The following is a 57,671-nucleotide window of genomic DNA, read 5'->3' on the forward strand; positions in this document are numbered from 1 at the left end:
AGAAACGGGGGTCACGTCACCAGCCAAGCTCTTCACGCTCAATCTGCCGCCACGAGTCTGAGTCTAAGTGTGTCTGAATGACACGTGCGGCATGCTCTTTAGAATCACCGGCAACATGGAAGGTGGCGGTGATGTCTCCGTGTCCAGCTAAAAAAATGAATATGCTAGTCATATTTCTCCCTCAGTCTTGCGACGACTACACGCCCTTTCCCTGCCCTCACGCCGACCATCACGTCGTCGGTGTTTGCAAAACGCGGCGCGACCTCATCCGCCCGGTGTGAATATTCATCATCGTCCGACAGGACTGATCCATAGCCGAGCACCCCTCGGCGTTGGGTACACTCAGTTCCACTAAGAAAGCCTGATCGGCAACGATACGGTAGAAAAGCAGGCGAACCGCATCAGGCGCCGCCAACCCAAGTGCGTCGAGTACCGCCATCGCCTGCGCGTTCAAGTGGCCATTAATCCTGGCGTGAATCGATGGCGTTTCCGTCATGACTTCCGCTACATCTCAGATGCGATACATACGTTCCTAAAGTATAGTGTAAAGCAAGACGCGCGGTGCTGAGCCACGATCTATCCTACCTCCTTCCGGCGTGGCTTTTTGTGCTGCCCTCCATTTTTTGGGTTGGCGTTATATTTATGCCGAAGACCAGTAGCTTCTTCGACTGTCTTGTATCGGTGCGGCCCCGCACTGGGGTGGCTGAATCATCGGGCGGACAATAGGATAGGTCCGCCCGATGATTTATTGTGGTCGAGACGTCTCACGCCGCCGCCCGCACCACCTCCGTCGGTATAGCGTCGGCGTAGCTGCCGCCGGCGGGGATGAAGAGGGAGCCGGGCAATTCGATGCCGCGCATCTGATCCGCGGCTTCCCGCCAGCGCCGGTGCGCGCGGTCGATGCCGCGCTTGATGCGGCAGCGGGACGGCAGCGGCGACGCGGTCAGGATGGAGCGTGGCCCGACCGACCAGCGATGCGTGTCGCTGAGCAGTTCGATGATCCCGTCGTCGCTGGCGAGGTAGGGCTGCACATCGGCGTGCCAGTCGACAAGGATGTTGCCGCGGGTGGCGAGCGAGATGCCGACCGGCCCGTCGGCGATAGGCAGGTCGAATGCGACGAGGACGAGGTCTCGGTTCGTCTGTTCGACGATGGCGGCGATCTCCAGCGCCTCGGCGAAGTTCTTGCGTCCGCCCGAGGCATAGGCGATCGGATTGCCGATGGGCGCATATTGCGGATAGCCCATGGCGAGACGCAGGCCGGCGGTCCAGGCCTGCATCGTGTCCATCGATTCGATGACGCTCATATCGTTGTTCCTTCTTTCTTTTCCGCCCCTTCGCAGAGGCCATCATCACGGCTCAGTTGCAGGCCGCGGCTCCCAGGGTTTCCAGTTTGCGGGCTTCCGCCGCGAAGGACGCGGCGAGCAGGTCGTCGGCGTATCGCTGCCAGTCGGCGGCGTAGGGTCGGTGGGCGCAGTGCTCGGCCACGAAGGAGGTCAGACGCCGCGTCGCCTCCAGGACGGAGGCGGTGCCGCCGCTCAGATGGCGCCAGCGCATCAGCAGTGCCGCGGTGGTCCACACATCGCCCTCGCAGACTGAGCGGACCGCCGACCATTTGCCCTGTTGCATCATCTGCGAGACAAGGTCCGGCCGGCAGGTCAGCTTGGCCGGGACGCCCAGCCGGGCGGCGACCTCGGCGAGGTGCACGGGGGATGCGCCGCCACACATCTCGCCGCAGAGGTCGAGATGGCCGGACGCACCGCGCTGCCACGGTGACAGCAGCCCGATGAGGCTGGGCGGCAACCGCAACCCCGCGTCGATCGCCCCGATCAGGATCTGCGGCAGGTCGGAGTGGAATCCTCCCCACGTCACGATCTGGACGCAGCCGAGCCGCTCCATGTCGGCGAAAAACGCTTTCAGGACAGCGGCTTCGTCCTGTTCCGGCAGGCCGCGCGTCTCCAGCCTGACCGGGCGCAGGCCGTCTTCCGCCTCGGTCATCACCAGCCACGACAGGGTGGTGATCCGATGGCACGGCCAGCGCGGCGTCACGCGTGGGTCGGTACGCAGTTCGCGGGGCGACAGATGCGCGGCATCGGCGGGCAGGAAACGCTCGCTCGCCTGATAGCGGGCGTGCGCTTCGTGGTCATAGGCGAGTTCGGCATCGAGGACGACGACGAAACGCGGCGTGTTGCTCTTCCAGAGCGCGGTCAGGTCGTGGTGCATGGTGGCTCTCCGGCGGGCGCTCGCGCGGCCGCATGTCGGTTGGGGGAAGGTCAGCGGGTGGCGGGCTGATCCGCGCGCCAGCGGTCGAGGGCGCGGAGCGCGGCTTGCGCGGGGTGATCGGCGTCGTCGAAATCGCCGAATAGTCTTGCCCAGCACTGCCATCCGGCGATGGCCTCGCCGATCAACTCGACCGCGGTGGTCGCCGGGTCCGGCAGCAGCGCGGTCGGCGTGGCCGATTTGCATTCGTCGACGGGAGTGCCGGGGCGGCAGATGCACGGCATCAGATGCGCGCGTGCCTGATGCATATGCCACGTGTTCCCGCGCGGCATGTCGCGCCATCGCCCGGCCGTGTCGCCAGCGGTGGCGATGATGCGCGGATGGCGCGCCAGATCGGCGAGCGTCAGGAGTCGGTGGGGGACGCGGCCCCAATTGTCCCAGCTTATTGCAGCGCCGGTCGCGGGGATGCGCTGCTCCAGCCAGTCGAGCAGATCGACGACCGTGTCGCCTTCGCCCAGGCAGCGAGCGTCGGTGGAGAAGCGGAAGCCACTGCCGTCCGGCGTGACGGTAAGGACGCCGATGCCGCAGAGGATGCGGGCGTCCGGTCGGTGGCGGGCGGCGGGACAGGCGCCGATGGTGCGGACGGCGAGCGCGATCGACGCGGGCGCGAAGTCGCGCGCCTCGATCGACAGGTCGATGAGAGACATGGACAATTCCTTGAGCATTGGCCGCATGGCGGCAGTGTGGGATCAGTCGGCGGCGGACAGCAGGTCAGCGACATGCGCCTGCGCGGCGGGGTGATCGGTCTCGCCGAGCCAGGCGGCGAGATGGTTGCTGAGGACGGCGGCGATGCTGCGGCCGACCGGGTTCAGCGCGGCGAGGCGCCGTATGACGAGGCGGAAGACCGCGATCGCATCGACTTGCACGTCCCGCGCGATCGCACTGACGTCGGACCGCAGCCAGGCCGCGAAGCGGTGTCCCGGATCGACGGGCGCGCAGAGGATGCCTATGTTCGCGCACGCCTGCGCGAAGGTCAGCGGTTCGCCGTCACGGCTGGCGGTCAGGTTGAGGGCATATAGCTGACCGCATCCCGCGATCGCCCGGATGCAGGGTGACCATTCCGCACCGGGCAGCTGGTCCAGAAGCGCAGCGTCGTCGTCGAGGCGATATCCGGCGATCGTCGCTCCTTCACGGGTGAGTGGTCCTTCAAGCCATGACAGCAACCCATCGGCGGGAGCGGACGGCTGAAGGACGCAGCTGTCGAGCGTGAAGAAAACTCGCGGCCCGCGCAGTTCAGCGGTCAGGGTGGCGGCACCGATAGGGATTAGGCGGTCGACGCCGACGTGATGGCCGACGTCGAGCCGCGCGACGCTCAGCGCGGAGATGACAGGTGTGGGAGGCATGAACAGCGTGCTCCAGGCACGCGCCCTCGGCCCAGGCCGCGCGAAGCTGCTGGGGGTGAGGACGCGCGGATGGTGGAAATGACCGGCAGGACCGGTCGACGACGAAAATTCCGACCGAGGGCCGAGCCGGCGGATGCCGACTCTGTTTTTCCCTTCTTTCAGAACCTTCGCATGTCCCGTCCGTTAGGATCAGCGCCACCGGCGCCCTTTTCCATGCCAGCGGCATGGCTGTGTCCTTCGGACTGTCGCAATCTGTTAAGGATTGGGTTATAGCCTGAGGTGGCCTGTGGGAGTCTGTCCTGTGGGCCGGGGCGTGGAAACCCCGTTACTAGAGCCGGCCGAAAGGCCAAGGTTTACAGGACCTAGTTCTGTGACCGGGTGGCGGACGCGTATGTCCAGAGCCGCCCGGCTTAAAGGCGTTCGCGCCTGTCTAGTAACAGGTTTCCAACATTCCGGTCTCCAGAAGGCCGGCACCCCGGGTTCAACGGGGTGCCGCCGGCTGGCCGGCGTGCATCCCTTGTCGGGGGATGACGATGGTTGGAATACGGGGGATCAGAGCGGCGTCGGCAAGCATGTTGGCGTTGACGATCGCCGCCTGCGGCGGCGGCGGCGGGATCAGCAGTGCGGGCAGCATGGCGACACCACCGCCGACCAGTGGCGCGACACCGACGCCCAGCCCGTCACCGACGCCGTCGCCAAGTCCGACACCATCGCCAACGCCAACGCCAACGCCGACGCCGACGCCGAGCCCAACGCCCACGCCGTCACCTACACCCACGCCGACACCGTCGCCAACGCCCAGCCCGACGCCCACACCAACACCAACACCAACACCAACACCAACCCCGACGCCACCGGTCTATTCGGCCCCGGTGCCGCCGCCTGCGGGCTATGTCATCACGCCATCGGACCGCCAGCCGATCCGCTCGGTCAACGACACGCCCGAGTTCCGCCGCAACTACGGCGCCAACGAGTTCATGAATGCGCTCTACGCGCTCGACAGCGGACACATGGGTCAGGGCGTCACCGTCGCCGTGGTTGACGACGGCGTCATGAACGTGAACGGCGAGCTCGACGGCCGCATCGACCAAACGCTGTCCAGGGACTTCGGCTATGTCGTCGCTGCCGACGGCACCCGCACGAAACGCAGCGAATTGGGCAGCGGCGCATCCGACCACGGCACGGCGGTCGCCAACATCATTGCCGCCAGGGCCAATGGTGCCGGCACCATCGGCTATGCCCCATCGGCGATGATCGTCGCGCTGCGGGTCGCCGACTGGGACGAGAAGACGCAAGGCGAGATCCTGTCGCACACCGACGAGGCGATCCGCTATGCGGCGGACAAGGGCATCAAGATCGTCAGTTCGTCGCTGGTCGGTGGCAGCGCGGGCTGGACCTCGGCGACCGTGCGGCTGGCGGCGACCGGCGGCCTGCTCGTCAACTCGACCGGCAATTTCGGTGGGGCCGATCCGTATAACGCGCAGTGGATCACCGCCGACAATCGCAAGGCGGTGCTGTTCGTCGGCGCGCTCAGCCCGGCGTTGAACAAGTACGAGATCGAGGCCTATTCGAACAAGGCCGGCACGATGAAGGGCCGCACCGTCGTCGCGGTCGGCTCCAATGTCACGACGCTGGTCGATGGCACGGTCGGTGTCTTCTCCGGCACCAGTTCGGCGGCACCGGTGGTGGCGGCGCTCGCCGCCGACATCCTGTCGAAGTGGCCGCAGCTGTCCGGCCAGCAAGCCGGTGACGTGATCCTCCAGACTGCCAAGGACATCGGTGCGCCGGGGCCGGACGAGGTGTTCGGCATGGGGCTGGTCGACTTTAAGGCGGCGCTGGCGCCGGTCGACCCGAAATTGTCGAACGGCAGCACGCAGACCAGCATCGCCACGTCAGTGATGGTGGTGCCGGAAGCGGTCGGCACCGCTGCGATCCAAACCTCCCTGTCGCACGTGACGGTGCTCGACGCCTTTGGCCGCGACTTCACCGGTTCGATCGCGGCGCTCGTCGTCCAGCCGCAGGTGATGGCCGACCGCCGGATCGAGCGGCGGGTCCAGCAGATGGGGCGGCAGGCCAGCCTCTCGCTCGGCGGCTTCAGCGGCACCATGGGCTATACCAGCACCCGCTTCGGCCCCGGGCAGGATCAGGTCCGGTCTGCAGCGACGGCGGGGACGTTCGCCTATACCGACGGGACGACCGGGGTGCATGCGGCGTGGAATGCCGGCGACATGCTCCAGGCCGATGTGATGGGCCTCGCGCCCTTCGCCGATGGCGTGCTCGCCTATGCGCCCCAGGCCGGGACCAGCCTCGGCGTCGACCGGGCGGTCGGTGGCGGGTGGCTCGGGCTGACCATGGCGGCGGGGCGCACCACCGGCAGCGCCGCGCAGGCGATGACGCTGGGCTGGAGTCGCGGCGACCTTGATCTGCGCGCCTCGTTCATCGACGAGGACGGCACGCTGATGGGGATGCCGACCGGCAGCGGCGCACTGCGGCTCGGGCGCGGTGCCCGCACGGTGATGGTCGAGGTGCACCACCGTGTCGGCGTAACCGATGGCTGGTCGCTGGAAGGCTATGGCTCGCTGGGCGTCACCCGGCTGAAGATCGACGCCGCCTCGCTCGTCACCGGCGCCACCCCGATCCTCGGCAGTCGGATCGGCGTGCAGGCGACGGGCTCCGTGCCGGGCGGCCTGCTGACGCTGGGGATCGCGCAGCCGCTCGCCATCGAGGCGGGCGCGGCGGAGCTGACGCTCGGGACGGGCTACGACCTTGCCAGCCGCTCGGTCCTCTACGGCGTCACCCGCGCCAGCCTCGCCGGGCAACGCCGCGTCCAACTGACCGCCGGCTACGTCACCCGCACCGCCATGCCGCTGCGCCTCGGCGTCATGCACGACGTCACCGATGGCTCCGTCGCCGCCCTCGTCGGCTGGCACACCGGCTTCTGATCGACCGATATCACAAGGAGAGACACTCATGCGTTTGACCATCGCGCTCGTCATCGGGCTGGCCGCCGTGCCTGCCGCTGCCCAGCGGGCGCCTTTAACCAAACTGCTCGATAAGGTGCCCAGTCTGCTCGGCAGCGGGCCTAAGCAGCCATCGATCACCATGCCCGCAACGCCGGTGATCGTCGGGCTGACCACGGCTGCGGACCACACTTTAGCGACTGACGCCGCGACCTATGACCTTGGCGGCTTCCGCCTCGGCATGAGCGAGGCGGAAGCCGAGGCGGTCGCCAAGGGGCGTGGGCTGACCACCAAGGCCGTCACGCGCTATGTCGATTTCGAGACGCAGGTGCGCAGCGCGATCAACATGCGCGGCGGTGCCGCCGGTGTGCCGACCAAACGCGGCGTGCTCGGTGAGGCCACGCTCGTCGATGATGCCGGTGGTCGTTACATGTTGAAAACGTTGGTGTGGCCGGACGGGGCGCATCTGTCATCGATCGTGTACCTCGCGCCGCAGGGTACGGCGGCAGCGGACTGGCGCCGGATGCTGGTCGAGAAGTGGGGTAAGCCTCGCGAGGAGCAGACGGGTGACACGTTCACGGCACGCTGGGGCGGCGTCGGGAGTGGCTTCCACGCCAGCGCGAGCCTCGGCCCACGTGGCGGGACCGTCGAGATCGCGCAGCCGGACGGAACGCGCCAGCAGCCGGGCAAGCTGGTCGAACAGGCCGCTGACGGCTTCATCGCCGCTCGTGCCAGGAAGCCGACGCTGTGATGGGCGCGATCGCGAAGGGAACACGCACGATGCACATCCGTCCGCTTGTCGCAGCCGCCGCACTTCTGGCGCTGACCGCCTGCGGCCAGGGTCCGGGTGATGCCGTTCGTGCCGCGACGGAGGCGGCCGGTCGCGGTCAGGCCGCCGAAGCACTCGAGCGCATCGACCCGGAGATCAAGGCCACCGCCGGGATTTTCATCACACCCATGCTCCAGGACAAGGCCAGGAAGGCCAAGGCGAAGGGCGGGGTGACGTCGGTCACGGTCGAGAAGATCGACCAGACCGACGCCGATCACGCGGTGGTGACCACCGTTACCCGCTTCGGCGATGGATCGACACAGACCGACACCGACAAGGTCCGCCGCGTCGATGGCAAGTGGTACATCACCATGTGATTATGGCTGACCACGGTTCGATCGACTGCCCATAGCCGGTGGATGAACGGAGCGTTTCGCCCTTCATCCACCGCAGCGGACATTCCTTGTCACATCGCAAGGTTCTTCGCCGTGGGTTGGTCGCGTTAGTCAGGGCTGCCGGACGAACAGGCGGTCGAATGCCTGCTTGCAGCCCTGGATACCTTCTTCGGTCAGCGCGACCGACTTCGCCTTGTTGGCCGGATCGGCGATCAGCCCCTGCTCGTGAAGTCGGTCCAGCGCCGACCAGTCATATGTCTTCCATGCGCGCCATGCCGGATCCCCAGCGCCGTCGCGGTGAAGGGTGAGGTACAGCAGCGCCAGCACGGCTTCGTCGATGCGATCGGTATCCACAGGCGGTATCGACATGGTCTATCCCCTCGCGATTGCCCCGATCATCTGCGCCGGTGATATCGGGCCGGTCAATCCGTCTGCCATGGGCAGAGGCGTGGCTGGCGTGACACGGTCATGGACGAGCCCCCCTCACCGGATATGCGGGGATGGACCCGATCGACCGGCGGCGCGCTGCACATATCGCCGGTTCTCGGCCGCCTGCGCCGTCGCCTCCGCCAATATCGCCGGCGCCAGCCGGGCCAGTTCGGCCGCCGCCACCTTGTCGGCCAGAGCCACCGCCGCGCGCCGGTTGCGCTCGCCGACCGTGATGGCGCTGCCGGGGTGCAGATTGGCGTCATGCGCCTCCCGCCAACTGACGATGAGCGGGTGGGATGCGACGGGCGGCACGACCGAGGCGCTCTCGGCCCTGTCCGCCGCTGCGGGACGCTCGGTCTTCGGCGCCATCGACGCGGCGGGCGTTGGTGATGGTGCGGGCGACGTCATAGGCTCGATTGGCGGACGTGGAGGTTCGGTCGCGGGCGGCTGGGCGACCGGTGCCGTCCGCTTTTCCTGCGACTGGCGGATGCCCTCCAGCCGGCGCTGCGCGTCTTTCGACTGTAATGCCTCGGGGGTGACACCGAGCCAAGCCGCATCGGTATCGCGAAGGACGATGCTGTCGTCCTGCCGGTGAACCGGGATATTCGCGCGAGCGATCTCGTCGATTGCGCGGTGAACCTGCGGCCGCGCCTGCCGCGTCGCCGCCTGCTGCTCCAGACCCTTGTCCCGGGCGTTGCGCAGCCGGCCCTGCACGTCGGGATCGGCGATGTAATGGTGCAGCCCATCCTGAAGATCGCGCCCGTCATGCGCGAGCGTCCATTTGCCGCCGGGGTCTGCGGGGATGGTAAGGATTCCGGGCTCCGCCTTTACGGCCTCGACGAGCCTGGCGACCAACCGGTTCTGCTGATCGCGGATCCGGTCGAGCTCCTTCATCTGCGCCGCTGATGCCAAGTCGAGCATTCGGCGGTCCAGATCGTTGATCTTGAACGGTTCGGTCCGACCATCGCGCCGCGTGATACGGCGACGGAGGCGCCGAATTCGTACCAGCCAGTCGTCGACCTCGGCGCTGGCCAGGGCCTTCGCTGCAACCGGCATCTTGGCCGACGGCGCAGGTGCGGAATCCGGCTCAGCCGTCCCGGTCGTCGGCGGCGCGGAATCTTCCACCGTCTGGTGCTGGCCGGTTTCCTTTTTCGGGGCTGCAGGGATCGCCGGGTGTTCGATCGCGGCGTTCTCGCGCCGCCGGATCGCTGTCTCATGCAGCATCTGGAATGTCATTTCGATCCTTTCGCGACCGATCTGGGCATGGTCCGCCAACGACTTGGCGAATGCGACGTCGGGCGCGAAGGCCTTTTCGAGGTCATCGAGATAGGCGTGCGCGTCCCGCTCGCGTTGTATGAGCGCCTCGTACCGGGGGTGCCCCTCGGGATCCTTGCCCTTCGCCCGCAACTTGTCGGCCAGATCGTCGGCATAGCCGCGCATCTTCTCGGCGGTTTGTTCGGCGTTGCTGCGGGCCATCGGATGCTGGATCGTGAGGATCACATCGGAGGTGCGCGCTTCCGCGCGCCGCTGTGCCAGATCGCGCGCAAGATCCGCGACGAAGGTGCTTCGCGCCGGCCCTTCGACGCTTGTCCGACGCAGTTCGGCGACTCGTTCTTCGTCGGCCTTCTCGACCTCGTCGTGTCGCTTGAGCAACGCGGCCATCCGCGCCCACCAGCCCTTGTGGGCGTTTTTGACATCCATTTCGGGCCCGGCGCCACATGCCGCAATGAACGCGAGCCGGCGAGCGAGGTGCTCCTGCGGCTCGGCCTCGATCCCCATGTCCGCATAGGAGCGCGGATCGTAGCGCCGCGGCGATCCGATCGCTTCCAGCTCCGCGTTCACCGCGGCGGCGAAGTGCGTCCGCATGTACATCGGCCAGTCCTTGTGACGGACTTCGGCGCATTTTTTCTGGCGATGCGGATAGCTCCGCCGGCGATTGCGCGATGCGGTTCGCTTCTCCTCCACGATGGCGAAATCCCATTCGCCGTCGATCCGCTCGCACGGACGGTCGTAATAGAGCAGATGGAAATGCCAGTTGCGCTCATTGTTCGCGGCGGTCGGCGCGTGGAGTGCGATGTAATAGCGCAGGCCCCGACGAGCCAATTCGCTCCCCATCGCCTTCAAGACCCTGCCGCATCCGTCGAGATCGAGATCCGCCGGCAACTCGCCGGTGATCCGGCGCTGGACGATGCCGCCGCGGCCCTCGCGGAGGTGGACCAGTCTATCGGGATCATGCTCTTTCAACCAGCGGGCGCAATCGGCGATGTCGGCGTTCACTTGGAAGGGGTGCGTCCGGCTCTTCGAGCCGCCGTCCATTCGCCCCGCCTTCTCGACCCGATGCGCCTCTGGATCGGCCATGATCCGCTCGAGGGCGGTCTTGAGCGCTGGCGGGATGTCGGGAGTTTCCATCATGACGTGGAGCATTTGCGGATCGAACCGCTCGGCCAGGCAGATGCCGTCCGGATGGCCGCTGTCCTCATGCGCGAGCACGGTGGCGAAAAAAGCGGCGGGATCGCCCGGGATGTTGGTCTCGATCATCGCCGCGCCATCAGCGTTGCGTGCGAGAGCTTCATCGCGTGTCACATAGCCGACATGCGCGACGGCGTCATGGATCTCGACCGGGACGGCGAGCGCGACCGCGTCTTGGCGTGTTACATAACCGACATGGCCGACGGGATCGGCAGCCTCACCGTCATTGGTGCGGCATGCCCCATCCACCCCCTTGGTGACCTTCGTCAGCTTGAAGTGGAACGCTTGTCGCCCGTCCGGGGTGCACGGTCTGCCGACCGGCGGGCGGGGCCTATGAAAGCGTGCCGGCGGCAGACCGCGCGACTGACGGGCCGACCGCTCAGCCGCGACCTGACGCTTCGGCTCGTCGATCGTCCGGCGTCGCTGCAGGCCCATGACGTCGGTCTCGCGCCCGGTGATATCGTCATTGGACATGCGCGAGCGGTATCGCGCGATGGCGGCACGTGCGCGGGCAGCTTCGTGCGAGTTCATCTCGGCCGGAGGTTCGAAGTCGAAGGCGAGCTGCGATGTCATGGTCTGTAGTGTCCACCGGATACAATCAACGCACAATAGAAATTGTGCATGACATCTGTCTCCACGGTTTATAGGATGAACCGGGAAGATTTACGGCTTATTGCCGCCACCGTCGATGCCGACGGTGATTATCGCGAAGCGACCGCTCGCCAGAGCTTCCCCTTTATCGGATGCGCCGCATACCCGATAAAGGACTTGCGCAACTTGAATCGTTCGGGTCTGTCTTCCCGAATAATGGGGTTGGAATTCGGCTCAATCCGAGTTTCTGGGGAAACGCGGATGACGCTTTGGCAAGGATCGTAGAGGAATCCTTGCCGAACGACATCTGGTGAGGCCGCCACGCGCCAATGGCAGGTTTCGGGACACTCGTTGGTACGAATGGCAAGGTTCGGTTTACGATCCTTGCCTACAGTCGCGGCGCAGGCCGCCATGGCGATGCCGACGATGCGGGGACCCGAATGCCGGATGACGACGCGCCCCTTTGGCGATTTGCGCCCGACACGCTGCTGAAGGCGCTGGTCCTCGCATGCGAGGAGCACGGCGATCGGCTGGAGGCCAAGATCGACGCGCTGATCCAGCGGGGCGATCGTAAATCCGTGCGCCAGCCTTGGGGATCGAGCACAACCGCCAAGGCGCTCAAGGACCCGACGCCGATGATCTATCAGTTGCGGGGCGAACTGGAGGCCGAACTGCCCGCGACGCTGGGCAAGCTGCTGCGTCTGGCGCAGCTGGAGCAGCAGCGGCAGTATATCGAGCGGCCGGAGAAGGGCAGTTCACCGGCGGCGGAGCTTGCGACCGACCTGCCGGCGAGGATCAAGGCGGCGCTCGCCCGCGAGCGCAAGGCGGACATACCGGCGGCCGCGCTTTTCCATGCTGCATTCACGCAAGCGCGTGACGCGGGGTTGGTCGAGCATGACGATGCACCTGCACCGCCGATGGCTGACGAGGCCGGCGGAGCGCCTGGCGCGCTGACGACGGGGTTCGTTCTGCCGCCGGCCGATTTCGAAAGGTCCGGTCGGCCAATCCCGCGCCCGTATTGGGATGCGGTCCGGGTCTACCCCTTCCACTGCCCGCTCGATCTGCCCGTCGGCGGCGGGACGGAATTCGAGTGGGAGGACCATCCCATGCCGCGATATGCGAACTACGATGAGATGGTCGCGCAGAACGCGAAATTCGCCTTCTGGGCGAACGAGGCGCGGCAGCGGTTCACCAACCTCTCGATGCATGTCCGGATGATGCGGGACACGCCGCGCGATGCCGACGAGGAGACGTGGCAATGGGCCGACCGCGCCTATGCACGGATCGTTGCCCAGACCGGCGCGGACATGCCGGACCACAACCTGTCGCGGCTGATCGACCGGGATTACGACATCCTTCAGGACGACGAACGCTGCCGCATCTGGTGGCACTGGGCGGAGCCGCATTGGGCGATCACGGGCTACCTGTCTCAATGCCACGACTACCACCTGGCGGACGATCCGTTCGACGACGACCTCATCAACGGCTGGCTGTTCCTGCTGGTCGGCCGGCACGTCACAGACGAATGGCTGCAGCCCGCATGGCTGCGGGCGCGCCTGTTCGACTGGCGCGCACTCCCGTTGTTCGCCGCGCCCGTGCCAGCGGTTCGGTACCTCGTGCCCCGCGCGACTCTGATCGACCCCATCACGGAACCAGCCAGTTAGGGTAATGCGACGCATTCGCAATTTCTAATTGCCGATCCGTAAGTACCTCTTTATTGCGACTGATAGTCGATAGCTAATAAGGGGTGGTCATGCTTCGGGCACTTGCGGCGCTGGCAGCGCTTGGAGATCCGGCGAATGGGGGTGAAGAGCCGAGCGAGCAGCGCGATATCGTCGTGACCGCGACACGGGCGCCGATTGAGGCGCAGGACGCGCCGGTCACCGTCTCGGTCAAGGACGCGGACGAGATCGCCGACGAACTGGCCACCGACATCAAGGACCTGGTCCGCTTCGAGCCCGGCATCAGCGTGCGGCGCGCACCGACCCGGTTCGGCGCGGCGATGGGGTCGACCGGGCGCGCGGGCAATGAAGGATTTGTCGTGCGCGGCATCGGCGGGAACCGCGTGCTGATCCAGGTTGACGGGGTGCGCGTGCCCTATGGCTTCAGCTTCGGCGCGCAGGATGTCGGGCGCGGCGATTATGTCGATCTCGGCCTCATCAAGTCGGTCGAGTTCCTGCGCGGACCCGCTTCAGCGCTGTACGGCAGCGACGGGCTGGCGGGCGCGGTCAGCTTCATGACCAGCGATCCCGCCGACATTCTGGGGGCCGAGTCCTTCGGCGGATCGCTGCGGACGCAGTATAATTCGGCGGATGACGAGTTCACCCAGTCCGGCGTCGTCGCGGGACGAACGGGCGCGGTGTCGGCGATGCTGGCCTATACCCGCCGCGACTTTTCCGAGCTGAAGAACAAGGGCGATGCCGAGGGCACCGGCGTCACCCGCACCGCGCCCAATCCGCAGGACGGACAGGCCAACGCGTTAATGGGCAAGCTGGTCTGGGACGTCGCGCCCGGCCAGCGCCTGCGCGCCACCGGCGAATATCTCGACAACCGGCTGGCAACCGACGTGCTGACCGGCATCAACGCCAGCGTGGCGGGATTGCAGGCGCGCGATACCGGCAAGCGCTGGCGCGGCGCGCTCGACTGGACCTATGACGGCATTGGTCTCGTCCAGTTCGCGCGGGCGGCGGTCTATGTTCAGGACGCCGAGAACCGCCAGTTCAGCGCCGAGGATCGCCGCACGTTGGCCGACCGCACCCGGCTCAACACGCTGGAGAACCGGGTCTATGGCGGCTCGGGCGAGGTGCGGCTGGGCTTTACGACCGGCGGCATCACCCATCGCCTCGTGACCGGCGCCGATATCAGCGTGCTACGCCAGCGGGGGGTACGCGACGGGACGGTCCCCCCGGCGGGAGAAACCTTTCCGACACGCGCCTTTCCGAGCACCGACTTCACGCTGGCGGGCGCGTTCGTCGGCGACGAGATCGGCATCGGCCCGCTGACCCTGCACCCGGCATTGCGCTATGACTGGTATCGCCTGTCGCCGGACAAGGATCCGCTGTTGCCGCAATTCACCGGCGCGGGCCAATCCGCCGACCGGGTCAGTCCGCGCATCGGCGCGGTGCTCGCGCTCGCCCCGACCGTGCGGCTGTTCGCCAGCTATGCCCGCGGTTTCCGCGCGCCGGAGCCGGGGCAGATCAACCAGTTCTTCTCCAACCTCGCCTTCGGCTATACCTCGGCCCCCAACCCGAACCTGCGGCCCGAAACCAGCGAGGCGATCGAGGCGGGCCTGCGCCTGAACAGCGAAGCGGTCGACCTGTCGGCCAGTGTCTTCCGCGCCGATTATCGCGACTTCATCAGCCAGGAGGTGGTGAGCGGCGCCTTCACCCCGACCAATCCGGCTGTGTACCAGTTCATCAATCTGGACCGCGCCAAGGTGAAGGGTGCCGAGGCGCGCCTGGATGCGCGCGCGGGCAACGGCCTGACCGGACAACTCGCCATTTCCTATGCCGAGGGCGACCAGATCGCGCCCGACGGCACGGCCACGCCGCTGTCGACGGTCGATCCGTTAAAGCTGGTGATGGGCGTGGGCTGGCGCGAGCCGGGCGCCGGCCGCTTCGGTGGGCAGCTCATCATGACGCATAGCGCGCGCAAGGCGGCCCAGGACACGACCGGCCTGTGCTCCAGCACCTGCTTCCGGCCCGACGCCTTCACCATCCTCGACGCCACCGTCTTCGCCCGGCTGACCGATGCGCTCACATTGCGCGCAGGCGTCTTCAACCTGACTAACGCCACCTACGCATGGTGGTCCGACGTGCGCGGCCTGTCGGTGCCGCGCCCCCTGCCGACCGGCGCGGCCGATGTGCCCTCGGTCGCCTTCACCCAGCCGGGCCGCAACGCCAGCGCCTCGCTCACCTTCCGCTTCTGACAGGACAGATATCATGAAAAACCATTCGCTGCTGCTCGTCGCGGCGCTCGCGCTGCTGCCGGTCCCCGCGCTGGCCGATGGTCCGGTCAAGCAGACCGCCGCCGAGGCGCTGGCGGCCAAAGCCGCCGACCGCGCCGAGATCCTTGCGATGGCCGGCAACTATAAGGTGCGCTTCGACATGCAGGAGACGACGCCCTGGGTGGCAGGCTATACCCCGCTGGAGCGCAAGATCTCCGGCGGAAATGAGGTGGTGCGCGTGATCGAGGACTCGCCCGATCACATCGCGCTCCAGCACCTGCTCGTCGTTGAGCATGACGGTAAGACGCACGTCATCAAGCATTGGCGTCAGGACTGGGATTATCAGCCCGCCCGCGTACTGGTCTATGCAGGCCAGGGGAAATGGGTGTGGGAGACGGTGCCGGAGCGGATGCGCGCCGGGCGCTGGTCGCAGACCGTCTATCAGGTCGACGACAGCCCGCGTTATGCGGGTTGGGGCCAGTTCGAGACGCAGGCGGGCGTCCGCCGCTGGCGGTCGAATTGGACGTGGCGCCCGCTGGCGCGCCGCGATGCGGTGCGCCATCCGGTCTACGACCGCTATTATTCGATCAACCGCCACCAGCCGACGCCGACCGGCTGGATCCATTGGCAGGACAATACCAAGATGGCGTTGAGGGACGGCAAGCCCGTGCCCATCGTCCAGGAGTCGGTACTCAACACCTATGAGCGGTTCGACGGCTATGACGTGAAGGCTGCCGAGGACTATTGGACCAAGACCAAGGATTATTGGGCTGCCGTGCGGGCCGCCTGGACCCGCATCGCCGACACCAAGGGCGGTATCGCGATCCCGGAGGAAGCGGAAACCGGCACCGTAATCAGCGCCCGCCTGCTGGCGATCGCCGACGATATTCAGGCGGGCAAGATCACCACCGCTGCCGGATCGGCAGAGGCGCAAGCCCTGATCGATGGGCGTACTGCCCCGATCGGGTGACGGGCACGCCTGATCGCCCGCTGTAACCCGCGGTCGCTCTGATGCGGCGTGGCATCGCGATCGTGCGGATCGTGATGCCACGCCGTCATGGGAAGCGGCGCCGACGCGTCTACCGTTATGCCTTCTTGCGCGACGCACATCCCACCGACGACCCGGTCCGCGAACGCTCTTCCAGCGGCAGCAGGGCGAGCGGCGCGCGTGCGAGGTGCGCCGTCACGTTCGGCGTCGCTTCGCACATCAGCGCGAGCCGCTTTTCGAGGATCGCCGCACCGCCTTTGGCGAACCACGCCTTGCTGTAGTTGCGCGGCCCCGTGCCCTTGCGCGCATGGCCCATGATGTCGTCGACGTGGATTTGCTTGGCGCGCGAATCCTCCAGCACGCTGCCCCCGGAGGTGCGCATCGAGTGGAGATCGGCGCGCTTGCCCGACGCGGTGCGGAGGAGCGGCGTGATCCTGTCGACATGGTCGAGCACATAGCGGCCGGTCGTCGCGTAGAACCGGACGCCGCCGCGCTTGGCCAGATCCCCGCGATAGAGTTCGGGAAACAGCATCTTATGCCCTTCGGCCTCGATCGCCGCCACATAGTCCTCGAAGCCGAGGCGAAGGATTTCCGGGTGCAGCGGGATGGCGCGATAGCGCGAGGGGCGCTTGAGCCCTGCCGCCGTGACGCCGTCCTTGCTCTTCGTCATGTTTGCCTTGACGAGAAGGAAGGGAGTGCTGACGTCGAATACGATTTCCTCGCATTCCAGACCGCACGCCTCCTCGCGGCTCATGAAGGTATAGGCCAGCAGCAGCGGGACCCAGTAAGCGGCATCCTGCCAGACATTCCCCTGCGGATCGGCTTTCAGCCGCCGCTTGCATCCGCCGCCGCCGGTGTAGATCGGGCTGGAGAAGGCACAGACCAGTTGCTCCTCGGTCCACGGCATCCGATCGGTTTCGCCCGGATTTGCCTTGATCGACGCGGTGAAGTCGTTGAAGTCGACGATCAGGTCCTTGCCGAATCTCGGTCGCCACACGGTCTTGGCCAATTCGCGCGAGAAGCGCGCCATGATCGTCAGATCGCGATTGATCGTGCGGTCGCTGCGCGGAATCTTGGCCGGCATCGCCTTGATTTCAGCGAGAACCTCTTCAAGCGGACGGGACATGGCGCCCTCGGTTGCCGTTCCCCAGCGGAAATCGACCGGCAGGTTTCGCAAAGTCTCGGCGAAAAGCTGGGCGTCGGCCGGACCGTAATCGCAGAGGCGTTTGTCGCCGCTGATCCAGGCGAAGCCGCGGATGACGCGGCGACGCTGCTCCATGTCGGCGTTCCAGTCGCCCGATCCGCGGATCGACGCGATGGTCGGCTCGATGATCTCGCTGAAACGCCGGGTATCCGGCATGAGGAACAGCGAGCCGGTGGGAGCGGGCGGATCGCCGCTATAGGTCGCCGCGCCATCGGTATCAGCCGCGCCGCCAGCCGATCCCCGGCGGATCGCCGCGACGACATCGTCGTCGAGTAACGCCGCGAAGGGATCGCCCTGCCGGACGACGAGCGGATGGCTCGCGAAGGTCGCGCGCGCCTGCGCCTCCGCCCGGGCGAGGAGAAGCTGGACCCGCGCATCGCCGATCGTCCGGTCGGTCACCGGTGCCGACAGCTGGTGCAGCACATGCTCGGCGTCCCGCCGCGCGCTTCGGTGCGGCGCGAGCGACTTGAGCATGAGCACGACGGCGGCGCGGTCCTGCGCGGAGAAGCCGTCGGTCAGCTCGTCGATCAGGTCGGATGGCACGCTGTCGGCATCGGCCGGCAGGCGCGCCGCGATCCGATAGGTCGCCTCCAGGACGCGGAGCGGACGCCGGTCGAGTTCCTCCGTCATGCCGCCGTCGAGACGGGAGGCCATCGCCAGCCCCAGCTCCTCGTCCAGACCCGCCCGGAACACGCTTTCCAACTCGCCCGCTTTCAGAAAGCCGCGACCGGCACGTTCGAACATCTGCATCGTCAATACCTCCCATTTCGCCGAGAGCCGGGTGACGAGACGACGTGCCTCGGCCGGATCTGCGGTGGCCAAAGGGACCGTTATAGGACGGTTGACGATTTTCCGCAGGTACAGCCTGCGGCGATAGTGATAGCGTGCGCCGCGCCGCCACAGATAGGAAATCGAGGCCACATCCACGTCTCGCCCGGACGCCGGCGCGGACCTCTCATGCGGGCGGACGATACCATCATGTGCACAGCTTGGTGCACAATCCGGTGTCCCGCGAGGCGCGGCCGGACGCCGGAATGGCGGATTTATGTGGGTTCAGCGCGAATGTGGAGCGGGTGAAGGGAATCGAACCCTCGTCGTAAGCTTGGGAAGCTTCTGCTCTACCATTGAGCTACACCCGCGTGGCGTCCCCGTTGCCATGGCGACGGGGACGCGTCAACGCGATTCGCGTCAGTCCTGGTCGCTGTTGCCGAGCCCGTGGCCCGTCGTCAGCTTCGCGCCGGTATCCGCCCCGCTGCCCGCGCCATTCTCCCACCAATAGGGCAGCCGCCGGCGGGTGCCGGTCGCGACCTCGTTCAGCGTCGCGGCGTCGTACAGCCGCCCGCCCAGCATCACCTGTGCGATCTTGTCGGTGTTGCGGATGTCGGCGGTCGGATCGGCGTTCAGCACCACCAGATCGGCGAGCTTGCCCGGCTCCAGCGAGCCGACGTCCTTCTGATAGCCCAGCGATGTCGCCGCCGCGATCGTGCCCGCGCGCAGCGCCTCGATCGGAGTCATGCCGCCGCGCACGAAGCTCCAGAGCTCCCAATGCGCGCCCAGTCCCGGTTGCTGGCCGTGCGCGCCGATCGCGACCGGCACGCCGCGCTCGGCGAGCTTCTTCGCCTCGCGCGCGGTCGCGCCGTCGACATAATCCTCCTCGGGCGCGATCACGCGGCGGGCGTTCTGCGCCGCGAGCAGGGCCGGCGGCGCGTGGCGCGACAGCAGCGGGTGCCGCCACACATCCGTGTGTGCGCGCCAGTACGGGTCGCCCGCCGGGCCGCCATAAGCGACGACCAGAGTGGGCGTATAGCCGACCGTGGTCTGCGCCCACAGGCTCAGCACGTCGTTGTAGAAATGTTCGAGCGGGACATTGTGCTCGACTGTCGAATTGCCGTCCTGCACCAATGACATGTCGAGCGTGTAGAGCGAGCCGCCCTCCGGCACGACCTCCATCCCCTCGGCCTGCGCGGCGGCGACGACCATCTGGCGCTGTTCGCGGCGCGGCTGGTTGTAGTTCTTGACGCTGCGCGCGCCCTGCGCCTTCAGGCGGCGGACGATCGACAGCGCATCGTCATAGCTGTCGATCTGCGCGTACACGTCGGGGCTTTTCGCGCCATAGATGACCTCGCCGGTCGAGAAGGTGCGCGGGGCGAGCACCATGCCCGCCTGCTGCATTTCGGCGGCGGGGAAGATCTCGGCCGATCGCGACGACGGATCGTGGATCGTGGTGGTGCCGAGCGCGAGATTGGCCATTGCGGACCAATTCTGCTGCGGGACCAGCTCGTCCTCGCCCTGCGGCCCGTGCGCGTGGGCGTCGACGAAGCCGGGGACGATCGTCTTGCCGGTCGCGTCGACCGTCACCGCGCCCGCCGGGATTGGCACCGAGGCACGCGGGCCGACCGCGACGATCCGGTCGCCACGGATCAGCACCGTCGCGTCGTCGATGATGCCGCCGTCCTTACCTGCCATCGTGACGACGCGCGCGCCGGTCAGCGCGACGGTCTTGGTCGGCTTGGTAGCGGACACTTCCATCGACAGCGACACGCCGGTCGCGGGTGTCGCGAACGTGGCGGCATCCTCCCCGCCGGGCGCGCTGCGGAACAGCGCGGCGGTGTCGGCGGAATAGAGCACCGGCCCCGCGCTCCAGTGGATGAGCTTGCCGTCGTCGGACCAGTTGATGAAGTCCGCCCCGTCGCGGCTGACGCGCGTGACCGGCAGCGCGCCCGACTTGGCGTCGACCTCGACCGCCTGCTTGCCCGGCAGGATCGGCATCACGAACGCCTCGTAATTCTGCCGGAACGCGACGTAATCGCCGGCGGGCGAAATCTGGAAGTCGTTGACCAGTTCCCCTGCGGCATGGACGCGGCGGTCGCCGCCGGTCAGGTCGGTGCTGACCAACTGGCGCTTGTTGCCCTCGTTGGCGATCATGAACACGCGGTCGTTGGCGGCGGCGAATTGCGGGGTGGCGGCGTCCTTCGCCACGCGCACCGGGGCGCCGCCCGAGGCCGCGACGCGGTACACGCCGGTCCCGGCATTGCCGCGCGGCGCGGTCAGTCCACCGCCTTCGCCCTGCTCGAACACGATCGTCTTGCCATCGGGCGAGAAGCGCGCGCGGGCATAATGGCCGGCGACCGTCGTCACCGTCCTCGGCGCGCCGCCCGTCGCGGCGACGGTGCGGATCTGCCCCAGCCCCGCGTCGGTCCAGCCGGTGAAGACGATCGTCTTGCCGTCGCGCGACCAGTTCGGCCACAGTTCCAGCTCGTCGGACCCGCGCGTCAGCCGCTTCGGCGCGCCGCCCGCCAGCGGCCTGACCCACAATTTGCCGAGCGTCTCGAACACCACCTGACGTCCGTCCGGAGAGACGGTCGCCCAGCGCGTCGCCTTGGTCATGAAGCGGTCGGGCGCGACCTCGATCTGCGGGTGGATCGCCTCGGCGATGACGCGCGTGTCGTCGATGCGGAACGGGATCACCGTCGCCGCGCCGCCGTCGACCGCAACGCGGCGTAGCTTGCCGCCCGACCAGAAGACGATCGCCTTGTCATCGGGCGTCCAGCTCATGTTCGGATAGACGCCGGTGACCGCCCAGGTTTCCTGCACGTCGCGGTCGAGCGGGCCATAGACGATCCGCTCCGCACCGGTCGCGAAGTCCTTCACCCACAATTTGCTGATATTGTTGTCGCGGCGGACGAAGGCGATGCGCTTGCCGTCGCGCGACGGAGTCGGGCGCACCGACCCGCCGACGCCGCTGACCGCGGTCGTCACCTCGCCGGTGTCGACGTCATAACGCTCGATATCGAACAAATCGGTGCGGGAGTTCTGGGCGTATTCGAAGATCGGCCCCGACGAGACGTTGCGGGTGTAATAGATGCCCTTGCCGTCCGGGGCGTAGATCGGTTCGCCCAGTTCCTTTTGCAGGACCTCGCTGGCGCGCTTGACCAGCTGCACCCCGCCGCCGCCCGAGACGTGATAGAGCCACACCTCGCCGGTCCCGAGCGAGCGGCCGGTCGTGAAATGCTTCTTGGCGACGATGAAGCGCCCGTCCGGGCTCCACGTCGGCTGGTTGAGCAGGCGGAAGTCCTCCTTCGTCACCTGACGCTTGTCGCTGCCGTCGACGTTCATCACCCAGATATTGTCGCCGCCGCCCCGATCGGAGGTGAAGGCGATCCGCCGACCGTCGGGGGAGAAGCGCGGCTGATGCTCGAACGCCAGCCCTTCGGCGATACGCGTCGGTGTCCCGCCCGCGATCGGCATCGTATAGATGTCGCCGAGCAGATCGAACGCGATCGTCCGCCCGTCCGGCGAGACATCGACGTTCATCCAGCTTCCCTCGTCGGTCGCGATCCGCACCTGCTTCGTGCGCAGGCCGCGCGGCGCGTTGACGTCCCATTTGGCCGGCTTCGCGACCTTCGCGCCCGCATCGCCATCGGCCGGGCGGGGCGGGGGGAGCGTGCCGACCGGCGTCGGCGAGGCGTCGGTCGCCTTGTCCTCGGGCACCTGGGTCTGCTCGACCGGCTTGTCGGCGGGCGGCGTCACCTGCGCGGCGAGCGGCGCGGCGGCCAGGCAGAATGCGATCGCGGTCAGCGGACGATGAGACACGTGGCAATGATCCCCTTTTTTCCATCTGCTTCGTACCTGATCCGCAGGGCACGTCACGCCTAAATCGGTCTGCCGGCCAACGAATGCCGCAAAGTCACCGGCGCTGTAAAATGGATCAAAGAGCAAGTGGTGGAACCCGCGCTAGAGGTTCGGCGATTATCAGGGAAATCCATGTGGTTGATCGACTTCCGCTTCATCGTTTCGCCGAGTTCCTGCCGCTTGGCGACGCCGATATGCGCGCGATCCGGGCGTTGGGCGAGCCGCCGGTCGATTATCCCCGCCACGGCGTGCTGCGCCGCGAGGGGGAGGCGCCCCGGCATATCTACCTGCTGCTGAGCGGATGGGTCGGCGCCTCGGTGCTGCTGCCGGGGGGCGAGCGGCAGATCGTCAAGATCCATCTGCCCGGCGACCTGCTGGGCACGTCCAGCATGTGTCTGGCGCGGGCGGCCGACACGCTGAACGCGCTGACCCCCGTGTCGGTCAGCCGCATTCCGCTGGGCGCGTTCGGCGCGCTGTTCGCGTCCTCGCCACGCTTCGCCGCCAGCATGTTCCTGAGCGTCCAGCGTGAGCGGGTGGCATTGATGGACCGGCTGGCGGCGGTCGGGCGGACCTCGGCGATCGCCCGCGTGGCGGCGTTGCTGCTCGATCTCGACGAGCGGTTGCGCGCGGCCGGTCTGGCGGGTGACGACGGGTTCGAGATGCCGGTGACGCAGGAACAGATCGGCGACCATCTGGGCTTGACCGCCGTGCACGTGAACCGCGTGTTCCGCCAGCTTGTCGACGGCGCGCTGATCGCGCGCAACCGGCAGCGGATCGAACTGCTCGACCTCGCGCGGCTCAGGAGTGTGTCGGCGCGGCAGGTTCGCGCCACGACGCAGGATCCGGGCTGGCTGCTCGGAAACGGCGCGGCGTAGTTAACCGCTTCTTCGTCCTCTGCGCGTATCGGGCGCATCATCCATTGGATGGCGAACGGGGCGAGCGTGTCGATTTTCTACGATGCCAGCGGGCGACGAGCCCGGCGGGTGCGCTGGGCGCTGGCAGTGGCGATCACGATCCCGCTGCTGCTGGCGACGATGCTGGCGATGGCGGTGCTGCGCCCGATGGCGGGCAGCGGGCCGCGCTTCGGGGTGGACGGCGCGGCGCCGCGCGGGTTGCCCGTGGGAGACGCGCCGCGCGTCGAACATGGCGGCTGGTTGCCCGCGCGCGGCGACGGCCGGCTGACCGGCGGCACCATGGGCTTCTACATGCCGTGGGACGAGGCGTCGCGCGGCTCGCTGGCCGCGCATGTCGCGGACCTGGCGTGGCTGGTGCCCGGCGTCGCGACCGTCACCGGCGCCGACCACCGCCTCGTCGTCGAGCCAGATGCATATCTGCACCAGGTGCTGGCCCGTGCTGCGCGCCGTCCGCGCGTGCTGCCGATGGTGCAGAACGCCGCCGCCGATGGCAGCTGGGACGGCGCCGGCACCGCCGCGCTGCTCGCCGATCCGGGCGCCCGCCGCCGCTTCGCCGCGGATATCGAGGCGCTGGTCGCGCGCGAGGACGGGGCGGGGGTGATGCTCGACCTCGAAAGCCTGCCCGCCAGTGCGCACCGGGATTATCGCCGCTTCCTCTCGGAACTGCACGCGCGCTTCGCCCCGCGCGGCTGGATCGTCGCGCTGGCCGCGCCGGTCGCCGATCCCGACTGGGATCTGCGCGCCTATGCCGCGGTTGCCGACCGACTGGTGCTGATGGCGTATGACGAACATTGGATGGGCGGTGCCGCCGGCCCGATCGCCTCGCAGCCGTGGTTCGCGCGCGTCGTCGCGCAGGCGGTGGCGCGTGTCGGCACCGACAAGGCGATCGTCGCGATCGGCAGCTACGCCTATGACTGGGCCGGCCGCACGACCGAGCCGCTGAGCATCGCCGACGCCTGGACGCTCGCCGCCCGCGCCGGGGTAACGCCGCAGTTCGACGCACAAAGCGGCAACAGCCACTTCCGCTATCAGGCCGACGGCCAGCGGCACGACGTGTGGCTGCTCGACGCACTCAGCGCGGCCAACCAGATGGCGGTCATTCGCCGCACCGGTGCCGCCGGCGTCGCGCTCTGGCGGCTGGGCAGCGAGGATCCGCAGGTCTGGCGCGCGCTGTCGGGCGCGCGTCGCCCCGATCTGCGCCATTTGCCCGCGCCGGCCGGCATCACGGTGCGCGGGAAGGGCGAGATCATGCGCATCGCCGCCGAGGCGACGCCGGGTGAGCGCCGCGTGCGTTGGAGCGGCCCGCTGATCCGCGCGGCACGCTATGTCCGCCTGCCGCAGCCCGATGTCGTGGAGCGGACCGGCGCCCACCGCCGCCTGGTGGCGCTGACCTTCGACGACGGTCCGGATCCGGCGTGGACGCCGACGATCCTCGACGTGCTGAAGCGCGAGCATGCGCGCGCGACCTTCTTCGTCACCGGCGCCAATGCACTGGGGCAGGGCGAGTTGCTGCGCCGGATCGTCGCGGAGGGCAGCGAACTGGGCAATCATTCCACCTCGCACGCCGATCTGTCGAAGCGGTCGGAAAGCGCGATCGCGCTGGAGCTGAAAGCCACCGAGCGGCTGGTCGAGGCCTATACCGGCCACGCGATGACGCTGTTCCGCCCGCCGTTCCTGGGCGACGCCGATCCCGATCGCCGCGACGAGCTCCACGCCACCCGTGTCGCGGCGCGGCTGGGCTATCTGACGGTCGGCCTCAACGTCGATCCGCTCGACTGGCAGGGACCGCAGGCGGCGGTGATCGCCGCGCGCGTGATCGCGCAGGTCGAGGGGGGGACCGCCGCGCGTCCGGCGCAGATCGTGCTGCTCCATGATTCCGGCGGCGACCGGACGCAGACCATCGCGGCGTTGCCGCTCATCATCCGTGGCCTGCGCGCGCGCGGCTATGATTTCGTCGGCGTGTCCACGCTCGCCGGGCTGACGCCGGCGCAGGTGATGCCGGTGCTGTCGAGCGGCGACGCCGGCAGCGCGGCGGGAACGCGCGGGCTGTTCGACGGTCTCGCTTGGTTGCGCGACATCGGCGCGGCGCTGTTCGCCGCGGTCATCGCGATCGGCATCGCGCGCGCGCTGGCGCTGACCGGGCTGGCGCTCTGGCGGCGCGGGCGCGAGGCGACGCCGGAGGGCGCGCCGCATCTGGTCCCGGCCTTCGTCTCGGTGCTGATCCCCGCCTTCAACGAGGCGCGCGTGATCGAATCGTCGGTGCGCCGCATCCTGTCGAGCACCGGCCCGAGGGTCGAGGTGATCGTGATCGACGACGGGTCGACCGACGGCACCAGCGATATCGTTGCGACGACGTTCGGGATCGACCCGCGCGTGCGGCTGCTGACGCTGGAGAATGGCGGCAAGGCGAGGGCGCTCAACACCGCGTTGCGCCAAGCGCGCGGCGACGTGGTGATCGCGCTCGACGCCGATACGCAGTTCGAGGACGATACGATCGCGAAGCTGACGCGCTGGTTCGCCGATCCCGCGATCGGCGCGGTGGCAGGCAATGCCAAGGTCGGCAATCGTACCAACCTCGTCACCCGCTGGCAGGCGTTGGAATATGTCACCGCGCAGAATCTGGAGCGCCGTGCGCTCGCCGCCCTGGGCGCGGTGACGGTGGTGCCGGGCGCGATCGGCGCATGGCGGCGCACCGCGCTGGATCAGGTCGGCGGCTACCCTGAGGACACGTTGGCCGAGGATCAGGATCTGACCATCGCGATCCAGCGCGCCGGGTGGCGCGTCGCGTGCGACAATGACGCGATCGCCTGGACCGAGGCGCCCGAGACGGTGCGCGCCTTGTTCAAGCAGCGGTTCCGCTGGGCGTTCGGCACGCTGCAATGCCTGTGGAAGCATCGCGGCGCGCTGGGCCGCGCCGGCGGGCTGGGGCGTGTCGGCCTGCCGCAGGCGCTGGTGTTCCAGTTCCTGTTCACGCTGGCCGCGCCGCTCATCGACGTGGCGCTGTTGCTCGGCATCGGTGGGACGGCATGGCGGGTGTACGATCGCGGCTGGGACGCGGCGGGCGGTGACGCGGTGACGGTCGCAGCCTTCTGGGCAGCCTTTGCGGCGATCGATCTGGCGTGCGGCTGGATCGCGTACCGGCTCGACGGGCGCGAGGCGCGTTTCCCGGCGCTGCGGCTGCTGATGCAGCGGTTCGGCTATCGCCAGTTGCTCTACGCGGTCGTACTGCGCGCGCTGTACGTCGCGGCGACCGGACCGAAGGTCGGCTGGGGCAAGCTGGAGCGCTCCGGCAACGTCGCGGTGGCCGATCCCGCACCGGCGGTGGTGCTGCCGGTGCCGCTGCGCGCGGCTGCCTGACGATGGCGACCTTCGTCGCACTGGCGCAGGCAGCGAAAGTCGTTAGTCTTCCACGACCTGTCCCTGTCGAAAGCGTCGCCGATGTCGTTCCTGCCCGCCCTGTTCCTGCTCGCCGCCGCCGCGCAGGGCGAGCATGTCGCGATCCAGGCGTCCGATATCGACCGCAGCGCGACCTTCTATCACGAGGCCTTCGGGCTGGAGCCGATCAAGACCCCGCTGACGAACCGCCGCTGGTTCGACCTCGGCCACGGCTTCGCGCTGCACATCCTCGACGGCCGCACCGCGCCCAAGCCGTCGAACATCAACGAGCATCTGGCGATCCATGTCGATGATCTCGCGACGGTGACCGCGTGGCTGGACGCGCACCGGCGGCCGTGGACCGATCTGGCGGGCAAGGCGCGGACGATGCAGACGCGTTTCGACGGGGTGCGGCAGATCTATACGCAGGACCCGGATGGGTATTGGCTTGAGGTCAGCGACAGCCGTGGGGTGGCGGCGAAGTAGGTTTCGGCCTGCGTCACTCCTGTCTCCCCGTCACCCTTCTCCCTTTCCCGTCACCCCGGCGAAGGCCGGGGTCCAGTCACGGAACAATGATGACGGCGCGCCGCGCGCCATTACTGTGGCCTTCCCAACTGGACCCCGGCCTTCGCCGGGGTGACGGCAGAGGGGTAGGATCCGGCAGAGCGTGAGCAAACGCCCTACACGATCGCATGCGGCACGAACCGCGCCAGATCGCGGGTGATCGGGCCGTCGTCCTCGCGGATCGACATCGCCACCGCTTCGTCGCCGACGATCCACGATCCGACCACGGCGTGCTGCCCGTCGAACACCGGCAGCGGGCTCAGCGCTTGGACGATATGGCCTTCCTCGCCATAGCCGCCCTCCGGCCCGCGATCCTCGCCCGCGCCATCGTGCAGCTCGATATCCCAGCCCTCGCGCGAGAACAGCGGCTTGCGCACGAACCGTGCCCCGATCGCCGCCACGCCGTCCGCATCATCGGCGAAGGCGGCGGGCAGCAGGTTCGGATGGTCGCGGTGCCGGTCCCACAACAGCGGCAGCATGCCCTTGTTCGACAGGATCGCCTTCCATGCCGGTTCGAGGAACAATGTCTTGGTCTGCGGCAGTTGCGCGGCATAGGGCTCGCGCAGCATGTCCTCCCACGGATACAGCTTGAACAGCGCCGCGATCAGGACGTTGTCGTCGTCGACGAACTGCCCGTCGCCGTCCACCCCGATCCGGTCGATCGCGACGAACGCGGGGTCCAGCCCCGCCTGCCGCGCGGCATCCTCCAGATAGCGGACGGTCTGCCGGTCCTCGACATGATCCGCGACGCTGGCGAAATGCAGCGTGCTGGCGCGCGTGAACAGCGCCCCGAACCGCGCGACCAGCGCATCGTGCAGGCGGTTATACTGGTCCGCGCCGTCGGGCAGCGTGCCGTCGGCGAGGCGATCCTCCAGCCACTGCCACTGGAACAGCGCGGTCTCGTAGATGCTGGTCGGGGTATCGGCGTTATATTCGAGCAGCTTGGCGGGGCCATGCCCGCCATAGGCGAAGTCGAAGCGCCCATAGAGCGTCGGCGCGCCCGCGCGCCACGACGCGGCCACCACGTCGCGCATCTCCGCCGGGATCGCGAGCCGCTGCATCAGCGTGTCGCTGCCGACCACCTCGTCGACCAATGCGAGGCACATCTGGTGCAGTTCGGCGCTGGGTGCCTCGATCCGCTCCTCGACCTCGTCGAGCGAGAAGCGATAATAGGCGCGCTCGTCCCAGTAACGCTGGCCGTCGAGATGGTGGAAGGTGAAGCCCATCTTCCGGGCGATCTCCTCCCACCCGGCGCGCTCGCCGGTGACGATCCGCTCCATTGCGGGGTCAGCCGCCCGACTTGTCGTCGAGCCGCCCGGCTTCGCGACGCGCCTCGCCGCCGTCACGCGGCGCGGCGAGGCGGGCGAGGATGTCGTCGGCGCTCGACGCGCCCGGCAGCAGACCGGCGCGCTCCAGCTTGGCGTCGAGGTCGGCGCCGGTGCGCATGTCCTCCAGCTCGGCGGCGGCGCGGAACTTCTCGTCGCGGACCGCCTGCCGTTCCTTCAACCGCGCGAGGCTGTCGGCGGCGGAACCCAGCTGCGACTGCGCGCCGTGGGTATTGCTGGCGATCTGCGCCTGCGCCTGTTGGACACTTTCATTGGCGCGCACGACGTCGACCTCGCGGCGCAGCGCCTCGATCTTGCCGTCGCCCTGCTTGATGATGCCGCGCATCCGGTCCTCGGCGGCGCGCATGTCGGCAACCTGCGGGTTCTTGGCGTTCAGCTCGCGCTCGATCTGCGCCAGCCGCTCGGCCACCTCGCGCGCGAGGTCCATGTCGCCGCGCCCCATCGCCGCGCGCGCCGAGGCCTCGTACTTGTCCCGCTGGCTGGCGAGCTGCTCGATATCCTTTTCGATCATCCGCCGCTTGGCGGTGACGGTGGCGAGGTCGTCGCGCGCCTTGGCCTGCGCGGTCCCGGCATCGCGGAGCTGCTGGTCGAGGATCGTCAGCGCGCGCGCATCGACGACCGACTGGCCCGCCTCATGCGCGGTGCCGCGGATCAGCGTGACGAATTGCTTCCACATCGACATGGTATTTCAGTCCCTCAGGCAGCCGCAAAGGCGTGGCGCAGGTCGGCGGCGGCGTCGAGCGCGTTATGCGCCAGCACGCGGAGTTCGATCAGGATCGTGCGCAGCGACGATTCGACCGACAGCTCGCCGATCAGCTCGTAATATTCGCGGCCGTCGACGTCGGTGATCGCGAAGTTCGACAGCGGCACCAGCTTCTGCGCCTTCAGCAGGAAGTGGTTGAACGCCGCCGCATCGGTCATCTCGTCGACCGGCCACAACAGGGTCGAGACGACGATCTGCTCGCCCGCGACGCTGAGGAACACCGCCAGGTCGCCATGGTCGTGCAGGGTGACGCGCAGCACCTCGCCGACGCGTTCCACGCTGACCTCCCCCATATGGTCCGGGGCGTCCAGCGCCTCGGCCAGCCGCTCGATCGTCCACACCCGCGTCGTGTCGTCCACGTCATCGTCCTCTCGGTATGCTTGACACTCCAAGCATAAGCCCGCAGCCTTTGGCAAGGTGATAGGACAGGTGGGAACACGAGCCTCATGATCTTCGGCAGCCTGTTCGGCGGCGGACGCCCGGAGGCGCGCGCGCAGGTCGCGGTGGTGCGCGACGTCACGATCGGGCGGATGGTGCGGCTCGATGCGCTGGCGTGGCGGCGGCTGGCGGGGGGCACGTTCACGCTCGATCGCGACACGCTGGAGATCACCGCGCAGGGGATCATCAAGCTGGATGACGGCGGCGGCTACGTCCACCGTTTCTACACCGACGACGAACTGATGCTGCAGGCGGTCAGCCAGCAGCCCGACGGATCGGACGCCGACGATTTCACGCTCTTCCGCCCGTGGTCCTCGACCTATGCCACCGGCGGGTGGGACGATGCGGCGTTCCGCGACCGGCTGAGCCAGCCGGTGTGGGAGGAGGCCGGGCTGCCGCCGTTCCGCCGCTTCTGGTATGACGGCGACGAGCGCGTCCAGCCGCCGGTGCAATTGTGGGAAGCACTCTATTACGAGCGTGACGGCGAGCCTGTGAAGCATATCCGTCAGCAATGCATGCTTTACGTCCGTGATCTCGCGCCGGAAGGGCAGGAACTTCTGCTCGCCCTGTCGGCGCGGCCGGAGGGGGGCGATACCACGCACGACATCATGATCGGGCTGCCCTTGTCGCCCGCCGAATTCACCGCCTGATCCCGCCTGCTGGAGTCGCCCCGCCGATGTTCGATCCGACCGCCTTCCTCGCCGGTGCCGGCCATTTCCTGCTCGCCTTCGGCGTCGCCTGCGTGCTGCTGGCGATCTTCAAGGGGCTGTATCAGGTGTCGACCCCCTATGACGAACGCAAGCTGGTGGCGGAGGGCAACATGGCCGCCGCGATCGTGTTCGGCGGCGCGATCATCGGCTTCGCGCTGCCGGTCGCCTCGGCGCTGGAGGAAACCGCCAACCCGATCGAGTTCCTCGCCTGGGGCGTGCTGGCGGGGGTGATCCAGGTGGTGGCGTCGCTGGTGGTGCGGCGTATCGTGATCCGCGACCTGGTGGCGCGGATCGAGACCGGCAATATCGCGAGCGCGGTCTACATGGCGGCGACCTCGATCGCGGTCGGGCTGCTCAACGCCGCCAGCATGACCTACTGAGGCTGTTCCGCGATGACCGATCGACCGTTCCGCGCGCGCAAGCGCTCCGCCGCCGCCGGCCTGACCGCCGCGGGCGCGCTGGCGATGCTGTCGGGGTGCGACGCCACCCCCGACGATCAGGCGCGCTTCGGCCCGCCGACCGAGGTGTCGGCCTTCAAGACCGTCGACGAATGCGTCGCCAGCGGCGCCTTCGCGAAGGTGACGTGCGAACAGGCCGCGCAACAGGCGGCGGGCGAGGACAACAAGGCCGCGCCGCGTTTCGACAGCCGCAACCTGTGCGAGGATCAGTTCGGGGCAGGCCAGTGCCTGGCGCGCAACGACGGCGGGCAGAGCTTCTTCGTGCCGCTGCTGACCGGGTTCATGATCGGGCGGCTGCTCGACGGATCGGGCTATCGCTACAATCCGCTGTACCAGAACCGGCGCGACAACAGCTGGTACACGCCATCGGGCGCGTGGCTGTACGGCGGCGGCTATGGCGGGCGCAGCTACAATTATCAGGTCGGGTCGAAGGCGGTGACCGCCCCGATTACGACGCAGCGTATCCAGACGCGCAGCTCGGTCGTGTCGCGCGGCGGGTTCGGCGGGCGCGTGTCGGCGCGGTCCAGCGGCGGCTGGGGCGGGGGACGCTCGTTCGGCGGATGAGGGGCGGCGGCTGACGCAGCCGAATACGGACGTCGTGCGTTCCCGCGCCGGGATACGAGATAAAGGACAGGGATGACCCGGCTTTTCCACGTCAGCGATGTGCATTTCGGGGCGGAAGATCCAGCGGCGGTGGCATGGTTCCGCGACGTGGTGGCGCGGGAGAAGCCCGATGCGGTCATCATGACCGGCGACCTGACGATGCGCGCGACGAAGCGCGAGTTCGACGAGGGCGGCGCATGGCTGAAAAGCCTGGGGGTGCCGGTCACGCTGGAGGTCGGCAACCACGACATCCCTTATTACTGGGATCCGCTGCGGCGGCTGTTCGCGCCCTATTCGCGCTATGCGGCGGTCGAGAAGATGATCGAGCGCCCGCTGGAGATCGACGGCATCACCATCGTCCCGCTGAAGACCACCGCGCGCGCGCAATGGCGCTGGAACTGGTCGAAGGGGCGCGTCAGCACCGGATCGCTGCGTCGCGCGCTGGCGCTGGTCGAGGCGGCGCCGCGTGGGAACCTGATCTTCGTCGCCGGGCACCACCCGCTGATCGACGGTGGCAGCAAGGGCACCGCCAAGACCCGGCGCGGCGACGTCGCGCTCGCCGCGCTCGCCGACGCCGGGGTCCATGCGGTGCTGTCGGGGCACGTCCACGACCCGTTCGACATGCCCTATGAGCGCAACGGCTGGCGGTTGCGGCTGATCGGCGCGGGCACGCTGTCGAAACGCACCCGTTACTCGCCGCCCGCGTTCAACGAGATCCGCGTGGCGGGCGACCGCTTCGAGACGTTGGTGCGCACGATGAGCGACCAGCCGGTCCATCCGATCAGTGAGGTGACGGGCGCGGGGCGCTAGGCGTCATTCCCGTACTCCCTCCCCATCCGTCATTCCCGCGCAGGCGGGAATCGAGAAGCTCTGACCTGTCGGCCCTTGCGAAGACCCGCGCGTCTGGACTTCCACCTGCGAGGGAATGACGGACGGAGGATGGGGGACGAGCGAAGCAATGGCCTTTCGCGCCCGCACCCCCTATCTGAACCCCGTGCCCAAGAAACCCACCCCCGGCCTGCCGACCCGCGAGCAGGTGCTCGATTTCATCACGTCCTCGGACAAGCCCGCCGGCAAGCGCGAGATCGCGCGCGCCTTCGGCCTGACCGCGCAGCAGAAGATCGCGCTCAAGGCGCTGCTCAAGGACATGGGGGATGAAGGGCTGATCGATTCCGCCCCCGGCCGCGCCTTCCATCGGATGGGCGGTGTCCCCAAGGTGACGGTGCTGCGCATCGTCGATGTCGACAGCGGCGGCAACGTCTGGGCGAGCCCCGAACGCTGGGAGGCCGACGTGCCCACCCCCCGGCTGCGCGTCCGCGACCGCAAGCGCGGCGCGCTGGGTGTCGGCGACCGTATCCTCGCGCGGACCGAGGAAACCGGCGGCGGCCTGACCGCGCATCCGATGAAGGTGCTGGCCCCCTCCGCCGAACAGGTGATCGGCGTGCTGCGCGGCGAGGGGGACCGCCTCTGGCTCCAGGCCGTCGACAAGAAGGAACGCCGCGAATACGCGGTGTCCGACGCGGGCGGTGCCGCGGCGGGCGATCTGGTGATGGCCGAACTCGCCGGTCGCCCACCGCGCATCACCGCGCGCGTGACGCAGCGGCTGGGCGATCCCTTTGCCCCGCGCAGCTTCTCGCTGATCGCGATTCACAAGCTCGGCATCCCCGACACCTTCTCCGAGGATACGCTGGAGGAGGCGGAGCGCGTCGCGCGTCAGCCGCTGGGCGAGGGCCGCGAAGACCTGACCGCGATCCCGATCGTCGCGATCGACCCCGCCGACGCGCGCGACCATGACGATGCGGTCTGGGCCGCCCCCGATGACGATCCCGCCAACGACGGCGGGTGGAAAGCGATCGTCGCGATCGCCGATGTCAGCTTCTACGTCCGCCCCGGCAGTGCGCTCGACCGCGAGGCGCGCGCGCGCGGCAATTCGGTCTACTTCCCCGATCGCGTCGTGCCGATGCTGCCCGAGGTGCTGTCGGCCGACGTCTGCTCGCTGAAGGCGGGCGAGGATCGCGCCGCGCTGGCCTGCCACCTTCAGGTGACGAAGACCGGCACGCTCAAGAGCTGGCGTTTCACCCGCGCGGTGGTGCGGCTGGCCGCGAACATCGCCTATGAGGACGCGCAGGCCGCGATCGACGCCCGGTCTTCGCGCGCGGAAACGCCCGGCTCTCCGCCCGAAGACTGGGATGCCGCGCTCGTGGAAACCACGCTCGCTCCGCTCTGGGATTGCTGGCGTGCACTCGCTGCGGCGCGCGACAAGCGCGAACCGCTCGACCTCGACCTCCCCGAACGCCGCGTCGTGCTGGACGAGAAAGGCCGCATCATGTCGGTCGCCCCGCGCGAGCGGCTCGACGCGCACCGGCTGATCGAGGATTACATGATCGCCGCCAACGTCGCCGCCGCCAAGGCGCTGGAGGCGAAGAAGGCGCCGGTCATGTACCGCGTCCACGAACCGCCCGCGCGCGAAAAGGTGGCGGCGCTCAAGGACTATCTCGACACGTTCGAGATCCCCTTCGCGCTGGGACAGGTCATCAAGCCGTCGACCTTCAACCGCATCATCGAGCGGATCGGCGACGTCGCCTTCCGCCCGGAGATCATGGAGCAGATCCTGCGCACCCAGACGCAGGCCTATTACGCGCCCGCCAACCACGGCCATTTCGGCCTGTCGCTCGGCAGCTACGCGCATTTCACCTCGCCGATCCGCCGCTATGCCGATCTGATGGTCCACCGCGCGCTGGTGTCGGCCTATGCGCTCGGCCCCGGCGGCCTCGCCGGCAACGAGGATTTCGAACTGGCGGGCGAGACGATCAGCAAGCTGGAGCGCCGCGCGATGGAGGCGGAGCGCGAGACGATCGACCGCTATGTCGCCGCCTTCCTGTCGGAGCGTGTCGGCGAACTGGTCGAGGTGCGGATCACCGGCGTCACCAACTTCGGCTTCTTCGCCACCGTCGACGGGATCGGCGGCGACGGGCTGATGCCGGTGCGCGATCTGGGCCGCGAATATTTCCGCTTCGACGAGGCCGCGCGGCGGTTGGTCGGCGAACACAGCGGCGAGGAATATGCGCAGGGCCAGCGGCTCGAACTGCGCCTCGCGGAGGCGAACCCGGTATCGGGCGCGCTCCGCTTCGAGCTGCCCGAGGGCCGGTATGGCGGCGGCGGCGGCGGGCGTGATCCCGCCCGTAGCAACAAGCCGCCGCGCGTGTTGAAGCGGCGCGGCCGCCCCGGCAACCTCCGTCACCAGAACCGCAAGAAATAGGAACGTTCACCATGCCTGTCGTCAACAACCGCGCCCTGATCGCCCGCGCCCGCCAGCGGGTGGTCTGGCATTTCACCTCGGCCGGCGCGACCACGAAGGCGACCGCCACCCGCTTCGACATGCCCGAGGCGCGGCTCGACCGCCGCGTCTTCGAGCGGATGCTGGCCTTCGGCGCGATCGAGAAGACGCCGGACGGGCTGTACTGGCTCAACGAGGCGCGGCTGTCGGATTACAAGAAGGAATCGCTCGCCCGCGTGCTGGGCATCCTCGCCATCGCCGGCTTCGCGGCGGCAGGTGCGATGGCGATCGGCGGCTGACGAAAACGCTGTCCTACAGCGGCCAACATCGCGCAGGCTGGCGCAATGGCGTCTTCCGATCCCGACCGCTCGCTCCGTCACGGCCTGCGCGCTGGCGCCTTCCCCCGCGCCGGGCATCGACGTGGCGTGAACTTTGTGAACTTCCGCGCGCGAATCGCGGTGGTGGCGCGGCGGCGGGACAGGCGCTAACCCGCTGGCCATGCCGCATCGCCCCAACCGCCTGTACCTGTCCTCGGACGCTCTGGTCGCCAACTGGCGCGCGCTGGCGCGACTCAGCGGGGCGGCGGCGTGCGGCGCGGCGGTCAAGGCCGATGGCTATGGGCTGGGCGCGCGCGAGGTCGTGGCGCGGCTGCTCGACGCCGGATGCCGCGATTTCTTCGTCGCGAATTGGGCGGAGGCGCAGGCGATCGCCGATCTGATCGTCGGGGGCGACGCCACGATCGCGGTGCTGCACGGCGTGCGCGAGGCGGACCTGCCGCTACCCGATCTGCCCGGCGTCCGCCCGGTGCTCAGCACCCCCGCGCAGGTCGCCCGCTGGCGCAGCGTCGCGCCGGGGGGCGAGTGCGACGTGATGGTCGATACCGGCATGAACCGGCTGGGCGTCGCCCCGGCGGAGATCGCCGCCGGGCTGCTCGACGGGCTGACGATCGATACGCTGATGAGCCATCTCGCCTGCGCCGACGAACCCGGTCACGCACTCAATGCCGTGCAGCGCGAGCGTTTCGTGGCACTGGCGGGACGGACCGCGGCGCGGCGGCTGAGCCTCGCCAACTCGGCCGGGATCGCGCTGGGGGCCGACTATCATTTCGACCTGACCCGCCCCGGCCTCGCCCTCTACGGCGGCGTCCCGGTCGCCGCGCTCGCCGGGGCGATCTGCCCGGTGGCGACGATCGCGGCGGAGGTGTTGCAATGCCGAACCGTCCGGGCCGGCGAGACGGTCGGCTACAACGCCACCTGGACCGCCCCCGCCGATACCCGCGTCGCGATCGTCAACCTCGGCTATGCCGACGGCTATCGCCGCGCCTTGTCGGATCGCGGCTGCGCCTTCGCGCGCGACGCGGCGCTGCCGGTGATCGGGCGCGTGTCGATGGACCTGATCGCGCTCGACATCAGCGCCGCGGACGTGCGCGAGGGCGACTGGGTCCGCTTCGACGACGATCCGGTCCATGTCGCGCAGGTCAGCGGGGTCAGTCAGTACGAATTGCTGACCGGGCTGGGGCGGCGCTTCGCGCGTCACTGGTCCTGAGCGACGACTCCGCGCAGCCAGTCGGTGAGCGGCGCATAGAGCAACGCCTCCGCACGCCCGCCGACCATCATCCCGACATGCCCGGCCCCGACATCGCGCCGCGCGGGCAGCCCGATCGCGGTGGCGGCGGGGACGATCCGGTCGGACAGCGAGACGAACTCGATGCTCGGACACGCCAGCACGAACGGATCGACCGCGTCGTCGCCGACGCGCCACGTGCCGCCACCGGGGCGATCCTCCGCCAGCAGCGCGCCGAACAGGTCGGCCCCGGCGGCATAGGTCAGCGGCGCGCCCGCATTGGCCCAGTCCTCCAGCATCACGAAGCGCGCCGCCGCCGCCGCGTCCATCGTCGCGAACGCCTCGTATTTGGCGATCGTCCGCGCCGGATCGAGCCGCCAGAAGGCGGTCTGCAACACTTCCATCGGCAGCACGCCGAGCGCCCGGCACCCCGGCTCGACCTGCGCCCACAATTCCGCCAGCGCGCCGCGCGCCGCCTGGCCATAGCCCGCGAAGCGCCACGGCGCGGCGACCGTCGCGACCCCGGCGATCGCCCCCGCCGGCAAGGCGGCAGCGGCGGCGAGCGCAAGCGTCCCGCCCAGGCAGTAACCGACCAGCAGCGGCGGCCGGTCGAGCTTCGCGATCAGCGGCAGCAACCTGTCCGTGACATGCCCCGCCAGGTCCAGCCCCGCGTCCCGCGGTCGCGGCGTGCCCCAGTCGAGCAACCACGGCCGAAACCCCGCCGCCGCCAGATGCCGCAGCAGCGACCGGCCCGGCGCGAGGTCCAGCACGAACGGCGGGTTGATGAGCGACGGGATCAGCACCACCGGCCATCCGGCGCCCCCGCTGTTGCCTTCGCGCAACCGCGCCGCGCCCTTGCGGAACCGCACCGGCGCATCGCGGCGCTTGCGTCGGGGCGCGTCCTGATAGCGGCGCAGTCCCGCCAGCGCGGCGGCGGTGCGCTCCGGCGATGCTGCGGTTTCGCGGCGCAACATCTCCAGGAACAGCGGCAACGGTCGCGGACCGTATTGGGCGTGTTGCGATGCCACATTTTGTGCAATACGGCGAACAGGTTCGGTCATGGGATCTCGCGCGATGAAGAAGCAGCACGGCACCGACGGCGTGGTCGTCATCAAGAAGTACGCCAACCGCCGGCTCTATAACACCGAAAGCTCCTCCTATATCACGCTGGAGCATCTGGCGGCGATGACACGCGAGGGGCGCGAGTTCCGGGTCGTCGATGCCAAGACCGAGGAGGACATCACCCACAACGTCCTCACCCAGATCATCATGGAGGAGGAAAGCCGCGGCGGGCAGACGATGCTGCCGGTCAATTTCCTGCGCCAGCTGATCGCGCTGTACGGCGATTCGATGCAGGCGATGGTGCCCGACTATCTCGAAGCCTCGATGGACAGCTTCCGTCGCAACCAGGCACAGTTCAAGACGGCGGTCGAGGGCGCCTTCGCCGGTTCGCCCTTCGCGGAGATCGCGAAGCGCAACATGGAGATGTTCGAGGCGGCGGCGCAGGCCTTCAAGCCCGCGCCCGCCACGCCGCCCGCCGCCACGGGAGCGAAGGACAGCGAGATCGCGGCGCTGAAGGCCGAACTCGCCAAGCTGCGCGACAAGGTCGACAAGCTCGGCGAGTAAGCGGCGGCGGCGCGGGATCAGCGTGGCTTGACGAACTTCAGCGTCATGCGGTCGCTCTCGCCGATCGCGGCATATTTCGCGCGGTCCACATCCTTCAGCGCATAGCTGGGCGGCAGCGTCCACACGCCGCCCGGCCAGTCGGCGCTGTCCTTCGGATTGGCGTTGATCTCCGACTTGCCTGCCAGCCGGAACCCGGCGGCGGTGGCATAGCCGATCACGCTGCTCTGCTTCATATAGCCGCTCTTCTCCTCGGCGGCGGCGTCGCGCGCCTCGGGCAGGCGGTGCTCGACCACGCCCAGCGTCCCGCCGGGCTTTAGCATCCGGTACATCGCCGCGAACATCTGCCGCGCCTGATCTTCTCCGCCGAAGCGCCAGTTGTGGACGTTGCGGAACGTCAGCACCACGTCGGCGCTGCCATCCGGCACCGTCGGCTGTCCGGCGGCGGCGGGCAACGCGGCGAGCTGCACCTTGCCGTAAGTGGCGGCATCCTTCGCCTGCAACGCCTTCACGCCGTTCAGCCCGCGCTCCCACGGCCCGGCGGCATAGTAACGGCCCCGGGCGGCGGTCAGCGGCGCGAGAATTTCGGTGTACCAGCCGCCGCCCGGCCACACCTCCACCACCGTGTCGGTCGGTTTCACGCCGAAGAAGGCGAGCGTTTCGGCAGGGTGGCGATAGCGGTCGCGTTCGATATTGGCCGGGGTGCGCGTCGAGGCCTTCACCGCCGTCACGATCGCGACGGGGGCGCGCGGCGCGGCGGCATGGACGGCGGCCGGCAGCGCCAGCAACAGGACGGGAGCGAGACGATGCATCGAAAAGAACCTCTCCGCAAATGGATAGGTTGGAGGCTGACGCGGTGATGAGCGATGCGCAAGTCCTGCTGGGCATGATCGCGATCGGCGCGCTGGGCGTGGCGGTGCTGGCCGGGTGGCGCGACCTGCGTCGGCGTCGCCGGCGCGATCTCGACGCGGTGGGCTGGATCGACTGGACGTTGGTGCAGGTGTTCGCGCTGATCGCGGCGGCGATCAGCGTCTATCTGGTGCTAAGGGATTGAACGAAATGTTGGAACCGCGATGCGCGCAGGCGGTTGTTGCCGAAACCCGCGGAACCGCCGTCATGCGGTGTCCGGGGCGGTCATCTCGCCGAGGTCCGCCGTCCCGGAACGCGGTCCAACGCCACGGCAGGTGCGACGATGAAGTCAGACCCATGTACAATGATGCCGCAGGTCAGCGCGGACGACGGGGTGGTCACCGTGCTGTCGCGCAGCGGCGCGCGTTACGACCTGACCGTGGAAGCGGCGATGCGGCTGAGCGAGGAACTGGTGCGCGGTGCCGCGCGCGCGCGCGGACAGTTGCGAATGAGCGGTCCGCTCAGCGACGATCCCCACCGTCCCTGGTGATTGCACGGCGCCGATCGCACGCGATCATTGCTCCGGTTCGTCGGGAAGACGCGGCGTGACGGTCGCGACGATCACCGTGGCGACGGTTCGGCCCACCTCGTCGTCGATCGTCACCCGCCAATGCCCTTCGTTGGCGAAGCCGGGATGGTCGGCCAGATAACCGCCCAGACGCTGCACGGCGATGTTGCGCGCCATCGCCACATCGCTGCATTCGACGCCGATCCGGTCACGCTCACGTCCGGCGAAACTGATATAGAAGTGCGGCATCGTGATCCTGATCGCTGCGGGGCCCCGCTCCTAACGAACGGGACGCGCCGAAGATACGCACGCCGGCCTGCGCTGGATCAGTAAAAATCGCGGAGCGTCAGCGTCGTGACGCGGCCGTCGCACCGCTCGATCGTCACGGTTCGCCCGGCGGGCGCGGCGGTCCAGCCGGCGAGCGGGCTGTGCGCGTAGGCGGGCGTGATGCGTGTCCCGTCGACCGCGCAGATCGTGTCGCCCGTCTGCCAGCCGCCGGCCGCGGCCGGGCTGCCCCGCATCACATGCAATATCTTCAGCCGGTCGGTCGCCAGGTTGAGCAGCAATCCGCTGGTCGAACGCAGCGTCCGGACGCCGCTCGCCCGGGTGGTGCCGAGCAGCATGTGACCGGCGCCGGGATCCAGCAATACGCGATAGCGCTGCAGAAAGCCCGATCCGATCCGGCCCGCCACTCCAACGATATCGGAGAAGCCGCCGGTCGGCTCGCCGCGCACCTCCACGTCGTGCGCGGTGGTCGTGCCGATCGTCATGTCGCGGACGATCGTCATCTCGTTGACGACCGCGCCGGCCAGCCCGAACGACACCGTGGTGGTGGTGCGTCCGCCCGCTTCCTTCGCCGCCGCCCAGGCGGACGGGCCGAGCGTGATCGCCGAACCGTCGCCGCTGTCGACGACCATCGGCGCGATGGTGCGCCCGCCGATCCCGATCGCGCTGACATAGATCATCCGCTCGGGTGCGATCGACAGCGGGGCGACCGCGCCGGCGAACGGGCGGCTACCGCTGCGCAACAGGCGAAAGCGGCGCGCCTCATAATCGATGTCGAGCGCGTAGCCGGCGGTCAGGTCGCGCCCGACCAGCAGGTCGACCGGCTGCGCGCTGCCCGTGGCGGCGGCGGGCAGGTCGGCGACCGCCAGGCTGCCGCCGCGCCGCGTCACCGCGCCGATCGCGATCCTGCCGGTCGCGACCCGGCCGATATCCACGCTGCCCCCGATCACCGTCGCCCGCCCGCCGGCGCGGACGGGCAGCCTGTGCGCCTCGGCATAGCGGCGCGCGAGCACCGAATAGCTGACGCCGGTATCGAGGATCGCGGTGACGCGGCGGCCGTCGATCGCCATCGTGAAGCGGATCTGGTTGCCCGGCGTGATGTCGAAGGGAACCCAGCGTCCTTCGGCATCGGCCGCCAGCGTCGATTGCCCGACCCATGCCGCGCGCGGTTCGGGCAGCGCGGCGGCGGTAAGCGCGGCGACGAGCGTGGGGGCGAGCGCGGCGGAGACGAGCGACAGGATCGGCACGCCAGCGGTGTAGCGGATCGCGCGGGCGTGTCACGGGGAACCGCGCATCGGATCGGCGCCCGCGATACTGGTCAATATGCGTGCGGGGCGGCATAGCCGGTCCATGCGACTGACCGCTCAACGCGCCCATCTCTCCCAACTGGCCGAGGCCGGACGGCTGCGCACGCTGGCGCCGCGAGCCGGAATCGACCTGTCGTCCAACGACTATCTCGCGCTGTCCAACGCACCCCGGCTTGCCGATGCGGCGCGTGCGGCGCTCGATCGCGGCGTCGCGCTGGGGTCGGGCGGCTCGCGTTTGCTGCGCGGTAACGATGCCGAACACGAGGCGCTGGAGGCGGAAGCGGCGCGCTTCTTCGGGGCGGAAACGGCGCTGTTCTTCGGCAGCGGCTTCGCCGCGAACACCGCCCTGTTGTCGTCGGTGCCGCAGCCGGGCGACCTGCTCGTGCATGATGCGCTGGTCCACGCCAGCATGCACGACGGGATGCGGCTGGGGCGCGCCACCTGCGTCGCGGCGGCGCATGGCGATGCGCAGGCGGTCGACGATGCGATCGTCGCCTGGCGCGCGCACGGCGGCACCGGCACGCCGTGGATCGCGGTCGAGAGCCTCTACAGCATGGACGGCGACCTGACCGACGTTGCCGCGCTGGTCGCGGTCGCCGACCGCCACGACGCGATGCTGATCGTCGACGAGGCGCATGCGACCGGCGTCTGGGGGGAGGGCGGTCGCGGCGCTGCGGCGGCGTGGCACGGTCGCGCGAACGTCGTGACGCTCAACACCTTCGGCAAGGCGCTGGGGTGCGAGGGGGCGGTGCTGTGCGGCCCGGGGGTGATCCGCGACTTCCTGGTGGCGCGCGCCCGCCCGTTCATCTTCTCGACCGCGCCCGCGCCGCTGGGCGCGGCGGTGGCGCGCGAAAGCCTGCGGATCGTCGCCGACGAGCCCGACCGGCGCGCGCGGCTCCACACGCTGATCGCGGCGGCGAAGCACCATCTCGAACCGCTCGGCGCCACGGTGGAGTCGCAGATCGTGCCGCTGATCATCGGCGACGATCGCGCGGCGATGCGGGTCGCGGCGGCGGTGCAGGCGGCGGGGTTCGACGTGCGCGGCATCCGTCCGCCGACCGTTCCGCCCGGCACCGCGCGGCTGCGGATCGCGCTGACGCTGCATGTCACAGGGGAGGATGTCGCCGCGCTGGCGGCCGTCCTGCGGGAGGTATTGCCATGACCCGTCCGATCGTCGTGACCGGCACCGACACCGATGTCGGCAAGACGGTGTTCGCCGCCGCGCTGACGAGGGCGCTGGGGGCTCGTTACTGGAAGCCGGTGCAGGCCGGGCTGGCGGATGGCAGCGACGCGGGGACGGTGGTGCGGCTGGGCGTCGATCCGGCGAGGCTGGTGCCCGAGGCGTACCGGCTCGCCACGCCCTGTTCCCCGCATCGCGCCGCCGAGATCGATGGCGTGACGATCGACCCCGCGCGCCTCGCGCTGCCGCCGGGCGACGGCCCGCTGGTGGTGGAGGGTGCCGGCGGGGTGCTGGTCCCGCTGACCCGCACGTATTCCTTCGCGGATCAGGCGGCGGTCTGGGGGCAGCCGGTCGTGCTGGTCGCGCGCACCGCGCTCGGCACGATCAACCACAGCCTGTTGTCGATCGAGGCCTTGCGCGCGCGCGGCGTGCCGCTGCTGGGCATCGCGTTCATCGGCGACAATGTCGAGGACAGCGAGGCGACGATCGCGGCGATCGGCGGGGCCAGGCGGCTGGGGCGCCTGCCGTTCCTGACCGACCTCACGCCTGCGACGCTGGGCGAGGCGTTCGCGGCGCATTTCGACGTGGAGGATTTCCGGTGAGTTCGATCTGGCATCCCTTCACGCAGCATGGGTTGCAGGAACCGATCCCGTGCGTGGTGCGCGGTGACGGCGCCGCGCTGCACACCGCCAATGGGCGGCGCGTGATCGATGCGATCTCGTCGTGGTGGGTGACGACGCACGGCCACGCGCACCCGCGCATCGCCGCCGCGATCCGCGATCAGGCGGAACGGCTCGATCAGATCATCTTCGCGGGCTGGACGCACGAGCCCGCCGAGCAGGTCGCCGCCGGGCTGCGCGCGATCATGCCGCCGGCACTGACGCGGGTGTTCTTCTCGGATTCCGGATCCACCAGCGTCGAGGTCGCGCTGAAGATGGCGCTCGGTTACTGGCTGGCGCGCGGCGAGGCGCGGCATCGCATCCTCGTCATGGAACATGGCTATCACGGCGACACGATCGGGGCGATGTCGGTCGGGCAGCGCGGCGTGTTCAACCGCGCCTATGCCCCGTTGCTGTTCGACGTCGAAACGATTCCCTATCCGGCGGCGGGCGCGGAGCAGACCACGCTCGACGCGCTGGAGCGCGCGTGCGCGGCGGGCGCCGCGGCGTTCATCGTCGAGCCGCTGGTGCTGGGGGCCGGGGGGATGCTGTTCTACGCGCCCGAAACGCTGCGCCGGATGCGCGATATCTGCGCGCGGCACGGCGTGCTGTTCATCGCCGACGAGGTGATGACCGGCTGGGGGCGCACCGGCACCTTGCTGGCATGCGAACAGGCCGGCGTCGTGCCCGATATCCTGTGCCTGTCGAAAGGGCTGACCGGCGGCGCGGTGCCGCTGGCGGTAACGATGGCCAGCGAGCCGATCTTCGAGGCGCATTGGTCGACCGATCGCGCGCGGATGTTCTTCCATTCCTCCAGCTATACCGCCAACCCGATCGCCTGCGCGGCGGCGGCGGCGAACCTCGCGATCTGGCGCGAGGAGCCGGTGCTGGAACGGGTACGCCTGCTGGGTGAGCGGCAGGCGGCGCGGCTGGCGGCGCTGGACGGTGTGCGCAACCCGCGCCGGCTGGGCACGATCGCGGCGTTCGAGATCGGCGCGGGCGAGGGCTATCTCGCCGATATCGCGCCGCGCCTGCTGGCGTTCTTCCGCGAGCGGGACGTGCTGCTCCGCCCGCTCGGCGACACGCTCTACGTCATGCCGCCTTATTGCATCGACGAGACCGACCTCGATACCGTCTATGCGGCCGTTTCGGAGGCGATCGCCCGCAACCAATGACCGATCCGGCTGTTCGGTGGTGACATGGATATCCGTCACCCCCGCGCCGGGCGCATCGCATCGCTGCTGGACCGCCTCCGCCGCTGGTGGTCCGGGCATCGCGCGACCCTGCCGGAACGCGTCGCGCTGCTGGAGGAACGCGCGCGCAGCGCGCTGTCGCTGGGCGAGGCGCAGCGGCTGGCGATGGAGGCCGAGGCGCTGCGCCTTCAGGATGGCGGCAGCCGGCGCAAGGGGATCATCCCGCTCTTCCGCAACTGACCACGCTTGCCGCCGCCGGGGCCGGCGCTACGCTCCCGCGAAAAGCGGAGAGTGTGCCCATGAACGATGCGACCATCACGCCGGTGCTGCACGGCTATTTCCGTTCGTCGGCGGCGTATCGCGTGCGGATCGCCCTGAACCTGAAGGGCGTGGCGTGGCGCGACGTCTTCCACCATCTGCGCCACGGCGAACAGCGCGCGCCCGATTATCGCCGCCTCAATCCCCAGGGGCTGGTCCCCGCGCTCGAATGGGGGGACGCCGTGCTGACGCAAAGCCTCGCGATCTGCGAGTTCCTCGACGAGGTCGTTCCCACCCCGCCGCTGCTGCCGCACGATCCCCTAGCGCGCGCCCACGTCCGCGCCTTCGCGCAGGTGATCGCGTGCGACGTGCATCCGGTGCAGAATCTGGCGGTACTGGAACGCTTGAAAGCGTGCGGCGCGACGCCTGAGCAGGTCATGGCGTGGGCGCGCGACACGATCGATGTCGGGCTCGAAGCCTGCGCCACGCTGATCGCGGACGCCACCGGCCCATATTGCTTCGGCGAGCACGTGACGCTCGCCGACCTCTGCCTGATCCCGCAGCTCGGCAACGCGCGCCGGTTCGGTGTCGATCTCCGCTGGCCGCGCCTGCTCGCGGTCGAGGCGGCGTGCGGCGCGCTCCCCGCCTTCCGCGCTGCCGCGCCGGAGCATCAGCCCGACGCGGAATGAGGCGTTACGCCACCACCCCGGCCCGCGCGCCGCGCCCGACCATCACCGTCGCACCTGCGCCCAGCAGCATCAGCACGCCGCCCAGCACGATCACCGCGCGCGCATCGCCGCGCAGCAGACTGTCGTAGAACAGCGGCACCGACAGGCTCTCGATCATCATCGGGATGACGATGAACATGTTGAAGATGCCCATATAGACGCCGTTGCGCTCGGGCGGGATCATGCCGGTCAGCATGATGTACGGATTGCCCATCATCCCCGCCCAGCCGATGCCGATGCCGATCATCGCGACGAACAGCCACCCCTCGGTCGGCAGCGCGGGGATCGCCAGCATCGCCACACCCGACGCGGCGAGGCAGCAGGCATGGACCCGCTGCGCGCCATGGCGCTTCGCCAGCGGCATCAGCGCCAGCGCCGCGACGAACGCCACCGCATTGTAGAAGGCGCCCAGCTGCCCGACCGTCAGCACGGTGTCGCGAAATGCCGTACTGGCGGCGTCGCTCGTGCCGTGCAGCGAGCGCGACAGCGCGAAGGCGATGAACTGCCAGTAAGCGAACATCGCATACCATTGGCACAGCATCGCCAGCGCCAGCTGCCGCATCGGCTTCGGCATCTCGACCAGTGCGACCTTCAGGTCGGCCAGCGCGCCGCGCAAGCTCAGCGGCTCGGCGTCCATGCGCGCCTGTTCTTGCCGGTCCAGCGGCAGCTCGGGCACGCGCCACACCGACCAGAGGATCGTCGACAGCGACAACACCGCGCCGATCACGAACGCGATCCGCGTGATGTCGGGGATGCCGTTGGCGTCGACCGCATTCCTGTCGAACCCGATCCACACCAACAGCGACGGCGACAGATAGGAGAGCGTCTGCGCCAGCCCGGTGAACGCCGATTGCGTCAGGAATCCGGTCGCGCGCTGATCGGGCGCCAGCCGGTCGCCGACATAGGCACGGTACGGCTCCATCGTGACGTTGTTGGCCGCATCCAGGATCCAGAGCAGGCTCGCCGCCATCCACAAGGCGCGGCTGTACGGCATCGCGAACAGGCACAGGCTGCACAGGATCGCGCCGATCAGGAAATAGGGCGTGCGCCGCCCCAGCCGCGTGTTGGTCCGGTCGCTCATCGCGCCGATCAGCGGCTGGACCAGCAGGCCGGTGACCGGGCCGGCGAGCCACAACAGCGGCAGGCTCGCCTCGTCCGCACCCAGATAGCCGTAGATCGGCGCCATATTGGCCTGTTGCAGCCCGAACGAGAATTGCAGCCCGAGGAAGCCGAGGTTCATCTCGACGATGCGGGCCAGCGACAGCCGGGGCTTGGTCATCTCACGCTTCCTGTCGGGAGGGGAGCGGGGGCAAGCGGGTTGGTGGCCCGGCACACACCGTCATTCCCGCGACGGCGGGAATCCAGAACCTCTGACCTGTCCGCATGACGCGCAACCGCAGCGCGTCCGGATCCCCGCCGTCGCGCGAATGACGGAATGAGGCGAGGCAAGTACGCGCATGACCGACGCATCGTCACCATCCTCACCCCTCCAGCCACGCGACGCCCCATGCCGGGACCTGGCCACAGACTGCGCCGGTCAGCCGATCGCGTCCAGTCGCCGGGAGCATCGCCGCGCGGTCACCGAAGTTCAGGAACACCCGGTCGCTCCCGCACGCGATCCCCAGCACCGCCGGATCGTCGGTCGCCAGCGCCGCCGGCCCCCCCGCACCGCCGCTGGCGATCCGCGCGTCACGCAGGGCGATCAGGTCGCCGGTGATCCGCTTCGCCGCCGCGCCGTCCAGCGCCGCCCAGTCCATCGCCGGCCGGTGGATCCACCGCCCCTCATGCGCGCGCTCGGGATCGGCCAGATAGCTGTCGTCGTTCAGCAGGCCGGCCTCGTCGCCCATATAGGTCGTCGCCACCCCGCCGCTCGCGATCGACAGCGCGTTCAGCAGCGCGATGCGCCGGAACGCCGCCTCGCGCTCGCCATCGGTCGCGGCGGCCTCCAGCCCCGCCAGCGACGCCAGCGTGCCGTTGCTGCCGTGCAGCGTCGATCCGTCCGCCTGGAACGGCTTGCCGCGCGCCCAGCTGTCGCCCTCGCCGTTCAGGAAGCGCGCGGCGGCGATCAGCCGCTCCTCGGGAGCATCGTCAAGGCCACGCAGATCGCCCAGCACCGCGCCCCAGCCGATATCGTCGTGGCAGCGCGCATAGCTCAGCCAGTTCGCCCCCGGCGGCAGTCCTCCGCTCGCCGCGACGATCGCGGCGGGCAGTTGCGCCGACCCTTCGGCCAGTCCGACCCAGCCCGCGACCATCAGCGAATTGTTGTAGACCAGATGGCATTCCGGCTCGAACCCGTCGCCCTCGTCCATCCCGAAATACGGCGGCACGAACGCGGTCGGCACGATCGCCTCCGCCTTCAGCAACGTCGCCGGCGCGACGATATCGAGCGCGGCGCGCAAGCCGCGAACGATGTAATGCGCCTCCGGCAAGTTGCGACAGTTGGTCCCCGCCTGCTTCCAGAGGAAGGCGGTGCTGTCGAGCCGAAACGCCTCGAACCCGTGATTGGCGAGCCGCAACCCCGCGTCGATCATCGCGAAGAAGACGTTGGGATTGCGCCAGTTCAGGTCCCATTGGAACGGGTAGAAGGTTGTCCGGACGTTCCCGCCCATCTCCGGCACATAGGTGAAATTGCCCGGCGCGGTGGTCGGGAAGACCTGCGGCAGTTCGGCATTGCGCGCCACCGCCTCGGCATCGTCCACGACCATGTAGAAGTCGCGGTAGAAGGGATCGCCCGCGCGCGCCGCCTTGGCCCATTCGTGATCGTCGGCGGTGTGGTTCAGCGCCAGATCGACGCACAGGCTGATCCGCGAGTCGCGCAGCCGCGCCGTCAGCCGTTCGACATCGGCCATCGTGCCGAGCCGCGGCTCCACGCTGAGATAATCGGCGACCGCGAAGCCGCCGTCGCTGTCGCCCGCGCGCGCCTTCAGCAAGGCGAGGACGTGCAGGTAGCGCACGCCGAGCGCCTCCAGATGGTCGACATGCGCGGCCACGCCGTCGACCGTCCCGCCGAAGCGATCGACATAGGTCGAATAGCCGAGCATGTCCGGGCGCACGAACCAGTCGGGATCGGCCTCGCGCGCGCGGTCGAGCGCCAGCAGCGGCGCGGGTCGCTCCGCCGCCCGCGCCGTCAGCATCGCCTCGACCCGCCGCCACACGGCATCGGTGTCATGGTCCGGGTACAGCCGCGCGATCTGACGACGCAGCCGCGGTCCGATCGCTTCCAGGCGCTGCTGCATCGTCATGTCCGCCATCCCATCGCGTCTATCCGTCTATCATTGTCGTCACCCCGGCGCAGGCCGGGGTCCAGAGCCAAGCAGAAGCTGCGCTTTTGACCCTGGACCCCGGCCTGCGCCGGGGTGACGGAAAGGTCAGAAATCGAACCGCACCGACGCCGCGATGGTCCGCCCGTTGATCGAGCGCGCGCGGACCAGCCCGTTCGACGGGATCGCCGCATCCTCGGCCTCGGTGATGCCCTTCACGTTGAAGATGTTGTTGGCGTTCAGGTTGAAGCTGACATTGTCCGCCGCGCGCACCAGCAGGAAGCCGTTGACCTGCGTATAGGCGGGCATCTTCAGCTGGTTGACCGGCTGCGTATAGCTCGATGTCGTGCCGATCACGTTCGCGCCGAAGCTGACGCGCCCGAAATCGAGTTGCGGCGTCGCCTGATAGACGAACGCGGCCTGCCGCTGCGGGCGGTTGCCGTTCAGCGTCGCATCGGTCGCGTCGCGGGTGATCTTCGCATCGGTATAGGTGCCGGCCGCGCTCAGCGAGAACGGCCCGGCGCGGAACCGGCCTTCCAGCTCGACGCCGGTCGCCTCATACTGGCGGCTGGTGAACTGCTGCTGCGACAGCAGGTAGTTGGTCTCCTGCGTCCGCGCGTTGAACACGGTCGCGTACAGGCCGATCGGCCCCGACGAGAATTTCAGCCCGCCTTCCGCCTGCTTGACGAAGTCGTACGGCTTGGCGCCGGGCACCAGCCCGCCGGTCTGCAGGTTGATCGTCGGCCCGAACAGCAGGCGATCGGCATTGACGCGCCCGCCACGGCTGTAGCGCGCGAACGCCGCCAGCGTGTCGCTCAGGCGATAGTTGAGGCCCGCCGAATAGGACAGATAGCTGTAGTCATAGTCGATGCCCGCGCGGTTGTTCGGGATGAACGCCACCGTCTGCTCGGCGGCCGAGATCACGCCGTCGCCGTTCATGTCCTGCGCGCGCGTCGTGGTCGCACCGGGCAGGTCGCCCGCGATGCTGCCCTTCGCCGATCCGAAGTCGTAGCGGACGCTGCCGTCGATGTTCAGCCGCCCGACCTCGAAGCCCAGCTGTGCGAACGGCGCATTGGTGGTGTAGCGCATGTCGTAGCTGCGGCGGCAGCAATTGCCGAAGAACGACGCCGAATACAGCGTTCCCCCGGCGGTCTGCGACACGCCGGCGGCGTTGCGGATATCGACCAGCACCGAGCGCCCGTTGCCCTGCACGCTCTGGAAGAACGACGTCCACAGCCAGTCGGTCTTCACGTCCTGCCGCGAGTTATAGATGCCCGCCGCGATCGACAGCGCGCCGCCGCCCAGATCGACCTTGCCGTTCAGCCGAAGGTCGTTGGTGATGTTGTTCAGGCTGTTCAGCTTGACGTCGAACAGCACGACGCTGGCGAGCAGTCCGTTGCCGCCCAGCGTGCCCGGCGTGGCGATCCGCTGCCCCGACAGCGGCCCGCTGGCATAGTATAGCTGCGCGCCCGCGCCGGCGAAGCCGTTGGCGACGGTCTGCGCATCGCCGACCGAGGCGGGGAAGGGCGAGACGAAGTCGCCCGAGATATCCGAATAACGGAACCGCTCGGTCAGGTTCCAGCCGTCGGCGATGTCGAACTTGCCCTCGAAACCGACCGATTTGACGACCGGGTGCATCCCGTCGCCGATGTTGCGGCGGACCGGATCGTTGTTGCCGTCCAGCGTCAGGACCGAGCCGATGTAGCGGCTGTGCAGCGTATCCTCGTTGATCGAGAAGCCGGGGATGTTCTGATACGTCGGGTCGCCGTTGCCGCCGGTCACGCGCACCGGATTGGGCAGATAGGCGATGCTGCGATCGTCGAGATACTTGCCGTACACGCGGATATAGCCGCGATCGAACTCGCGGGTGATGTTCGCCTTGATCTGCCCGCCGCGCATCGCGTCGTAGCCGACGTCGCGCGGGCCGTCGCCCAGGCGATAGAAGCCGCTCAGCTCATAGCGCGTCTTGTCGTCGATCTTGCCGCCATAGGCGAAGTCGGCGCGATATTCGCGATAGTCGAGGCCCGAGGACAGTTGGAACGAGCCGCCTTCCTGTTCGCCGGTCTTCGAGATGAAGTTGATGATGCCGCCCGGCGAATTGCTGGCGAACGTCGAGGCCGATCCGCCGCGCACCGATTCGATGCGGGCGAGCGACAGATCGTTGCGGATGAAGATGTCGGCATTGCCGAAGATGATGTCGCCGAATTCCAGCACCGGCAGGCCGTCCTCCTGCAATTGCAGGAACTTCGATCCGCCCGATGCGACCGGCAGGCCGCGTACCGAGATGTTGGCATTGCCCTCGCCCCCCGACGCCTCGACGCGGACGCCGGGCAGGTTGCGCAGGATTTCGGCGGTGTTGCGCGGCGGGATCTTGGCGGTCAGGTCGGCGTCGAGCGAGCTGACCGAGACCGAGGTGTCGAGCCGGTTGCGGCCCTGCGCGACGCCGGTGACGACGATGTCCTCCGCCGTGGTGGCTTCGGTCGCGGCGGTCGTATCGGGGGTCTGGGCGGCGTCGGCCGTTTGCGCGTGCGCCGCACCGGCGAGCAGCAGCGCGGGAATCGATGCGAGCAGGTGGAAACGCAGCGGCATGGGGTACTTCCTCTCCTGGACACGCCTTCGCTGAAGGTCGGACGAAGAGCGCTTAATGCCGTCTGCAATCGATTGCAAAACGAATTTCGCAATCGATTGTGATCGAGGCGTTCGATCAGGCGGAGGCGCGCACGATCAATTGCGGCGGGACGATCGCGCTCTCGGCCGCCTCGCCCGCGATCCGGCGCAGCAGCGTCTCGACCATCAGCGCGGTGCCGGCGACCAGATCCTGCCGGATCGTGGTCAGCGGCGGAGAGGTGTGCGCGGCCAGCGGCACGTCGTCATACCCCACCACCGCCACATCGCCGGGCACGTCGAGCCCCGCCTCGGTCAGCGCGCGCAACGCACTCATCGCCGCCACGTCGGACGCGGCGAAGATCGCGTCGGGCGGCGCGCCGGCCGACAGCCGCGCGCGCACCGTGTCATACACCCCGTCCGGGTCCATCGCGCACGGCAGCACCTCGACCGCCTCGGTCACGTCGCGCAGGCCGGCGAGCCGGTCGGCGAATTCGGGCGGAGCGGGGTCGCCCAGGAACATCGCGCGCCGTCGCCCCAGCCCGGTCAGATGCTCGCCCGCCATCCGCCCGCCCAGCCGGTTGTCGGACCCGATCGTCAGGTGCCGCTGGCCGGGCCGGTTGACCCCCCAGACGACGAGCGGCGCATAGCGGCCCGCGACGCGCTCGATCGTGTCATACTGGTCGGACTGCCCGACCAGCAGCACGCCGTCGACGCGCCCACTGTCCACCAGCCGGTCGAGCCATTCGTCGCTGTCGGGCAGTACGCGCGACAGCAGGATGTCATATCCGCGATCGACCAGCAGGTCGGCCAGGAAGCCGAGCAGGGCGAGGAAGAACGGATCGGTCAGATGCTGCGTCCGCGCATGGCCCAGCGGCATCGCCAGCGCGATCGCGCCGGTGCTGCGTAGCCGCAGGTTGCGCGCCAGCTGGTTGGGGCGCACACCATGTTCGCGGGCCAGCGCGCGGATCCGCTCCTGCGTCGTCTTGCTGACCGACGGATGCCCCGACAGCGCGCGCGAGACGGTCGCGGTCGATACGCCCGCCATCGCCGCCAGATCGGCCAGTTTCATCGGGGTGGACAAGCCGGATCTTTCCCTGGTTGGACGCACGTACCCTTATCCTTACCCGCGACATCGCGCGCCGCAATCCGCCTCATGGTCGCGGGTCGCGCTCGATCGCGGCGATCTCCGCATCGATGAAGGCCATCATCAGCGCCAGCACTTCGGGCGCGGTGCTGCGCGTGTTGATCCGGCGCTGGCACATGCCGCCCGCCATGATCAGGATCGCTTCGGCCAGTCGCCCGATCCGCTGTTCGTTGCCGGCATCGGGGACGATGATGGTCAGCGCGCGAACCAGCTGCCCGTGCAGGCGATCTTCCATCGCGTCGAAGATCGCCGCGATGCGGGGGTTGCGATAGGATTCGGCCGTGATCTCCGCGATCAGCCGCGTATCGCCGATGTCGTCGCACGCGATGAAGCGCGCGATCCATGCGCGTACCATCGCGCGGTCGGATGTGCAGCGCGCCGCGCACAGTTCATCCGCCGCCAGGAACTCGTCCAGATCGTGTTCGACCAGCGCGGCGACGATCGCCTCCTTGTTGGCGAAGTCGCGATAGATCTGCCCGACCAGCACGCCGGAACGCTCCGACAGGCGCGCGATACTGGTCGCGTGGAAGCCATGTTCGGCGAAAAGTTCGCGCGCGGCCTGAACGATCCGCGCGCGTCGTGCGTTGGCTTTCCCGCTCCGGTCGCGAGGGAGGCAACATTCGTTAGTCAATTGAACAGACTGACGACTTTCGGGCACTTCGCGATCGACCATCTTCTATCCGTCTTGACGCTGCCATCCGTTCGCAGTAGCAGCATTCGTGAGTGAGCGATCACTCACACACTTCATAAGAGATGTCCATGCCGAAGATGGGGACGAAAACGGGGGTCGCGCTCGCCGCGATCATGCTGGCGCCGCTCGCCGCTTGCGGTGGCAAGAGCGAGTCGCCGGAGCAGCAGCAACAACAGCAGGCGCAGGCCGGTCCCCCGCAGGTGGGCGTGGTGACCGTGCAGCCGCAGGCGGTGACGCTGACCACGACGCTGCCGGGGCGGACGACCGCCTATGAAACCTCGGAGGTGCGGCCGCAGGTCAACGGCCTCGTGACCGCGCGCCTGTTTACCGAGGGGGACACGGTCCGCGCCGGACAGCCGCTCTACCGCATCGATGCGCAGCCCTATCAGGCGCAGGTCGCCAGCGCGCGCGCCGCCGTCGCGCGGGCGCGCGCCGCGATCGCGTCCAGCGCCGCGCTCCAGCGCCGCTATGGCGAGCTGGTGAAGATCAACGCCATCGCGCGGCAGGATTACGAGAACGCCGTGACGACCGCCGAACAGGCGCGTGCCGATGTCGCCGCGCAGCAGGCGGCGCTGCGGTCGGCGCAGATCGATTTGGCGCGCACCACGATCCGCGCGCCGATCTCGGGGCGCATCGGTCGCTCGGTGACGACCACCGGCGCGCTGGTCAGCGCGGCGCAGACCAACCCGCTCACCACCATCCAGCGGCTCGACCCGATCTATGTCGATGTCGCGCAGTCGAGCGCCGACCTGCTCAAGCTGCGTCAGCAGATCGCCGCCGGCGACCTGTCGCGTGGCGGCACGGCGGCGCGCGTCCGGCTGCGGCTGGAGGACGGGTCGGTCTATCCGATCGAGGGCAAGCTGCAGTTCGCCGACGTCAGCGTCGACCCGAACACCGGCACGCAGACGATCCGCGCGATCTTCCCGAACCCGCGCGGGCTGCTGCTGCCGGGCATGTACGTCCGCGCCGAGCTGGTGGAGGGGACGCGGTCCGATGCGATCCTGGTGCCGCAGCGTGCGGTGACGCGCGACGAACGCGGCAACCCGACCGTGCTGGTCGTCGGTGCCGACGGCAAGCTCCAGCCGCGCTCGCTGACCGCGCCGCGCACGATCGGCGACAACTGGCTGGTCACCGCCGGGCTGAAGCCGGGCGACAAGGTCGTCGTCGAGGGCGCGATGATGCTGCGCCCCGGCATGCCGGTGAAGGCGGTGCCGTACAATCCGAACGCGCCGGCCGCTCAGCCGGGCGGCGCGCCGCAGGGCCAGCCGGCGAACGGAAAGTAACGCCCCATGTCGCGCTTCTTCATCGACCGGCCCATCTTCGCATGGGTCATCGCGCTCGTCCTGATGCTGGCGGGGGTCATCGCGATCCGCAGCCTGCCGGTCGCGCAATTCCCCGAGATCGCGCCGCCCGCGGTCGCGATCGCCGCCAGCTATCCCGGCGCCGATGCCGAGACGCTGGAGCGGACCACCACCCAGATCATCGAGCAGCAGCTGCGCGGCATCGACAATCTGCGCTATTTCTCGTCGTCGTCGTCCTCGGCGGGCGTGGTCACCATCACGCTGACGTTCGAGCAGGGCACCGATCCCGACATCGCGCAGGTCCAGGTCCAGAACAAGTTGCAGGCGGCCACCCCGCTGCTGCCGCAGGAAGTGCAGCGACAGGGGATTCAGGTCACCAAGTCCGCCGCCAGCTTCCTAGCGGTGGTCGGTCTCGTGTCCACCGACGGTTCGCACAGCAACAACGACCTGTCCGACATGATCGTGTCGAAGTTCCAGGATCCGATCAGCCGGGTGAACGGCGTCGGCGAGTTGCAGGTGTTCGGCTCGCAATATGCGATGCGGATCTGGATCGACCCGCTGAAGCTCAACAATTACGCGCTGACCGTCGCCGACGTATCGTCGGCGGTGCAGGCGCAGAACGCGCAGGTGTCCGCCGGACAGATCGGCGCGCAGCCCGCGGCGAAGGGGCAGATGCTGAACGCGACCGTCTCGGTCCAGTCACGCCTCCAGACGCCCGAACAGTTTGGCAACATCCGGCTGAAGACCAGCGCCGACGGCGCGGTCGTCCGGCTGCGCGATGTCGCGCGGGTCGAAATCGGCGCGGAGAATTACGGTTTCGACGTCCAGTATAACGGCAGGCCCGCGTCGGGCTTCGGCGTCCGGCTGGCGGCGGGGGCGAATGCGCTCGACACCGTCGACGCGGTGAAGGCGCGCGCGGCGGAAATCGGCCGGACGCTGCCCGCCGACGTCAAGGTCATCTATCCCTACGACACCACGCCTTTCGTCCGCCTGTCGGTCGAACAGGTGATCCACACGCTGGTCGAGGCCGTCGTGCTGGTGTTCCTGGTGATGTTCCTGTTCCTTCAGAACTGGCGCGCCACGCTGATTCCGACGATCGCGGTGCCGGTCGTGCTGCTCGGCACCTTCGCGGTGATGGCGGTCGCGGGATATACGATCAACACGCTGACGCTCTTCGGCATGGTGCTGGCCATCGGTCTGCTGGTCGACGACGCGATCGTCGTGGTCGAGAATGTCGAGCGGCTGATCGTCGACGAACATCTCAGTCCGAAGGAAGCCGCGCGCAAGTCGATGGACGAGATCAGCGGCGCGCTGGTCGGCATCGGCCTGGTCCTGTCGGCGGTGTTCCTGCCGATGGCGTTCTTCGGCGGATCGACCGGTGTGATCTATCGCCAGTTCTCGATCACGATCGTTTCGGCGATGGTGCTCTCGGTGCTGGTCGCGCTGATCCTGACGCCGGCGCTGTGCGCGACGATCCTGAAGCCGCACGACCCGAAGAAGCTGGAGGGCAACGGGCCGCTGGCGCGCTTCTTCCGCTGGTTCAACGACCGGTTCGATCGCGCGCAGAACAGCTACCAGCGCGGGGTGAAGCGCACCGCGCGCAACTGGAAGCGGTCCGGCCTCGTCTATCTGCTGATCGTCGCCGGCATGGGGCTGATCTTCGTCAACCTGCCCTCGGGCTTCCTGCCCGACGAGGATCAGGGCACGGTGCTGGCGCTGGTGCAGGGGCCGGCGGGCGCGACGAGCGAGCGTACCGAAAAGGGCCTGACGCTGGTCCGCGACCATTTCCTCAAGCAGGAAGGCGCGAACGTCGCGGGCGTGTTCACCGTCAACGGCTTCTCGTTCGCGGGACAGGGGCAGAATACCGGTCTGGCGTTCATCAACCTGAAGCCGTGGGAGGATCGCGGCGGTGCCGACAACAAGGCGCAGGCGATCGTCGGGCGCGCGATGGGGTCGTTCTCGCAATACAAGGACGGCCTGATCTTCGCGCTGGTGCCCCCGGCGGTGCAGGAACTGGGCAATGCCACCGGCTTCGACGTGCAACTGGTCGATACCGGCGGCATCGGGCATGAAAAGCTGGTCCAGATCCGCAACATGATGCTCGGCATGGCGGCACAGGATCCGCGGCTGGCGCAGGTCCGCCCGCTCAGCCTGGAGGATGCGCCGCAACTCAAGGTCAATGTCGACGAGGACAAGGCGCGCGCGCTCGGCCTCGATCTGTCGGCGGTCAATTCGACCATCGCGACCGCCTGGGGCGGCGGCTATATCAACGACTTCATCGACCGGGGCCGCGTGAAGCGCGTCTATGTCCAGAACGACGCGCCCTATCGCATGAGCCCCGAGGACATCGGCGAGCTCTACGTCCGCGGCGACAATGGTCAGATGGCGCCGTTCACCGCCTTCTCGACGCAGGAATGGTCCAACGCGCCGGTGTCGCTGACCCGCTACAACGGCCAGCCCGCGATGCAGCTTCAGGGCTCGCCGGGGCCGGGGCAGAGCACGGGCGCCGCGATGGAGGCCTTGCAGGAGATCCATGCGAAGCTGCCGCCGGGCACGACGCTGGAATGGACCGGCCTGTCCTATGAGGAGAAGCTGTCGGGCGGACAGGCCCCGGCGCTGTACGGCCTGTCGCTGCTGATCGTGTTCCTGTGCCTAGCGGCGCTCTACGAAAGCTGGTCGGTGCCGATCTCGGTGCTGCTGGTGGTGCCGCTGGGGATCATCGGCGCGGTGCTGGCGGCGTGGCTGACGGGCCTGAACAAGGACATCTACCTTCAGGTCGGGCTCATCACCACGATCGGCGTGTCGGCGAAGAACGCGATCCTGATCGTCGAGTTCGCCGAGGAACGCATCGCGGAGGGGATGAACGCCTTCGACGCGGCGGTGGAGGCGGCCAGGCTGCGGCTGCGCCCGATCCTGATGACCAGCCTCGCGTTCATCTTCGGCGTGCTGCCGTTGGCGGTATCGACCGGCGCGGGCGCGGGCGGGCAGAACGCGATCGGCCGTGCGGTGGTGGGCGGCATGTTGTCCGCGACCGTGCTGGCGATCTTCTTCGTGCCGATGTTCTTCGTCGTCGTGCTGCGCCTGTTCGGGCATGGCAAGGACGCGCCGAAGCCGGACAACGACCATCCCACGGGCGACACCGCCCATCAGGGAGCCTGACGTGACCCGTTCCAAGATTGTCATCGCGCTGGCGCTCGGCACCGCGCTCGCCGGCTGCAACCTCGCACCCAAATACGAACGCCCGAACGGGGCGGTCCCGGTCGCGCTGCCGGAGGGCGGGGTCTACCCCCGCGCCGCCAGCGACGCGCCCGACGTGACCGCCATCGGCTGGCGCGACTTCTTCCTCGACGCGCGGCTGCGGCAGGTGATCGACACCGCGCTCGCCAACAACCGCGACCTGCGCGTCGCGGCGGCGAACGTGCTGCAGGCGCGCGCGCAATATCGCGTCCAGCGTTCGGCGATCGTGCCCACCACCGGCCTCAACGGGTCGGCGACCTATACCAACAACCTGTTCGGCGCGATCGGTGCCGCCGGGGGCGGGGCGGGCGGCGCGACCGGCGGCGCCGGCACAGGCGCCGGCACCGGCGGTAACGCCGGCGGCGGTGGCGCGGCAGCGGGCGGCGCGGTCGGCTCCAGCTCGTCGAACATCCAATTCTATTCCGCCAACGTCGGCTTCTCCGCGTTCGAGCTCGACCTGTTCGGGCGCATCCGCAACCTCAATCGCGCCGCGCTGGAGCAGTATTTCGCCAGCGAGGAAGCGCAGCGCAGCGCGCGGATCAGCCTGATCGCCGAGGTGGCGAGCGCGTGGCTGCAACTCGCCGCCGATCAGGAGCAGCTCCGCCTCAGCCGCGAGACGCTCAAGACCTTCGAGGAGACGGTGCGGCTGACGCAGGCGCAGTTCCGCATCGGCGTCGCCTCCGAGCTGGAGGCGCGGCAGGCCGAGACGAACTATCAGGCCGCGCGCAACGACATCGCCGCGCTCGGCACGCAGGTCGCGCGTGACC

49 protein-coding genes and 1 tRNA gene (1 of these 50 running past the window's edge) are annotated in these 57,671 nt (G+C 68.7%); 27 read left to right on the top strand and 23 right to left on the bottom strand.

Going from position 1 to position 57,671, the window contains the following annotated elements:
• Positions 1–229: 229 nt before the first annotated feature.
• From NS334_RS11875 to NS334_RS18675, 6 genes are all read right to left on the bottom strand, one after another.
• Positions 230–496 carry a type II toxin-antitoxin system RelB/DinJ family antitoxin gene (locus NS334_RS11875; RefSeq protein WP_058756176.1) on the bottom strand — a complete coding sequence of 89 codons (267 nt, stop codon included), beginning with the start codon at positions 494–496 and terminating at the stop codon, positions 230–232.
• 268 nt (positions 497–764) lie between these two features.
• The gene (locus NS334_RS11880; RefSeq protein WP_058756177.1) at positions 765–1,304 is read right to left on the bottom strand and encodes a hypothetical protein; all 540 of its coding nucleotides are present in this window, start codon (positions 1,302–1,304) and stop codon (positions 765–767) included.
• Positions 1,305–1,356: 52 nt separating this feature from the next.
• A complete protein-coding gene (locus NS334_RS11885; RefSeq protein ID WP_058756178.1) occupies positions 1,357–2,220 on the bottom strand; it encodes a hypothetical protein in 864 nt (287 codons plus the stop codon).
• 50 nt (positions 2,221–2,270) lie between these two features.
• On the bottom strand, positions 2,271–2,924 hold the full coding sequence (locus tag NS334_RS11890) for a hypothetical protein (protein WP_058756216.1): 654 nt from the start codon (positions 2,922–2,924) through the stop codon (positions 2,271–2,273).
• 42 nt (positions 2,925–2,966) lie between these two features.
• On the bottom strand, positions 2,967–3,620 hold the full coding sequence (locus tag NS334_RS11895; RefSeq protein ID WP_153002727.1) for a hypothetical protein: 654 nt from the start codon (positions 3,618–3,620) through the stop codon (positions 2,967–2,969).
• 481 nt (positions 3,621–4,101) lie between these two features.
• Complete coding sequence (locus NS334_RS18675; RefSeq protein WP_058756180.1) at positions 4,102–4,434, bottom strand: hypothetical protein; 333 nt, start codon at positions 4,432–4,434, stop codon at positions 4,102–4,104.
• 58 nt (positions 4,435–4,492) lie between these two features.
• On the opposite strand from NS334_RS18675, the gene NS334_RS11905 reads away from it, so the two are divergent.
• From NS334_RS11905 to NS334_RS11915, 3 genes are read left to right on the top strand one after another with little or no spacing between them, the layout of a single operon-like run.
• Positions 4,493–6,562 carry a S8 family serine peptidase gene (locus tag NS334_RS11905; protein ID WP_058756181.1) on the top strand — a complete coding sequence of 690 codons (2,070 nt, stop codon included), beginning with the start codon at positions 4,493–4,495 and terminating at the stop codon, positions 6,560–6,562.
• A 34-nt stretch (positions 6,563–6,596) separates the two neighbouring features.
• Positions 6,597–7,331, top strand: a complete 735-nt coding sequence (locus tag NS334_RS11910; protein WP_153002728.1) for a hypothetical protein — start codon at positions 6,597–6,599, stop codon at positions 7,329–7,331.
• Positions 7,331–7,726, top strand: coding sequence for a DUF4878 domain-containing protein (locus NS334_RS11915; protein WP_058756183.1), 396 nt, complete (start codon positions 7,331–7,333; stop codon positions 7,724–7,726). The genes NS334_RS11910 and NS334_RS11915 overlap by 1 nt, the downstream gene beginning before the upstream one ends.
• Positions 7,727–7,855: 129 nt before the next feature.
• Here the strand turns inward: NS334_RS11915 and NS334_RS11920 are convergent, their stop codons facing one another.
• Together NS334_RS11920 and NS334_RS11925 are read right to left on the bottom strand one after the other, a co-directional pair.
• On the bottom strand, positions 7,856–8,113 hold the full coding sequence (locus tag NS334_RS11920; RefSeq protein WP_058756184.1) for a DUF6429 family protein: 258 nt from the start codon (positions 8,111–8,113) through the stop codon (positions 7,856–7,858).
• A gap of 114 nt (positions 8,114–8,227) precedes the next feature.
• Complete coding sequence (locus NS334_RS11925) at positions 8,228–11,215, bottom strand: MobA/MobL family protein (RefSeq protein WP_058756185.1); 2,988 nt, start codon at positions 11,213–11,215, stop codon at positions 8,228–8,230.
• Positions 11,216–11,673: 458 nt separating this feature from the next.
• Here NS334_RS11925 and NS334_RS11930 point away from each other — a divergent pair, with 458 nt between their 5' ends.
• The 3 genes from NS334_RS11930 to NS334_RS11940 all read left to right on the top strand — a co-directional run bounded on the left by NS334_RS11930 (position 11,674) and on the right by NS334_RS11940 (position 16,149).
• On the top strand, positions 11,674–12,897 hold the full coding sequence (locus tag NS334_RS11930) for a hypothetical protein (RefSeq protein WP_058756186.1): 1,224 nt from the start codon (positions 11,674–11,676) through the stop codon (positions 12,895–12,897).
• Between the two features lie 89 nt (positions 12,898–12,986).
• On the top strand, positions 12,987–15,161 hold the full coding sequence (locus tag NS334_RS11935) for a TonB-dependent hemoglobin/transferrin/lactoferrin family receptor (RefSeq protein WP_058756187.1): 2,175 nt from the start codon (positions 12,987–12,989) through the stop codon (positions 15,159–15,161).
• 13 nt (positions 15,162–15,174) lie between these two features.
• Positions 15,175–16,149: a DUF6607 family protein gene (locus NS334_RS11940; RefSeq protein ID WP_058756188.1), complete on the top strand. Its 975-nt coding sequence runs from the start codon at positions 15,175–15,177 to the stop codon at positions 16,147–16,149.
• Positions 16,150–16,264: 115 nt separating this feature from the next.
• Here the strand turns inward: NS334_RS11940 and NS334_RS11945 are convergent, their stop codons facing one another.
• From NS334_RS11945 to NS334_RS11955, 3 genes are all read right to left on the bottom strand, one after another.
• Complete coding sequence (locus NS334_RS11945) at positions 16,265–18,292, bottom strand: DUF6538 domain-containing protein (RefSeq protein WP_193753080.1); 2,028 nt, start codon at positions 18,290–18,292, stop codon at positions 16,265–16,267.
• 144 nt (positions 18,293–18,436) lie between these two features.
• A tRNA-Gly gene (locus NS334_RS11950) sits at positions 18,437–18,510 on the bottom strand.
• Positions 18,511–18,559: 49 nt separating this feature from the next.
• On the bottom strand, positions 18,560–21,964 hold the full coding sequence (locus tag NS334_RS11955; RefSeq protein WP_058756190.1) for an amidohydrolase family protein: 3,405 nt from the start codon (positions 21,962–21,964) through the stop codon (positions 18,560–18,562).
• Positions 21,965–22,137: 173 nt separating this feature from the next.
• On the opposite strand from NS334_RS11955, the gene NS334_RS11960 reads away from it, so the two are divergent.
• The 3 genes from NS334_RS11960 to NS334_RS11970 all read left to right on the top strand — a co-directional run bounded on the left by NS334_RS11960 (position 22,138) and on the right by NS334_RS11970 (position 26,778).
• Entirely contained in the window at positions 22,138–22,878 is a 741-nt protein-coding gene (locus NS334_RS11960; RefSeq protein WP_241491929.1) for a Crp/Fnr family transcriptional regulator, read from the top strand.
• A 66-nt stretch (positions 22,879–22,944) separates the two neighbouring features.
• Entirely contained in the window at positions 22,945–26,274 is a 3,330-nt protein-coding gene (locus NS334_RS11965; protein WP_241491930.1) for a glycosyltransferase, read from the top strand.
• Positions 26,275–26,355: 81 nt separating this feature from the next.
• Positions 26,356–26,778 carry a VOC family protein gene (locus tag NS334_RS11970; RefSeq protein ID WP_058756192.1) on the top strand — a complete coding sequence of 141 codons (423 nt, stop codon included), beginning with the start codon at positions 26,356–26,358 and terminating at the stop codon, positions 26,776–26,778.
• A gap of 194 nt (positions 26,779–26,972) precedes the next feature.
• Here NS334_RS11970 and NS334_RS11975 read toward each other — a convergent pair whose 3' ends face one another.
• From NS334_RS11975 to NS334_RS11985, 3 genes are read right to left on the bottom strand one after another with little or no spacing between them, the layout of a single operon-like run.
• The gene (locus NS334_RS11975) at positions 26,973–28,136 is read right to left on the bottom strand and encodes a glutathionylspermidine synthase family protein (RefSeq protein ID WP_058756218.1); all 1,164 of its coding nucleotides are present in this window, start codon (positions 28,134–28,136) and stop codon (positions 26,973–26,975) included.
• A 7-nt stretch (positions 28,137–28,143) separates the two neighbouring features.
• Positions 28,144–28,884, bottom strand: a complete 741-nt coding sequence (locus NS334_RS11980) for a PspA/IM30 family protein (protein WP_153002729.1) — start codon at positions 28,882–28,884, stop codon at positions 28,144–28,146.
• 14 nt (positions 28,885–28,898) lie between these two features.
• Positions 28,899–29,324, bottom strand: a complete 426-nt coding sequence (locus tag NS334_RS11985; RefSeq protein ID WP_241491931.1) for a YjfI family protein — start codon at positions 29,322–29,324, stop codon at positions 28,899–28,901.
• 87 nt (positions 29,325–29,411) lie between these two features.
• Between NS334_RS11985 and NS334_RS11990 the strand changes: the two genes are divergently transcribed.
• From NS334_RS11990 to alr, 7 genes are all read left to right on the top strand, one after another.
• Positions 29,412–30,053 (top strand): DUF2491 family protein, encoded by a 642-nt coding sequence (locus NS334_RS11990; RefSeq protein WP_153002730.1) that lies wholly within the window; start codon positions 29,412–29,414, stop codon positions 30,051–30,053.
• Between the two features lie 26 nt (positions 30,054–30,079).
• Entirely contained in the window at positions 30,080–30,493 is a 414-nt protein-coding gene (locus tag NS334_RS11995) for a DUF350 domain-containing protein (RefSeq protein WP_058756193.1), read from the top strand.
• Positions 30,494–30,505: 12 nt separating this feature from the next.
• Positions 30,506–31,135: a DUF1190 domain-containing protein gene (locus tag NS334_RS12000; protein WP_058756194.1), complete on the top strand. Its 630-nt coding sequence runs from the start codon at positions 30,506–30,508 to the stop codon at positions 31,133–31,135.
• Between the two features lie 72 nt (positions 31,136–31,207).
• Entirely contained in the window at positions 31,208–31,984 is a 777-nt protein-coding gene (locus NS334_RS12005; protein WP_058756195.1) for a metallophosphoesterase family protein, read from the top strand.
• 148 nt (positions 31,985–32,132) lie between these two features.
• Positions 32,133–34,433: a ribonuclease R family protein gene (locus tag NS334_RS12010; protein WP_193753081.1), complete on the top strand. Its 2,301-nt coding sequence runs from the start codon at positions 32,133–32,135 to the stop codon at positions 34,431–34,433.
• An 11-nt stretch (positions 34,434–34,444) separates the two neighbouring features.
• Positions 34,445–34,750 carry a hypothetical protein gene (locus NS334_RS12015; RefSeq protein WP_058756196.1) on the top strand — a complete coding sequence of 102 codons (306 nt, stop codon included), beginning with the start codon at positions 34,445–34,447 and terminating at the stop codon, positions 34,748–34,750.
• Positions 34,751–34,949: 199 nt separating this feature from the next.
• Positions 34,950–35,996: an alanine racemase gene (gene alr / locus NS334_RS12020; protein ID WP_058756197.1), complete on the top strand. Its 1,047-nt coding sequence runs from the start codon at positions 34,950–34,952 to the stop codon at positions 35,994–35,996.
• Here the strand turns inward: alr and NS334_RS12025 are convergent.
• The gene (locus NS334_RS12025; protein WP_193753082.1) at positions 35,984–37,006 is read right to left on the bottom strand and encodes an alpha/beta hydrolase; all 1,023 of its coding nucleotides are present in this window, start codon (positions 37,004–37,006) and stop codon (positions 35,984–35,986) included. The genes alr and NS334_RS12025 overlap by 13 nt on opposite strands.
• An 82-nt stretch (positions 37,007–37,088) precedes the next feature.
• Between NS334_RS12025 and phaR the strand changes: the two genes are divergently transcribed.
• Entirely contained in the window at positions 37,089–37,640 is a 552-nt protein-coding gene (gene phaR, locus NS334_RS12030) for a polyhydroxyalkanoate synthesis repressor PhaR (protein WP_058756198.1), read from the top strand.
• 17 nt (positions 37,641–37,657) lie between these two features.
• Here the strand turns inward: phaR and NS334_RS12035 are convergent, their stop codons facing one another.
• Complete coding sequence (locus NS334_RS12035; RefSeq protein ID WP_058756199.1) at positions 37,658–38,449, bottom strand: class I SAM-dependent methyltransferase; 792 nt, start codon at positions 38,447–38,449, stop codon at positions 37,658–37,660.
• Positions 38,450–38,496: 47 nt separating this feature from the next.
• Between NS334_RS12035 and NS334_RS12040 the strand changes: the two genes are divergently transcribed.
• Together NS334_RS12040 and NS334_RS12045 are read left to right on the top strand one after the other, a co-directional pair.
• A complete protein-coding gene (locus NS334_RS12040; RefSeq protein ID WP_153002731.1) occupies positions 38,497–38,691 on the top strand; it encodes a hypothetical protein in 195 nt (64 codons plus the stop codon).
• 138 nt (positions 38,692–38,829) lie between these two features.
• Positions 38,830–39,036 (top strand): hypothetical protein, encoded by a 207-nt coding sequence (locus NS334_RS12045; RefSeq protein ID WP_153002732.1) that lies wholly within the window; start codon positions 38,830–38,832, stop codon positions 39,034–39,036.
• Positions 39,037–39,060: 24 nt separating this feature from the next.
• Here NS334_RS12045 and NS334_RS12050 read toward each other — a convergent pair whose 3' ends face one another.
• Both NS334_RS12050 and NS334_RS12055 read right to left on the bottom strand, forming a co-directional pair.
• Positions 39,061–39,303, bottom strand: coding sequence for a DUF6894 family protein (locus NS334_RS12050; RefSeq protein WP_058756202.1), 243 nt, complete (start codon positions 39,301–39,303; stop codon positions 39,061–39,063).
• Positions 39,304–39,380: 77 nt separating this feature from the next.
• Positions 39,381–40,586, bottom strand: coding sequence for an aspartyl protease family protein (locus NS334_RS12055; protein WP_058756203.1), 1,206 nt, complete (start codon positions 40,584–40,586; stop codon positions 39,381–39,383).
• A 103-nt stretch (positions 40,587–40,689) separates the two neighbouring features.
• On the opposite strand from NS334_RS12055, the gene NS334_RS12060 reads away from it, so the two are divergent.
• The 5 genes from NS334_RS12060 to maiA are packed head-to-tail and all read left to right on the top strand — an operon-like array spanning position 40,690 to position 44,625.
• A complete protein-coding gene (locus NS334_RS12060; protein ID WP_193753083.1) occupies positions 40,690–41,808 on the top strand; it encodes an 8-amino-7-oxononanoate synthase in 1,119 nt (372 codons plus the stop codon).
• On the top strand, positions 41,805–42,428 hold the full coding sequence (gene bioD, locus NS334_RS12065; RefSeq protein ID WP_058756205.1) for a dethiobiotin synthase: 624 nt from the start codon (positions 41,805–41,807) through the stop codon (positions 42,426–42,428). The genes NS334_RS12060 and bioD overlap by 4 nt, the downstream gene beginning before the upstream one ends.
• Complete coding sequence (locus tag NS334_RS12070; protein ID WP_058756206.1) at positions 42,425–43,660, top strand: adenosylmethionine--8-amino-7-oxononanoate transaminase; 1,236 nt, start codon at positions 42,425–42,427, stop codon at positions 43,658–43,660. Before bioD ends, NS334_RS12070 begins: the two co-directional genes overlap by 4 nt.
• A gap of 24 nt (positions 43,661–43,684) precedes the next feature.
• A complete protein-coding gene (locus NS334_RS12075; RefSeq protein WP_058756207.1) occupies positions 43,685–43,918 on the top strand; it encodes a hypothetical protein in 234 nt (77 codons plus the stop codon).
• 59 nt (positions 43,919–43,977) lie between these two features.
• Entirely contained in the window at positions 43,978–44,625 is a 648-nt protein-coding gene (gene maiA, locus NS334_RS12080) for a maleylacetoacetate isomerase (RefSeq protein ID WP_058756208.1), read from the top strand.
• A gap of 4 nt (positions 44,626–44,629) precedes the next feature.
• Here the strand turns inward: maiA and NS334_RS12085 are convergent, their stop codons facing one another.
• The 5 genes from NS334_RS12085 to NS334_RS12105 all read right to left on the bottom strand — a co-directional run bounded on the left by NS334_RS12085 (position 44,630) and on the right by NS334_RS12105 (position 52,348).
• A complete protein-coding gene (locus NS334_RS12085) occupies positions 44,630–45,943 on the bottom strand; it encodes an MFS transporter (protein WP_058756209.1) in 1,314 nt (437 codons plus the stop codon).
• Positions 45,944–46,145: 202 nt separating this feature from the next.
• Entirely contained in the window at positions 46,146–47,906 is a 1,761-nt protein-coding gene (locus NS334_RS12090) for an alpha-amylase family glycosyl hydrolase (protein ID WP_193753084.1), read from the bottom strand.
• 126 nt (positions 47,907–48,032) lie between these two features.
• The gene (locus NS334_RS12095) at positions 48,033–50,513 is read right to left on the bottom strand and encodes a TonB-dependent receptor domain-containing protein (protein ID WP_058756211.1); all 2,481 of its coding nucleotides are present in this window, start codon (positions 50,511–50,513) and stop codon (positions 48,033–48,035) included.
• Between the two features lie 115 nt (positions 50,514–50,628).
• A complete protein-coding gene (locus NS334_RS12100; protein ID WP_342585550.1) occupies positions 50,629–51,612 on the bottom strand; it encodes a LacI family DNA-binding transcriptional regulator in 984 nt (327 codons plus the stop codon).
• Positions 51,613–51,682: 70 nt separating this feature from the next.
• Entirely contained in the window at positions 51,683–52,348 is a 666-nt protein-coding gene (locus tag NS334_RS12105; RefSeq protein WP_083500439.1) for a TetR/AcrR family transcriptional regulator, read from the bottom strand.
• Between the two features lie 86 nt (positions 52,349–52,434).
• On the opposite strand from NS334_RS12105, the gene NS334_RS12110 reads away from it, so the two are divergent.
• The 3 genes in view from NS334_RS12110 to NS334_RS12120 are tightly spaced (at most 6 nt apart) and all read left to right on the top strand, a layout consistent with a single transcriptional unit that may run on beyond the window.
• Positions 52,435–53,649: an efflux RND transporter periplasmic adaptor subunit gene (locus NS334_RS12110; protein ID WP_275044687.1), complete on the top strand. Its 1,215-nt coding sequence runs from the start codon at positions 52,435–52,437 to the stop codon at positions 53,647–53,649.
• Positions 53,650–53,655: 6 nt separating this feature from the next.
• Positions 53,656–56,826, top strand: a complete 3,171-nt coding sequence (locus tag NS334_RS12115) for an efflux RND transporter permease subunit (RefSeq protein ID WP_058756214.1) — start codon at positions 53,656–53,658, stop codon at positions 56,824–56,826.
• Position 56,827: 1 nt separating this feature from the next.
• Positions 56,828–57,671: the 5' portion of an efflux transporter outer membrane subunit gene (locus NS334_RS12120; RefSeq protein WP_058756215.1), read on the top strand. It continues 668 nt past the right edge of the window; the window shows 844 of its 1,512 coding nt (coding positions 1–844); the start codon lies at positions 56,828–56,830; its stop codon lies off the right edge, out of view.

The organism is Sphingomonas endophytica (assembly GCF_001476895.1).
In the GTDB taxonomy this organism is placed as follows: domain Bacteria; phylum Pseudomonadota; class Alphaproteobacteria; order Sphingomonadales; family Sphingomonadaceae; genus Sphingomonas; species Sphingomonas endophytica_A.

Coding starts and splice junctions, on each gene's coding strand:
- NS334_RS11940 (WP_058756188.1), top strand. CDS start 15,175: ATGAAAAACCATTCGCTGCTGCTCGTCGCGGCGCTCGCGCTGCTGCCG.
- NS334_RS12060 (WP_193753083.1), top strand. CDS start 40,690: ATGCGACTGACCGCTCAACGCGCCCATCTCTCCCAACTGGCCGAGGCC.
- NS334_RS12095 (WP_058756211.1), bottom strand. CDS start 50,513: ATGCCGCTGCGTTTCCACCTGCTCGCATCGATTCCCGCGCTGCTGCTC.
- NS334_RS12105 (WP_083500439.1), bottom strand. CDS start 52,348: ATGGTCGATCGCGAAGTGCCCGAAAGTCGTCAGTCTGTTCAATTGACT.
- NS334_RS12015 (WP_058756196.1), top strand. CDS start 34,445: ATGCCTGTCGTCAACAACCGCGCCCTGATCGCCCGCGCCCGCCAGCGG.
- NS334_RS11890 (WP_058756216.1), bottom strand. CDS start 2,924: ATGTCTCTCATCGACCTGTCGATCGAGGCGCGCGACTTCGCGCCCGCG.
- NS334_RS11990 (WP_153002730.1), top strand. CDS start 29,412: ATGATCTTCGGCAGCCTGTTCGGCGGCGGACGCCCGGAGGCGCGCGCG.
- maiA (WP_058756208.1), top strand. CDS start 43,978: ATGAACGATGCGACCATCACGCCGGTGCTGCACGGCTATTTCCGTTCG.
- NS334_RS12075 (WP_058756207.1), top strand. CDS start 43,685: ATGGATATCCGTCACCCCCGCGCCGGGCGCATCGCATCGCTGCTGGAC.
- alr (WP_058756197.1), top strand. CDS start 34,950: ATGCCGCATCGCCCCAACCGCCTGTACCTGTCCTCGGACGCTCTGGTC.
- NS334_RS11930 (WP_058756186.1), top strand. CDS start 11,674: ATGCCGGATGACGACGCGCCCCTTTGGCGATTTGCGCCCGACACGCTG.
- NS334_RS11925 (WP_058756185.1), bottom strand. CDS start 11,215: ATGACATCGCAGCTCGCCTTCGACTTCGAACCTCCGGCCGAGATGAAC.
- NS334_RS12085 (WP_058756209.1), bottom strand. CDS start 45,943: ATGACCAAGCCCCGGCTGTCGCTGGCCCGCATCGTCGAGATGAACCTC.
- NS334_RS12040 (WP_153002731.1), top strand. CDS start 38,497: ATGAGCGATGCGCAAGTCCTGCTGGGCATGATCGCGATCGGCGCGCTG.
- NS334_RS12005 (WP_058756195.1), top strand. CDS start 31,208: ATGACCCGGCTTTTCCACGTCAGCGATGTGCATTTCGGGGCGGAAGAT.
- NS334_RS12000 (WP_058756194.1), top strand. CDS start 30,506: ATGACCGATCGACCGTTCCGCGCGCGCAAGCGCTCCGCCGCCGCCGGC.
- NS334_RS12045 (WP_153002732.1), top strand. CDS start 38,830: ATGAAGTCAGACCCATGTACAATGATGCCGCAGGTCAGCGCGGACGAC.
- NS334_RS11935 (WP_058756187.1), top strand. CDS start 12,987: ATGCTTCGGGCACTTGCGGCGCTGGCAGCGCTTGGAGATCCGGCGAAT.
- NS334_RS11875 (WP_058756176.1), bottom strand. CDS start 496: ATGACGGAAACGCCATCGATTCACGCCAGGATTAATGGCCACTTGAAC.
- NS334_RS11995 (WP_058756193.1), top strand. CDS start 30,080: ATGTTCGATCCGACCGCCTTCCTCGCCGGTGCCGGCCATTTCCTGCTC.
- NS334_RS11980 (WP_153002729.1), bottom strand. CDS start 28,884: ATGTCGATGTGGAAGCAATTCGTCACGCTGATCCGCGGCACCGCGCAT.
- NS334_RS11895 (WP_153002727.1), bottom strand. CDS start 3,620: ATGCCTCCCACACCTGTCATCTCCGCGCTGAGCGTCGCGCGGCTCGAC.
- NS334_RS11920 (WP_058756184.1), bottom strand. CDS start 8,113: ATGTCGATACCGCCTGTGGATACCGATCGCATCGACGAAGCCGTGCTG.
- NS334_RS12035 (WP_058756199.1), bottom strand. CDS start 38,449: ATGCATCGTCTCGCTCCCGTCCTGTTGCTGGCGCTGCCGGCCGCCGTC.
- phaR (WP_058756198.1), top strand. CDS start 37,089: ATGAAGAAGCAGCACGGCACCGACGGCGTGGTCGTCATCAAGAAGTAC.
- NS334_RS11880 (WP_058756177.1), bottom strand. CDS start 1,304: ATGAGCGTCATCGAATCGATGGACACGATGCAGGCCTGGACCGCCGGC.
- NS334_RS12115 (WP_058756214.1), top strand. CDS start 53,656: ATGTCGCGCTTCTTCATCGACCGGCCCATCTTCGCATGGGTCATCGCG.
- NS334_RS11970 (WP_058756192.1), top strand. CDS start 26,356: ATGTCGTTCCTGCCCGCCCTGTTCCTGCTCGCCGCCGCCGCGCAGGGC.
- NS334_RS12110 (WP_275044687.1), top strand. CDS start 52,435: ATGCCGAAGATGGGGACGAAAACGGGGGTCGCGCTCGCCGCGATCATG.
- NS334_RS11975 (WP_058756218.1), bottom strand. CDS start 28,136: ATGGAGCGGATCGTCACCGGCGAGCGCGCCGGGTGGGAGGAGATCGCC.
- NS334_RS12090 (WP_193753084.1), bottom strand. CDS start 47,906: ATGACGATGCAGCAGCGCCTGGAAGCGATCGGACCGCGGCTGCGTCGT.
- bioD (WP_058756205.1), top strand. CDS start 41,805: ATGACCCGTCCGATCGTCGTGACCGGCACCGACACCGATGTCGGCAAG.
- NS334_RS11915 (WP_058756183.1), top strand. CDS start 7,331: ATGGGCGCGATCGCGAAGGGAACACGCACGATGCACATCCGTCCGCTT.
- NS334_RS11885 (WP_058756178.1), bottom strand. CDS start 2,220: ATGCACCACGACCTGACCGCGCTCTGGAAGAGCAACACGCCGCGTTTC.
- NS334_RS12050 (WP_058756202.1), bottom strand. CDS start 39,303: ATGCCGCACTTCTATATCAGTTTCGCCGGACGTGAGCGTGACCGGATC.
- NS334_RS12010 (WP_193753081.1), top strand. CDS start 32,133: ATGGCCTTTCGCGCCCGCACCCCCTATCTGAACCCCGTGCCCAAGAAA.